Genomic DNA, 56,340 nt, shown 5'->3' on the forward strand with positions numbered 1-56,340 from the left:
CAAGATCCGGATTGTGCGCGCCTGGCAACGCAAAGGCAAAATCACGGCCATGACCGGCGACGGCGTGAACGATGCCCCCGCCCTCAAGCAAGCCGATATTGGTGTGGCCATGGGCAGCGGCACCGATGTGGCCAAAGATGCCTCGGCCATGATTCTCACCGATGACAACTTTGTCTCCATCATCAGTGCTGTGGCCGTGGGCCGAACTGTCTTTGACAACATCAAGAAAGCCATCGCCTACCTATTCGCCGGAAACTTGGGGGCCATCATCGCTATTCTGTTCGCGCTGGCGCTGGACTGGGTGAACCCGTTTACGCCCATCCAGCTGCTGTTCATCAACCTGCTCAATGACTCGCTGCCCGCCATTGCGCTGGGCGTGGAGAAAGCAGAACCCAACGTAATGCAGCGCAAACCGCGCGACATCAACGAAGGCATCTTCGCCGGCGGCACGCTCCGGTCAGTGATCATGCGCGGACTTTTGATTGGCGTGGCGGTGATTGTCTCCCAGTACATCGGGTTGCAGCAGTCAGAGCAGATGAGTATCGCCATGGCCTTTACCACCTTGATTCTGGCCCGTACGCTCCAGACGTTTGCCGCCCGTTCCAACACCCAGACGGCCTTTGGCGCAGGCTTCTTCCAGAACAAATATGTGATCGGGGCGGTGCTGCTGTGTTTCGGGCTGTACGGGCTAACGGTGTTGCCCGGCATCCGGGAAATCTTCACCATCCCCGCTGATTTCGGGTGGGACGAGTGGCAAAGAGCTGCGGGCTTGGCGCTGGGCGCGGTGGTCTTGATGGAGCTCTGGAAACTGATGCCCTGGGTCACCAAAAATCAAAACCGGTAAGCAGACGAGTGTGACCCTGAATTGCCAAGGATGTTTTGGGGCTGGTTTTCGGAAATCTGCCCCAAAACAAGACGGCTACTTTTTTCCAAAGCAAGGCGGGAGATAGTTTCTGAAGGGAACGGTCAACCAAACTCTTGAAGGCAGCGATTTTCCTGAATTTGGGCGGAGTAGCGTGGAGTAAACCCAATAAAAGCGCATAAAAGAGCAGGAGGTGGGCCTATGATTCAACTATTTCCGCCGGAAGTATGTTGAATAGGGATGCAGGTGACTTGCCTGTTCCAAAAACAGCGCCGCACCTGCCGGAAAGTAATTACTAAGTCAAACGTATGCAGAGTCTCAGCACGAAAGAATATAAAAACGAATTCGTCACCGCTTTTGACGGCGATGACAGCGGTAACCTGAAGCCGCGCCAGACCCCGGGCGTTTTGTACAGCAAAGCCGTTCCTACGCCGGTCAAGAAACCCGAACTGCTGGCCTGGTCTGAGGAACTGGCCCAGCAATTGGGCATTGAAAAGCCCACCGATCAGAAAGACGTAGATGTGCTGGGTGGAAACCACGTGGCCCCGTCTATGTATCCGTACGCCGCCTGTTACGCCGGACACCAGTTTGGGAACTGGGCCGGACAGCTGGGTGATGGCCGGGCGATTACCCTGGGCGAGTGGCAAGCACCGGACGGCAACTCCTGGGAACTGCAGCTGAAAGGCGCGGGCATGACCCCGTACTCCCGTCGGGCCGATGGCCGGGCCGTGTTGCGTTCCTCAGTGCGGGAATACCTCATGAGCGAGGCCATGCACTATCTGGGCGTACCTACTACCCGGGCTTTGAGTCTGGTTTCTACCGGTGACCAGGTCATGCGCGACATGTTCTACAACGGCAACCCGGCCTTTGAGCCCGGCGCCATTGTGATGCGGGTTGCGCCTAGTTTCCTGCGTTTCGGGAGCTTTGAGATGCCCGCCGCCCGCCAGGAGAAAGAAAACCTGCAGAAGCTGGTAGACTGGACCATTTCCCGCTACTATCTGCACATCCAGGGCGAAAACCGAATTCTGGAGTGGTTCAAGGAAATCCTGGAGCGTACCGCTGCCCTTATGGTGGAGTGGATGCGCGTGGGCTTTGTGCACGGCGTCATGAACACCGACAACATGTCCATTCTGGGGCTCACCATTGACTACGGCCCGTTCTCGTTCCTGGACGACTACGATCCTGATTTCACGCCCAACACCACAGATTTACCGGGCCGCCGGTATGCCTTCGGGAAACAAGCGTCAATTGGCTACTGGAACCTGGGTTGCCTGGCCAGCGCCATCGCGCCGCTGTTGCCGGGCACCGAGGAACTGGTGGCCGTGCTGGAAACCTACAGTGACAGCTTCCATGAGAAGTACTACGCCATGATGGCGAATAAACTGGGATTGGAGGCCGTGCAGGAAGGCGATCAGGAACTCATCACCCGTTTCACCGATGCGCTCTACACCTTGAATCTGGACCTGACCATTTTCTTCCAGCAACTGATGGAACTGCCCCAGGAGCCAGGAACCGAAGCCGAAGTGATTGCTCTTTTCCAGGACAGTTTCTACCGCGAGCTGGGCAAAGAGGAGCAGACCACGTTGTTCACCCTGCTACAGGACTACGCCACGCGGCTGAACGCCAACACCGGCTCCCGCGAAGAAACTTTGGCGCGCATGCAGAAAGCCAATCCTAGAATCATCCTCCGGAACTACCTGCTGCACCAGGCCATCGAAGAACTGGAACGCGGGGAGAACACGCTGTTCCAGAAGCTGCAAGCGGCCATGAAAGATCCGTACTCCCGCCACTTCGACGAGTTCTTCGCCAAACGCCCCGATTGGGCCAGCCAGAAAGCCGGTTGCTCTATGTTGTCGTGCAGTTCCTAAAAGTAGTTAAGACCAACACGCACTCTGACCCCTTTGAAGGAGTATGACAATAGAGTCGCTGGAAATTTGTAGGGGCAATCCCTTGTGGTTGCCCTTTTCCATTGATACTGCAAAGGGCAACCACAAGGGATTGCCCCTACGGCAAAAGGTCATCGGAACCAGAAGTGCTTTTTGAGACTGTATTTAGAAAAGAGGCCGTAAACGGAAATGGACGCGGAAGTCAGAAGAGGTTAGTACATCTCAATGACTTTCAGCGTCCATTTTTTGTTGATGGGGTACGTGCCGTTCCGAAGGATGTGCAATCCTTCCCCGAGGCCGTACAGCGTTAAGGCCCCGGCCATGGTCTGCAAGCCATCTTGCCGGTCGGGGGTGTTATTCAGGTTCAGAAGCGCGTTCAGGCCACCCACGAAGATAAAGACCGTACCTGCTGTCTTGAGAAGCCTTCCGCCGAAATTGGCGGCTTTGCGGCCACCGGTGTGGTTCCGGAGCCGTACTTTCTCCACCTCCGTCAGCGGAACCTCCATGCCCTGGAGGAAGAAAGAATTTCCCCGGATGTCTACAATGGTTTCGGTGCGAAGCCCCTTGAACTTGGCGTGTTTGAACGTGATGCGGTCACCGGCATACAGTCTGTACCGTTTCAGGGAGCCGGCTTTAGATAACAGCAAATAGCGGTGCGAGGCTAGTTTGGTCTTCGCCGAGTCAGAAACCTGGGCACGACACGTAATGGTGATTCCTAAAAAAAGGAGTATCCCGAGGAGAAGAGGTCGCGCCATAAAGAGGGGGGTGGTTTACCTGTAAACGAAGTGCCCGTAAACTTATTCATAATTTCAGATATTTAGTTTGGGCAAGGAAACAGACCAACCTGTTTTTAGGGCATTTTTCAGAAAACAGCCCCAAAACAGAACCTGGCACCCGCTGTAACAGAAAAGCCGCTTATATGAAGCGGCCTTTCTGTTACAGCGGGTGTTAGTCTTTTAGCTCGGTGGCCTCGTAGCCGGCCAGTTCCACGGCTAGGATAACCGCCTCCGAAGTGGCGTCGCCTTCCACCGTCAGGATTTTGTCTGGGGTGTTGGTGTCTACTTGCCAGGTGTAAATACCGGGAGTATTGTCTAGCGAAGGGGTAACAGTGCTCACGCAGTTACCACACTTAATATTCGTTTTGAATTTCATGGTGCTCATATGCAGGTTATTTGAAGTTGAAAAGTATAAACTAGGGTAATCAATGCTCTTATAGTTTTAACGTGCGCAGGCGCAAACTGTTAGAAACCACCGAGACCGAACTCAAAGCCATGGCCGCGCCCGCCAGCATGGGGTCCAGCAGGAATCCCCAGATGGGGTACAGCAATCCGGCCGCTACGGGTATGCCAATCACGTTGTAGATAAAGGCCCAGAACAGGTTCTGGTGGATGGTGCGCACCGTGGCTTTGCTCAGTTTGATGGCCTTGGCAATGGCTTTGAGGTCTGAGTACATGAGCGTGATCTTGGCCACGTCCATGGCGATGTCGGTGCCGCGGCCCATGGCAATGCCCACATCGGCCAGCGCCAGAGCCTGCGAGTCGTTGATGCCGTCACCCACCATGCCTACCACGTGGCCCTGGCGGTGCAGTTCCTGGATGAAATCGGCTTTGTCCTGGGGCATGACCTCGGCTTTGAAGTGCTGCAGACCTACCTGCTGCGCCACGGCGGCGGCGGTTTGGGCGTTGTCGCCGGTGAGCATGTAGACCTGGAGGCCCAGCTTTTGCAGGTCTTGGATGGCTTGCGCCGAGGACTCTTTGATGGCATCGGCGATGGAGACGAGCGCCACCACCTGGCCCTGCGTTCCGGCAAACACCACGGTGTTGGCCTGGGCTTTCAGTTTTTGGGCCGTTTCCGCCAAATCAGGGGAAAACTGGAGGTGATTCTCCTGCATCAGCTTTTCGTTGCCCAGCCAGAAAGTTTGTCCCTGAACCTGCGCCCGCACGCCGCGGCCGGTCACGCTTTCAAAGTGGTCCAGTGTTACCGCTTTCACGCCGTTTTCAGAAAAGTACTTAGAAACCGCCTCGGCCAGCGGGTGCTCTGACTGGTTTTCCATGGCCAGCAACACTTCGGCCAGTTGCGCCTGGTTTTGCTCTGGTGCGGCCCATTGCAGATGCGTTACCTCGGGTTTGCCTTTGGTGATGGTACCGGTTTTGTCCAGCACCACGGCGGTGAGCTTATGGGCCGTTTCCAGAGATTCGGCGTCTTTGATCAGAATCCCGTTCTCGGCTCCACGGCCCACGCCCACCATGATGGCGGTGGGCGTGGCCAGCCCCAAAGCGCACGGACAAGCGATGATCAGCACGGTAATCAGAGCCAGGAGCGCGTGCGTCACGTTGTTGTCTCCGCCCAGGAAATACCAGGCCGCGAAACTGAGCAGCGCAATCCCGATGACCACGGGCACGAAGATGCCGGCAATTTTATCGGTAAGTTTCTGCACGGGGGCTTTGGAACCTTGGGCTTCCTGCACCATTTTGATAATCTGGGCCAAAAGCGTCTCGGAGCCTACTTTCTCGGCGGAGATCTGCAGGCTGCCTCTCTGGTTGATGGTGCCCGTGAACACCGGCTCGCCGGCTTTCTTCTCCACCGGAATCGGCTCGCCGCTGATCATGCTCTCGTCCAGGAACGACGTGCCGCTGACCACGCGGCCATCCACCGGAATCTTCTCGCCCGGCCGGATAAGCAGCAGATCGCCTACCAACACCTGTTCAATGGGCAGTTCTATCTCCTGGCCGTTCCGCACCGCCTTCACCGATTTTGGTTGTAAGCCCATCAGCTTCTTGATAGCGCCGCTGGTGCGGGATTTGGCGCGTTCCTCCAGCAGTTTGCCCAGCAGAATAAAGGCGACGATGACCGTGGCGGCCTCATAATACACGTGCGGCTCCAGTCCGCGCGAGGCGAAGAACTGGGGGTAAATGGTGTTGAAAGCGCTGAAGAGAAAAGCGATGCCGGTGCTCAGGGCTACCAGCGTGTCCATGTTAGCTTTGCCGTGGCGGGCCTGTTTTGCGGCATTTATATAAAAACTGCGCCCAAACCAGAACACCACCGGCAGGGTGAGCGCCAGCATGATCCAGTTGCCGTAGGGCATGTGGTGAAAGAACATGCCAATCACGGCCACCGGCAAAGCCAGCGCAACGGCCCAGATGGTCTTGGACTTGATTTGGCTGTAGGCTTCCTGCTCGCGAATTTCCTGCGCCTCTTGGGTGGCTTCTTCTTCCTTCAAGAGTAAATCATACCCGATGTCCTGGATGGCTTTCTGCAGCTGGCGCAGATCGGTGCCCGGGGTGTATTCCACTAGCGCCGTTTTGTTCGCGTAGTTGACCGCGGCGCTTTGCACGCCGGGCTGCGCCTGCAGCATAGACTCCACGCTCACGGCACAGGCGGCGCAGCTCATCCCGTCCACGGGAAAACTGTTCTTTATGGCGGGCTTGGTTTTTTCTTTCGTTAGGGTTGCCATAGCGGTACGCGTTTGTAGATTATTTATTTTCGTTACAAAGATACCGCCGCCCGCCAGCCAGGTCGTTACAGCATTGTGTTTCCGGAGTTACATAATTTTAGGCCGTGCGGTTTTGCGGAGGAGTGGCAGCAAGGTTGAACGAAGGATAAGCCCTAAAACGAAGAAGCTCCCTCATCTCAACAGGAGGGAGCTTCTTCGTTTTAGGGCTTGTTTCCAGAAAACAGGTTCAAAACCGCTTTTGGGAGGTTAGGGCGTGGTGTCGTAGATCAAATCAGCCACGGTGTCTGGCTTGGGGATGAGCTCCTGGCAGGCGTCAATGCAGCGGCGGCAGGCGGCGGCGCAGGCCTGGCAATGGTCATGGGCGTGCCGCTCGCACTCTACGGCGCAGGCTTCGCAGATTTCCACGCATTGGCGCAGCACCAGACGGGCGTGCTCAGATCCTTTGGACAGGAAGGAGGCCGTCAGGCTACAGTAATCGGCGCAGTCCAGGTCCAGGTGAATGCAGCGCGCCATCTTTTTGACTTCTTCTTCCTGCAGGCAGGCGGTGGCGCAGTGGTCGCAGGCCGCAATGCAGGCAAGTAGCGCATCTATGGCCGGTTTATACTCAGAACGCATAGGCTTGAAGTTTGGTGAACTTTTTTATACGCGATTGAACATCTGGAGTGCCGTTTTTAGGCACCTTTTCTGAAAACAGGCTCAAAGCGGAGATCAGGTAAACATCTAATGGTACACGCCGGCCTCGGCGCAGGCGTGGCCCTCGGGGCCGCGTTCCACCTGCAAGGTCACATGCGGAAGATGGAAATGGTCGCGCAAGCCGGCGGTGATCTGAGACAGCTGGAAATCGGAGTAACCTTCCTCCAGCACCAAGTGGGCGGTAAGGGAATTCTCAGTGCTGCTCATGGCCCACACGTGCAAGTCATGGACCTCCGTCACACCCGGAACGGCCAGCAGATACTCCCGGATGGCGGCCAGATCAACTCCCTGCGGGACGGCGTCTAGCGTAAGCCGCAAGGATTCTACCAGCAAGCCCCAGGTGCTCCAGACAATCACGGCCACAATCACCAGACTCATGACGGCATCTACCCAGAACCAGCCGGTGTAGTGCATGACCAGGCCCGCCACTACCACACCCAGACTCACCAAGGCATCGGCGGCCATGTGCAGGTACGCGCCTTTCACGTTGATGTCATGGTCTTTGTTGCGGAAGAAGAGGAGGGCGGTGCCAGCGTTGATGACAATCCCGATGCCCGAGACCAGGGAAATGGCCGTTCCGTTGAGCGCGGGTGCGGTACCCAGCCGTTCAATGGCTTCCCACCCGATAGCGCCCACCGCCAGCAGCAACAGCACGGCGTTGAGCAGCGAGACCAGCGTGGTGCTTTTCCCATAGCCGTAGGTAAACCGATCTGTGGGTTTGCGCTGGGCCATCTTCAGGGCGAAGAAGGCGAGCAGCAGACTGATGACATCGGTAAAGTTATGCCCGGCATCGGTGAGCAGGGCGAGGGAGTTGTACCACCAACCGGCCCCGGCTTCCACCACCACGTAGAGAATGTTCAGGGTGATGCCCAGCAGAAATGCTTTATTTAAATGACCAGAAGCCGGCAAGCCGTGACTGTGGGAATGCCCGTGGTGATGCGAGTGCTCGTGGGTGTGTGAATGCGACATAGCGTGAGTACAAGTTCAAGGATATAGCATACGTAGCCAAAGCGAGGAATTTGGCAGTTGGGCAAAGAAAGCGGGAAGTAACGCCCTGGTGTTACAGGATTTGGCGAATCCGTTATAAAATCTGCGGTGCGCTAAAAGAAGAGAACATTTCGTGTATACTTGTACTGTCACCTCAAAGCCCCCTGCTGTATGCGTCGTTCTTATTCCTCTTTCCCGTGCTGCGCGATTCTGTTGCTCACCTTGCTCTGTAGCATAACTGCCGCCGCCCAAACCAGGAAAAAACTGGGCGTAGCGGGCCTGCACGCACCCGTAGAAATCCTGCGGGACCAATGGGGCGTGAACCACATCTATGCCGCCAACCAGCACGACCTCTTTTTCGCGCAAGGGTACGCCGCCGCCAAAGACCGGCTGTTCCAGTTCGAAATGTGGCGAAGAGAGGCCACCGGCACCGTGGCAGAACTGCTGGGGCCCGACGAGGTGCAACGAGACACAGGAGCCCGCCTTTTCAAGTTTCGGGGGAATCTGAAAAAGGAACTCAACCATTACCATCCGCAGGGCGAAGCCATCATCAACGCGTACGTAGACGGCGTGAATGCCTACATAGCTGAAGCAACCCGAACACCAGAACTGCTTCCCATAGAATTCAAGCTGCTCGGCATCCGTCCAGGCAAATGGACGCCAGAAGTGGTCATCTCCCGGCATCAGGGCCTCCTGGGAAATAGCACGGAAGAGTTGAGTTTGGGCATGGCCGTGGCCAAAGCCGGCGAAGCCAAGGTGAAAGAGCTGATGTGGTTCCATCCCAAAGATCCTATCCTGGCCCTGGACAGCACCATCCGGGGAGAACTCCTTTCTGAGAAGATTCTGGAGCTGTACGAGGCCTATCAGAAAGACATTGTGTTCAAGCCCGCCCATCTCAGCCCCGCCGGCAAAGACCTGGTAGGGCAGGTAAATAAACTGAACCAGCAGTTAGCCAAACCCAAAAAAGAACCTTTTGAGCACGGGGTCCAAGGCAGCAACAACTGGATTGTGAGTGGCCGAAGAACCGCCAGCGGCCACCCGATGCTCGCTAATGACCCGCACCGCAGCATCGCGGTGCCTTCCTTGCGGTACATGGTGCACTTGGTGGCGCCGGGCTGGAACGTGATAGGTGGGGGCGAGCCGGTTATCCCGGGCGTGTCCATCGGGCATAATGAGCACGGCGCCTGGGGGCTTACCATCTATGAAACAGACGGCGAAGACCTTTATGTCTATGACCTGAACCCAGCCAACCTGAAGCAGTACCGCCACAAAGGCCAGTGGGTGACCATGGACGAACTGACGGAAACATTCCGGTGAAAAATGCCAAGCCCGTCACTGCCACCTTGCGCTACACCGTGCACGGGCCGGTCACGTACATTGATTCCGTGAACCGCAAAGCCTACGCCCTGAAATGCGCCTGGCTGGAGCCCGGCGGTGCGCCGTATCTTGCCTCTCTGCGGATGAACCAGGCCCAAAACTGGGACGAGTTCCGGGAAGCCTGTAGCTACAGCCACATCCCCGGCGAGAACATGATCTGGGCCGATAAGAAAGGGAACATCGGCTGGCAGGTGGTGGGCATTGCTCCTGTCCGGAAAAATTTCAGCGGCATGGTGCCCGTACCCGGCGACGGGAGATATGAGTGGGCGGGTTACCTCCCCATCAAAGAGCGGCCACACCTGCTCAACCCGGAGAAAGGCTTCTTCGCGACGGCCAACCAGAACGTAACCCCAGCCTCTTACCAACACTGGGATGCCGTGAACTACACCTGGGCCGATGCCTACCGGGGAGACCGCATCAACGAGGTGCTGGAAAAGAACTCCAAGGTAACCATGAAAGACATGGAGGCCCTGCAAGCCGATTATTTCTCCATTCCGGGGAGAACGCTGGTGCCGCTGCTGAAGTCGTTAACGTTTGAAGATACATTGGTGCAACAAGCCAAAGACCGGCTTTCAGGCTGGGATTTTGTGCTGGGCCCTGAGTCAGTCCCCGCCGGTATCTATAACCTATGGGAACGGCAAATCATGCAGGAGGCCCGGCAACAGTTTATTCCGAAGGAACTCACAGGCTTGGTGAGCCTGCAACTGACCAAGGTGATCAGTTGGCTGCAAAAGCCCGACCAACGGTTCGGGCCTAATGCGGAGGTGGGAAGAGATGCTTTTCTGAAAAAGACCTTTGAAACGGCCGTGGCCGAGTTGCGGAAAAAGCTGGGAAACTCGCCTGAGAACTGGCAATACGGCCAGGAGAAGTACAAGCACGTAACCTTAGTCAACCGCTTGCCCGGGCTGGCGAATGAACAATGGAAGAAAAGAGCAGATGTGGGGCCAGCGCCCCGCGGCGGAAACAGCCACACGCCAAATTCTAGCGGCGGGTTTGATAACCAATCCAGCGGGGCCAGCTTCCGGTTGCTGGTGGATGTGAGCGATTGGGATGCAGCCCGCATGATCAACACGCCCGGCCAGTCCGGTGACCCTACGAGTTCCTATTACAAGAACCTTTTCGATTTATGGGCTAAAAACGGGTATTTCCCCGCTTATTACTCAGAAGATAAAATCAAGGGCGTCACTAAGGAAATCCTCCTCCTGTCGCCATCCGGGAAGAAGGGGAAAAGCAAGTGAAACAGTTGAGCCGTACGCGCAAGCAGTAACGGAGATAGTAAAACAGCACAGCCGGAGAAAACTCCGGCTGTTCTGTTTTACTACTTGATAAAATAAGCTTAGGCGGCCAGTGAACGGCAGGCCTCGGCGCACCGGCGGCAGGCTTCGGCGCATTGTTTGCAGTGGTCGTGGTCATGCTTTTCGCACTCGGCGGCGCAGGCTTCGCAGACTTCAATGCATTCGCGCAGCAGGTGTTTGCCATGGCGGGACCCTCGGGCCAGTAGGGTAAGGGTCAGGCGGCAGATATCGGCGCAGTCGCGGTCAGACTCAATGCAGGGCACCATCATGTGCACGTGTTCTTCGTGCAGGCAGGAAGCGGCGCAGTGCTCACAGGCCAGAATACAATCAGTAAGGGCGTCTAAGACGGGTCTTATTTGTGAATTGTGCATACGTTTTAAGTTAAGTTTTACAAAATCGATCCACAAACACACTCTATTTTCTATCCAGAAGATCGGCTTTGCCGCCAGTCTTCTGAACAAGTTCACCTTCTTTAATACGCCCAGGGCGGGCAGCAGTTCTTATAAAATTACCCGCTCAGATGTGTAAAACTTTCGGCTAAGCCAGTTTGTCCAGGGGCTGGCGATCTACCGTAGGGTTCTTTTTGTAGTCCGTGACGGAGATGCCGGTCACTTTCTTGAACTGGTTGGACAGGTGCTGCACGCTGCTGTACTGTAGTTTAAAGGCAATCTCGCTCAGGGTCAGCTCGCCGTAGGAGATCAGCTCCTTCACGCGCTCAATCTTCAGCCGGATAAGGTATTTCTCAATGGTGGTATCGGTGTGCTGCGAGAAAACCTTGCTCAGGTGCTGGTAAGACAGCCCCAGTTTTTCCGCCAAATACACCGAGGTAGTGATGGGTTGGTATTCTGCCTCCAGATGGCGCTGGTATTCCAGCAGCGTGGTTTTGATCAGGTCGGTGAGCTGTTCGTCTTTTTGCTGGAGCAACTCAAAGCCGTGCGCCTGCAGCGCCGTGGAGAGCGCCTGCGCGTCCGGTTCTCCGGGGCTGGTCACCACCGCCTCGCCCAGTTTCACCTCCTGCACCGTCAGTCCCTGTTGGGTCAAAACCTCGGTCACGGTGGCGATGCAGCGGGGGCAAACCATGTTTTTGATATAGATATGCTGTTCCATAAGGTACCTGTGTGAAGCCGGGAAGGTAATCGTTTTTGCTCTCCTTTTCAGAAAGAACACCTAAAACGCCAAAAGAGTGTACTTAAAGCCCGCTCAAAATCAGCCCCGTGTGCCTAACTGCAGAAGTCAGCCGACAAACTCTTTGGGCGTGCCCCTGCGGGTCGGGCTTTCCGTTGCAAGTCCTCGGCGGCTGCGTGCCTCGCCCCCTGCGGGCTTTCCACTGCAATCCCTCACGCGGGCGTTTACTCCTCGTTTCGGTTCGCTCTGGGCAGGTTGCGCTTGGGCAGGTTCTGACGCGGGGCCGTTGGCTTGGCCGAGGGGCGGGGCGTTTTGGGCTTCTTTCCGGAAAACCGCAGGAAAACCCAGTTCACCCCGGGCACAATCACAAATGCGGTGCCCGCCAGCAGAATGAAAATCACCAGAAACGCATTGAACAGCCGGAACACGAAATCGCTCGTGAGCCCAAACGCGTACAGCAGCAGCGCCATGGCAACGAGCATGCTGATGAGCCCGGCAATGAGCAGGTCGCGGCGCCAGTCGCGCTGAAAAGGATGCCGTTTGATTTCCTTTGCCATGTTACGCGCGGGCGGCCCGGGTCCATTGCGGGAGCAACTCCCGCAGCTCGGCCTGCAGGGCGTGGCCGTTATCGGCTTCTGAATACCCCAGCGCCTTCTTGATGAACTCCAGCATGGGCAGCTCCTGCTTTTTCAAGTCCAGCACATACTCCTGCAAGACCTGCGGCCGGGGGCCCCAGGACCCCAGCGGCGTCAGCGTCTCGGCATCCAGGGCAATCAGTTTGGGAATGCTCTTGCCCCCGTTGGTGAGGTAGGCGTCCATGACGGCGGGTTGCTCGGTCCGCAGAATCGTTCTCAGCTCCACCTTATCGGATTGGTCTGCCAGAGCGGCCAGCACCGGCACGTGCACGGCCGCATCGCCGCACCAGCCTTCGGTGAGTACGAGCCACAGCTGCGCCTGGGGCAGTTCCTGTACCAACGTCACCAGCTCCGGCTGAAGCGGCGTCTGGTAGGTGCGCTCCATGATGGCCAGGTTGTCTTTGGTCAATTGCGCCAGGAAAGCCGATTGCTCTGCCCCCGTGGTTTTCTCCTGGGCTACGGCTTCGCGTACCAGGTTCATGTATCCCTCAAAGGAGAGGCTTTGCGCCACCACGGCGGGCGTGATCACGTTCTCGTTGGGTTGTGCGTCCATAAGCGGATTTTAAGGTCTGTTTTGGCAAACCGTTCTGCTAAGATACGGCAAAGCCGGTGTCCTGCCCAAACGCCGCGCAGACTTCGGGCAAAACAAAAGACCCGGGCGTTTCCCGGGTCTTTTGCGGAAAACAGGCGTAAAACACCGGCTGTCCTTTGCTTGTCATGAATGAAAAAGATTACTCTTTCTCGTTGCCCAGGTTCTCGCTGCTCTTGTGGCCTTTGAGCGTGCTGGCGTTGGGCTGGTTGTTCCGGAACTCTTTGTCAGAAGAATCGGCGCCGCGCGTGTCTGACGGATTGGCGTGGGAGCCCTGCGGAGAGTGCTGCTCGGGGTCAAACTTCCCTTTCTTGGCCCCGCCGCCGTGTCCTTCGCGGGACGGCACGTTCTCGCCGCGGGTGTTATCGGCACCGCCGGCTACCGGACCATCCTGAAATTTGGGATCATTGGTTCCCTGGTCTCGGTTGTGGTTGTGCTCGTTGTTCGGCTGTCCGCTCACGCCCGCGCCGGTACTCATGCCTCCCTGGTCATTGTTGCTGGATTTCTGGTTTCCGCTGCCCGGGGTGTTGGGGTTGGAGCGGGTTTCCGGCGAGCCCTCAAACGGCGGGTTGTTGTTGTGCCGGTTGCTGTTGTTCAGTTGGTCATCCTGGCTGTTGATATCGCGATAGCTTCTATCCTGATCGGGTCTATGTTGCTTTGGGCTATCTTCGCCTTTTCCTTTGGTCATAGCGTATTCTCCTTTAATTGAGGTGAAACTTATACAAATGAATTCGCCAGTTTGCCCGGCGTCTCCTGTTGTACGCAGAGACGGTGGAATTAGGTTAGCCAGAAACCAGACCGATCGCAAATTGCCGTTGAAAGCACCCCTGAAGCTAACTCAAAGCCGAGGATGCGCGTACTATGCTCAAGGCGGTCCCTCACATGTTTCACGGGCCCAGCCCTGCTACCTTATTGAACCAGACTATGAAAAAGCCATTGAATCCCATAAAACGCGCGTCCCTTTCCTTTTTCCTGGGAGGCGCCTTACTATTTGGTGCCGCGGCCTGTAGCACCGGAACCAGCGAAGGACAGGTAAACGTGGAGGAAAGCGACTTCAAAGACAAAAGTCCTACCGAGCACAACGCTACTGGCACTTCAGACAACTCCCAGGACCCGGTAAGTAACGTCCAGACCGATTCTTCCAACCAGGCCATCTATGACCAGCAGGAAGACAAAGTGAGAGGGCGGAACACGGGCGTGAGTAACCAGGGTGTGGGCGGTGCCGCCGAGCAACAGCAGAACCGAGACAATAACTAACCAAAAGGTTTAGAAACAGAAAAGCCTGCCTTCTTCAAGGCAGGCTTTTCTGTTTTAGGCCTATTTTCAACAAAACCAGCCGAAAGCTACCGGAAGCTGAATCCGTTGGGCACTCCCTTTACTTGGAACGAATCTATCACCGCCCCCGTGCTGCGGTATCGGATGACCCAGCCACTGGTTCCGTCGGGGGCTACCCGGGCGGTGTACAGAAGCCCATCGGTGGGGTCTTGCCCCAGGGTGAGGAACGGACGCTTGATGAGGGGAGTAGTTGGCAGCGCCGTGGCCGCCGTTTCCATCACGTAAATTCCGTCATAGATAAAGTACAGGCGGTTGCGGCTAGTGCTCAAAGCCAGACCTTTGGGCTGGAACGCAGTTCCCGGAAAGTCAAACACCCTGGGCTTCGCTCTCAGGTTGTTGGTGGTGATCCGGATTAACTGGCCTTTGGTGCGGTTAGCCGGAGTAGTGGCATCGGGTTTGCCGCCGCAGAGCACCCACAGGATGCCGCTTGCATCCACCACCATACCGTTGGGGTTGTCTCCCACCGTAAGGGTCGTGTCTTTGTTCATGCTGGTGGTGTTGATCACGTGAATCTTGTTGGTGTTGGTTGCCACGTACAGCCGCCCGCCCGCCATGGTCATCGCGCCCGGCCCTTTGGTGGTGTTCACGGTATCGATGACCAGGTTGGTGCGCAGGTTCACTTTCAGGACCCGGCCTGAGTCGGCCTGCGCGTTGCCCCAGTCCGACACGAAACCGGTGCTGTTGTTCATGGCCAGAAACCGCTGCGGATTGTCAAACCCTTGAATGGTGCCCGCAGAGGTGAATGTGCGGGAGTTGAGTACTTCTATTCTGCCATTGCTGGTGAGCAGGTACGTTTTCTCAAAGGCCGAGGCCATGTGCAGGGTATTTCCTTGCAGGGTTCGGCCGTTCACTTTGTTGAAAAGGTCGGCCTCTACGGTACCGGTGGCGCGGTCATAATAATGCACGCTGCCATTGTCTGCCCCGGCGGTGCTTTCCGTGGAGATCAACACCCCGGCTTCGTACACCGGAAGCACCTCCTTTTCCTCCTCTTTGCAAGAAATGGTCACTAAAAGAAAAGTACTTAAAAGGCCACGCAGGGCTTTGTTGCGGAGGAACAGACGTTTCATGCTGCTAAGGTAAATAATTAGCCTTGATTGTACAGGCTGGCGCGGGAGCGAACAACTGGAGATTGCCTTTCGGCCAGCCATCCGGTAAGCCGTAAACGCACAGAAGCCAGCCTTGTTCAGACTGGCTTCTGCGTGTTTACAGGCCGTTTTCAGGAAAACACCCCTAAAACGGATTATCTGAAGGTGAAACCGTTGGGCAGAATTCTTACCTGGAAAGAATCAATGAGCGCGCCAGAAGCCTGGTACCTAACAGCCCAGCCATTTGAGCTGTACCCGCCCGTGCCCAGATACAGAACGTTGGTTTCCGGGTCAATGCCCAGCCCGTAAGGGCTCCGGTTGATGAGGGCCGTGGTGGGAACCGTCGTTGCCGTGGTGGACATGGCGTAGATTTTCCCGTTGTACGAGTAGTAGAGCATGTTTTTGGCTCCGTTGATGGTCAACTGGCCGGCACTGCTGGTACCCTGCGGAAAGCTATAGGTCGTAAGCGCGTTGTTGCTGGCCGGATCAATTTTCACCAATGCCCCCGGGCCATCGTACCCACCTCTCAAGACCCAGATTTTGTTATTGGCGTCCAGGACCAGGTGCTTGGGAGAATCGCCCACGTTGAGGGTAGCTTCCACGGCATCAGTAGTGGTGTTGATCACTGACACGGTGTTCCCCCCGCTGTTGGCCACGTACAGTTTGCCGTTGTAAAGCAGCACGCCTTCGGGTAGCAGCCCCACGTTGATGGTTTTGGTCACGGTGTTGGTAGTCAGGTCCAGCACTGATACCCGGCCCGGGCCGGTGTAGCCGAAGAAATCGTAGCCCACGTACTCGCTCACGTAAGCTTTGGAGGAATTCAGCGCGGCCAGGTAGCGGGGAATCTTCAGCCCGTTGATGACCCCTTTAGAAACAAAGGAATACGCGTCTACCACTTCAATCTTCTCGCTGTTGTTCACGGCAATGTAGGCTTTGTCTCCCACAAACGTGATGGACTGCGCCGCATCGCCCAACGGGCGGTTGTTCACCTGGTTGAACAGATCCGGTAAAAACGTTTTCTCGTCTGGTGACAGGTAGCTTACCTCGGCGGTAGGAGTGCCATAGTTGCCCTCGTTCAGGATGAACACGCCGTGCTCATACGCGCCTTTGGGAGTTGACTCATCATCGTTGTCACAGGAAACCGCCAGGAAAGACGAGCTGCCGAGGGCGACATACAGGAGGTACTTTTTGAAAGTAGTGATTTTCATAGAGATAATGGGTGAAAGTAAAATAGAAAGAATTAAGGTTGGGGTACCCATCTCAACGAGACGGCTATTCTGAAATGACGCGGCGGCATGGCCCGGTACGCCATGGTCTGGTAGACCGTGTTGGTGAGGTTCTGCACCTGCGCCATGATTTGCGTTTCAAACGTGTGCCACGCAAAGGTTTTCCCCAGGCTGGCATTCATCAAGTAGTAGGCGGGCAGCCAGTTGTTGTTGTCATTATCGGTGAACCGGCGGCCAGTGAACGTGGCATCAGTAGTAAGCCACCAACTCTGGAAGCGAACTTCCGCCCAGGCGGCCACTTTGTGTTTGGGCACATAGAACAGCTGGCGGTCCTGTAACCGGGCTCTAAAATCGGGGAGTTTCTGCTGGGAGATGGTATAGGCGTAAGCCAGTCCGCCGGAGAAAGACCAGCGGTCATCCAGGGTGTATTGCCAGCGGCTGTCCAGCTCGGCGCCGTGGCCCCGTACCCGCTGCAGGTTCACCGGTTCTGAGTAGTTCCCCTGGGAGGCGGGTTGCCACAGAATCCAGTCTTTCACTTGCAAGGCGTAGCCGGTGACTTCGGTGGTGCCGGTGAGTTGCCCTTTTTTCAGTTGGTGCACCAGGCCGCCCTCATAGCCCCAGCCGCTTTCGGGTTTTAGGGCCGGATTTCCGCCAGGCCGCCAAAAACGGTCGTTGAGGGTAGGCACGCGGTAGCTGCGCGAGACATTGGCTTTGACGGAGAGTGTCTGCCCGTTCTGTTCCAGAATTCTGAAATTGGCCCCCAGTGATGGCGTGAGCGGCGGATTGAAGCCCTGCACCCAGGCCTGTCGCACGTTTAGGCTTATCTGCAACCCGGGTAACGGATCATACCGCAGCCAGGCATAGGTGGAGAACCGCTGTTCGTCTACTTTTCCGCCGTAACCACCCACATTGGCTTTAAACAACTGCCCCTCGGCTCCAAGCTGTAGCAGCAGGTTGGGCAGCAGAGCGCGCTCGTGTTCTACCTGACTTTGGTAGGTGTTAACCGTGGAAAGGGAAGAGGTGTCAACGGTAGAGAGGGTGGCATCATTCTTATAATCCAGGCGGTCTTTGAAATAGGCGGCCCGCACGGTGGTGGTGCCCCCGGCAAACTGGCCTTGCCATTCGCCCATGAGGCGCAGGTTTTCGTCGTCTTGCTCCGCGTTAGTGTTAGCGCTGCCCATAGCCGGCTGAATCTGCCGGTGCGTCTTCACGTACCAGCCTCTCGCGGAGAGTCGCTGCCCGGGACTGATCTGGTAATGCACCTCCTGCGCCAGGCTAGTCTGGTCAAAGCCCGCGTTTTGCTGGGTTTCCTGAGGTGAGCCATAGGCGGTGGTGTTCTGGAACCGGAAATCATTGTCCGCCGATGTGCGGGTGAACGAAGAAGAAAGCGCCAGGCGACCGTCTGAGAAAGCGCCGGAGGCGGCCGTGCGCCGGTGCCCGAAACTGCCTATTCCCTGCTGTACCTGCAGTTGCCTGGACGGCGTGAACGACACCGGGTTCTCCAGCAGAATGGCTCCTCCCACGGCGCCACTGCCGTGCAGCGCCCCGCTGGGCCCGTGCTGTACGCTTACCTGGGTGGAGGCAGAAGGAGGCAGCAAGGCAAAATCGGTCATGCCCAGCGTGGGTAATGCGATGTTGAAGCCATTCCAGAGGACGGCGGTGTGGCTGGATGAGGTACCCCTGAACGCCACCGTGGCCGTCATGCCGTTGCCGTAGCTTTTGAGGTACAAGGGGCTGCGCTGCTGCAGCAGATCAGAAAGGGTGAGGCCAGGCCTCCGTTGCAAAAGCAGCGTGTCTACGGCCTGCACCTTTGAGCCGGCGGCGTAACGGGTGGAGCGCTGGCCCGCCACCGTCACGGGAGCCAGCTGCACCGTGTCTTTCAACTGGGCATAGCTATTGGGCAGAGCCAGAAACTCTGCGGCCACGGTGGCCAACGCAAACAAAAGAAGACGACGTACCATATCCTCGGCTATAGAGCAGAGGAGACAAAAAGGGAGAAATAAACGAAAACGCCGGCCCACGGCGGGACCACCATCCTTGCTGCTTTTTTCCCGAAAGCCTCCAGGTGAATGTTGGATCTTGGCAGGTCTCCTGGCTCTCTTCTTCGGCCCGGCCTTCCCATCTGGTGAACAGACAGTGGCGTGTGGTGGGCAGAAACATATAGAAGATAACAGTTGCGGGAACAGCTCAGGTTTTTCACCTGATTCCCTTTTAAGACATCCCCGGAAGAAGACCGAGGCTGTCACCAAAATCGGGGCAAAGGTACGCGAAGTTTGGAAAGGCTGCTATAACCCACGAAAAATATCTTGCCTCGCTGTTTTGAACCTGTTTTCTGGAAACAAGCCGGAAACAGCCGGAGGATAATTCCTGGCGGAGCAACCATCGTTTTAGGGCTGATTTTTGAAAAAGGGGCTGTAAACGGCATGGACGCAGATACTCGTAGGAGCTGCGCCCACTACGAGGTCTTGAAGGCACGTTATGATGGCCTGCTATGGCGCGGAAGTTACTTCCGTGCCTTATGATAAAGTAGGTAGAAAGTCACGGAAGTAACTTCCGCGCCATAGCAGTACAAGAACCAACTGGCGCGAGACTGAAGTCTCATGACAAAGGATGATGCGAGTCTCCAGACTCGCCGGGAACCACCGGCAGGATTGCAGAGCTTTGGATAACATTCCAGACAAGCTACTTTGCTCAGAACAGCAGCATCAGAAAAAAACAGGCGTAATGATGCTTCATTTTAAAGCAGGTTTGTAGCGCATAAATCCTCTGTTTCAGCGTTGTTTTAGCGAAAGCAGCCCCGAAACGGACGTGCTGTGCTGCCGGAACCGCGATGAAGATGTAACTTTTTACCAAGCCTGTAGTTTTTAGCACTGTATTTGCCATGGGCTAATCGTCTCAATTTCCCCTTTACCACCACATGAAACAATACTTCATTTTAAGCTTTTTGTGCCTTGGCCTCCTTTTGCAAGGCCAGGCTCAGACTTCTAAAAAAGGCGAAGCCCAAACCTCTAAAAAAGGACAAGCTCAATCCGTTTTGAAAGAAGGCCAGGCCCAGACCGTTTCCAAGATTGACTACAGCGCCATCAAGACGGCGGTGACTTCCGCTAAGTCGAAGATGTATTACCCCAACTTGCTGAAACGCTACCACGCCAATGACCCCAAACTGACCCAGGACGAGTACAAGCACCTCTACTACGGCTGGACCTTCCAGTCGGGCTATAACCCGTACAAACCCAACGATCAGTCAGACGCGCTCAATGAGATGCTGCTCTATGAGCGGTTCCCCGAGATCATCAGCACGGGCAAGAAGCTGCTGGCCACCGATCCGTTTAACCTGGATGTGATGTACCTCATGCACATGGCCTACGGCGAGTTGAATAAGAAGGCCGAAAGTCAGATGTGGCTCACCAAGTTTGAGGGCCTCATGGCGGCCATCAAAGCCAGCGGCAACGGCCGAAGCAAAGAAACCGCCGTGGTCCTGAACGCCCCACGCGACGAGTATATGTTCCTGACGGTGGTAGGGCTGCGGCAGAAAGGTCGGCCCCAGTTGGTGGAGAACAAATATGACCTGGTGAACCTGCAGACGCCCAATAAACTGAACCTCACCGAGCTTTACTTCAACATTCAGAAAGCGGTGGAGAAGAAACGCTAGTCTTCGTTCACCAGATTTCCTCTACCGGGGCAGCCATCAGATTCTTTGACTTGGCTGCCCCTGTTCTTTTTACGTTCTTGCCGTACGTCTCACCTGATGCAACTCCTTCCTATGAAAAAAGTACTTTCTGCGGCCGTTCTGTTTTCTGTCACGCTGGCGTCTTGTCAAACCGATGGAGAGAAACCAGCGGATGCTACTCCCGCCAGCGCGGGCAAAGAAGCCGCCGTGGCCTTGTGTGAGTTTACCTCCACAGATTCTACCACCGCCTTCGCCCAGCTGCAAGGCAAATGGGAACTGCGGGGCATCCAGACGAACTACATGGGCGTGCAGGACGATGAGTTTCTGATCGGCGAACGGGTAGGCGATTCCCGAACCCTGACCTTTTTTGAGAATGGCGAATTTGAGGAGCACGTGAACGGCAAACTCCAGGGCAAGCGGCAGGCTTTCAAAGTGATCGGGCAGAGCCTCACGCCCGTGGGCTACCAGTTCTGGTTCTGCGGCGAGAATACCCTGGTGCTCAGCAACGTCATCGCCGATGGCGTCACCGAAGTCTTCATCCGCCAATAAACGCCTCCAGCATGGCTTTTCAGCAGAAACTTACGCCAGATTTCTTCACGCGCCCAGACGTAGTCACCATCGCCCGTGACCTGATCGGGAAGTCGTTCTACAGCTGTTTTGACGGGGTGCTCACCGGCGGCATGGTGGTGGAGACCGAGGCGTATTCCGGGACATCGGATGCCGCTTGCCACGCGCACCTGGGCCGCCGCACCAAACGCACCCAGATCATGTACCAGCAGGGCGGCGTGGCCTACGTGTACCTCATCTACGGCATTTACTCGCTGTTCAACGTGGTCACCAACGTAGAAGGCACCGCCGATGCCGTGCTGATCAGGGCCCTTGAGCCGCTGGAAGGAATAGAGGAAATGCGCCTCCGCCGCGGCCTTCCCAAGATAGAACCCCGCCTCACCGCCGGCCCCGGTCTGCTCACCCAGGCGCTGGGCATCTCCACCCAGCACAACGGCACTGATCTATCAGGAACCGAAATCTGGTTTGAGGACAGGGGTGTGCACATCCCTGAAAACCAGATCATCGCCGGTCCGCGCGTGGGAGTCGCCTACGCTGGCGCCGATGCCCTTTTGCCCTGGCGCTTCAGCCTCCAAGGCAACCGCTGGGTAAGCAAAGCCAATCCCAAGTACTAGCTGCTGTTTTTTGTGATTAGATGATAGTGATTAGTTGTTAGTAATAAGATTTTAGGGCTGAAGGGTTTCCTTATCTTTTTCTCCCTGCACCGGCCTTTCACTGGCGCGAGTCTCCAGACTCGTGCCTTGGGATGAACGGTAGTCTCCAGACTACCGTCGCTGCCCCGCAGCGAAATCAGGTTATCACCCGCCATTACACAAATTTTCCTACGTGGCTTACATCCCAGGTGACCAAAGATCATAGAAGTAAATCCGCGCCATACTAATCTATTTACCTGCTCGTGGTTTCCGGCGAGTCTGGAGACTCGCATCATCCTTTGTCACGAGACTTCAGTCTCGCGCCAGGAAAATGTCACCAATCGGAAACGACCAACTAATCACTAACAACTAAACCTTTCGGCAGAGCAGCAAGATGGGCTTGTTGTGCAGGTCAGTGGTGGCAAAAAGGTACTGGTCGCCGCCTTCTTTCAGTTTGACTTTTTCCCGTAACTGCGCCACCGTGAGCGGGTAATTCCGGACGGTGATGTTGGCTTTCTTCTCGGGCAGAAGCTGTTGTAGCTCTTTGGCGTTAGGTTTCGGTTTGGCGGTGATTTCGAAAATCCGGCCCGGAAACGCGGGCTGAAGCTCTGTTGACGTGTACAGGTGGCTGTTGCGGTGCAGTTTGTTCACCTTGAATCTCTCGGATAGCCATTTGTACGCGCCGGCTTTCAGCAGGGCGGTGTTGGGTTCATAGAGGTACTGCTGCGGCTCGGCGTAAAAGACCTGGGCGTTTTCTTCGGCATCTTTGGTGAACGAGAGACTTTCCTCGGGTTGTCCGGGTTTCAGGTGGACGGCCGTGAGCAGGGGAGCTTCCTGGGCACCGGGCTCCAGCAGATACAGCACTTCCTTGCATTCGTTCTGCACCGCCACTACCCAGATGTTCGTCACGTGCGACAGCTGTTGGAGGGCCAGGTCAATGTCCAGCATGGGCGCTGTTTTGAGGAGCACTTTCCTGCTTTTCTGGAACAGCAGCGGCAGCAGGCGCAGCACGTCTGGCTCGCAGTCCTGCAACAAATGTACCCGTTCCTGGCTTTGTCCGCGCCGGGCGGGATCCAGGTAGATGACGTCTACCGGAGCGGTCATCTGCTGGAGAAAGGTTTCCGCCTCGGTGGCTGCCACGGTTATGTTGTGGGTGCCCAGCTGGGCGAAATTGAAGGCGACAATTTCTGCGAGTTCGGTCTGCTGCTCTACGTACGTCACGTGGTTGAACCGCTGGGCAAAATGATACGCATCTACCCCAAATCCGCCGGTTAAGTCTACCAAAGTCTCACCTGACACTAGGTTAGCTTTAAACTCCGCCGTCACTTCTGATGAACTCTGCTCCACCGACAGATTCGCCGGAAACGCCAACTCCAGATTGGCCGCCCACGTGGGAATCTTGCTTTTCGCCTTCTGACGCGCCCGTATCTGCTGGGCCAGTTTAGGAATGTCTAACTGCGGCCAACGCTTGGCTTGGAGCGCCAGTTGCGCCGGGTCTTGTTGTAAATGTTGACGAAGAAATTCCTGCTCCTCCCGGGAAAAGACACGCATCATGGGTTCTCTCAGCTAAAAGGTGTAAAGATACAGAATTGCGCTTGGGCTGTAGCGGGAAATTTGTTGAGGCTTTGTTGGTGTTTTGTTAAACAATTCAGGTGTGAGTTAGTTAATGCTATGTATGTACATTAATTCTCACCCTAAAGCCAAAACACTATGAAAAAATGGATGAAACTCAGCTTAATGGCTGCTTTGCCAGCGCTGCTTTTTACCAGTGCCTGCAGCGATGACGACGATGCCACCTTGGACATGGACCAGAAGGCCAATGTCATGGTGGTGCACGCCGCTCCTAACGCGCCTGCCGTGGATTTGTATGTAGACGGTACCAAAGCAAACAGCGCCGCCTTGATGTACCCCATGAACACAGGCTATGTACAACTGAACGCCGGTAGCAGAAACGTGAAAGTAGCGCCTGCCGGTAGTAGCGCCGCCTCGGCGGTAATTGATGCCAACCTCACTCTGGCGGCTGGTAAAAATTACTCGGTGTTTGCCGCTGGCCCACTCACCGGGCTTTCTGCCGTGGTGATAGAAGATAACTTGGCCGCGCCAGCCTCTGGCAAAGCCCATGTGCGGTTCGTGCACCTGTCACCAGATGCGCCTAACGTAGATGTGGTGGTGCAGGGCGGAGGCAACCTGTTCTCCAATGTTCAGTTCAAAGGTTCCACCGCTTTCACGCCGGTAGACGGCGGCAACTACACGCTGCTGGTACAACCCGTGGGCACTGACGTGAATGCCGTTACGGCCACGGTTAACTTGCAGGCGGGCAAGATCTATACTGTTTTCGCCAAAGGCTTTTTAACTCCGCCGTCCGGGAATACCAATACCCTGGGTGCCGAAGTGATCGTGAATAAATAGAAGCCTTCCTGATTCCTTTTCCCAAAGGTCCGCTACCATCAGCGGACCTTTTGTTTTTCAGCCGCTTCCCGTTTTAGGGCAGTTTTTACAAAAACGGCTCTAAAACGAGATGGTGCACGGGAGCGAGTCCTTTCCGTTGAGGATGATAAACTTATTGCGTACCTTTGTGTTTCTTCTGTAAAAACTTGAACTACAATGGTAGAAACGTATTTGCCTTACAAAGTAAAAGATATTTCCCTGGCAGAGTGGGGAAGAAAAGAAATCAAACTGGCCGAAGCCGAGATGCCAGGTTTGATGGCCATCCGGGAGGAGTACGGTCCTAGCCAGCCATTGGCAGGTGCCCGCATTGCCGGTTGCCTGCACATGACCATCCAGACGGCCGTGTTGATTGAGACATTGGTAGCTTTGGGCGCTGAGGTGACCTGGTCTTCCTGCAACATCTTCTCTACCCAGGACCACGCTGCGGCGGCTATCGCGGCTGCCGGTATTCCAGTTTATGCCTGGAAAGGCATGAACGCCGAGGAGTTTGACTGGTGCATTGAGCAGACTTTGTTCTTTGGCGAGGACCGCAAACCGTTGAACATGATTCTGGACGATGGTGGTGACCTGACCAACATGGTGTTTGACCAATATCCAGAGCTGGCCGCCGGCATCAAAGGTTTGTCTGAGGAGACGACTACTGGAGTGCACCGTCTGTACGAGCGCATGAAGAACGGCACGTTGTTGATGCCCGCCATCAACGTGAACGACTCCGTGACCAAATCTAAGTTCGATAACAAATACGGCTGTAAAGAATCATTGGTAGACTCTATCAGAAGAGCTACTGACGTGATGATGGCCGGTAAAGTAGCCGTGGTGGCTGGGTACGGTGACGTAGGAAAAGGTTCTGCCGCTTCGTTGCGTGGCGCCGGTGCCCGCGTGATTGTGACCGAGATTGACCCGATCTGCGCCCTGCAGGCTGCCATGGACGGTTTCGCCGTGCGCAAAATGGAGAACGCCATTCCGGAGGCTGACATTGTGGTAACCGCAACTGGTAACTTCAACATCATCCGCGCTGAGCACTTCCTGGCCATGAAAGACAAAACAATCGTCTGCAACATTGGTCACTTTGACAACGAGATTGACATGGCTTGGCTGAACGAAAAATACGGCCACACCAAAGACACCGTGAAACCACAGGTTGACCTGTACACCCTGGAAGGCAAAGACATCATCGTCCTGGCCGAGGGTCGTTTGGTGAACTTAGGTTGCGCCACGGGCCACCCGTCTTTCGTGATGTCTAACTCATTCTCTAACCAAACGCTGGCCCAGATTGAACTGTGGACCAACTCAGAGGCCTACGAGAACAAAGTGTACACCCTGCCTAAGCACCTGGACGAGAAAGTAGCCCGTCTGCACCTGGCCAAAATTGGCGTGGAACTGGAAGAACTGTCTCCTGAGCAAGCGGCCTACATTGGCGTAGAGGTGGAAGGACCGTTCAAACCAGAGTACTACCGTTACTAAGCATATCCGTTTCCGAGCTGTTTTCCGGAAACTGACCTAAAAACGCCCGGTCTCTCCTTGGAGAGGCCGGGCGTTTTGCTTTACTTTCTTTCGATGATGCACCATTTTGCCTTCTGTCATCCTGAAAAGATATTGGTAGCGAATGGTTTAACCCTTCTGCAACGCTTTTCTAGTTTGCCACAAGATTCTTCCAGGATGACAAAGTGGAAGGGTTTTGGTGCTTAAATGGCTGCTTTACCTGTTTCGCTGCCGTTGTTGGTGTTCTCACCAACAACTGAAAAAGCTGTTCAAAAGAGGAGGGCATGCTCCTACCTCCGCATAGAGTTACCTTTGTTTAGGGGCTCACTATCCTCCTAAGTGGATATCGACTTAAGGCAAAGCTGTAAAGTCATTAGAAGTTTAGACCTTTAGGTACTTACCAATCCCGTTCTCGCACCACTTGGATTTCATTTCAATGGCATCAGCTAAGATCTTGTCATTCTCCGGCAACGAAGTGCGGGCATTCTCGGGGTGGTACAGGTGGTAGCCCACGCCACCAAAGGGAAGATTACGCCGTTCTACGCCGGCGTTCAGCATCCGGATGGCAAACTCGCTGTCTTCGCGGCCCCAGCCTTGGATGTTCTCGTTGAAGCCGTTGATTTTGACCACATCGGCCCGCCAGAACGCCATGTTGCACCCCCTGATCGCTTTAATATCAGGCCGTTTCCTGGAGCCGAGTTTTGCGAGCGTTTTTGAAGAAATGGCGTTAAAACGGTTGATGATGCCGGACGTGAAGGGGGTGATGTGCCACTTCTTCGTGTGTAGAATCTGCCGGGTGAGTTCTGGCTGCAGTAGTACCCGCTTGCCTTGGATAAAGGTGTTACCCCGGGCCATGCGTTTGTGGCTCTTGACAAAGTCTGGGTGCAGCACCATGTCGCCGTCAATGGAGAGGAGGTATTCACTTGTAGCCATAGCCATGGCCTTGTTCCGGATGGCCGCCAGCCGGAAACCGGTGTCTTCGTGCCAGCAGTGGCGGAGCGGAACCGGGAAATTCTGCTGAAACCGCTCAATGACGGCCTTTGTCTCGGCTCGGGAACCATCATCGGCAATGATCACCTCATCGGGGAGTTCATGTTGCAGGGCTACGCTTTTCAAAACCACCTCCAAGGCCTCCGGCCAGTTGTAGGTGGAGATGATCAGGCTGGTGGTCATGGAGCGGTTGGCCTCGTGTAGTTTCATGTACTTGTAAAACGCTCCGTTGGCATTGCAGGCCGAGATGAGAAATCCTTCAAATCCGTACAGAAAACCCCTTTTTAGGAAATAGTTGCGCGTAAACGTCCAGATGGCCTTGTACGTGGCTTTGAAGGCAGACGACTTCTTCTTGAACCGGTTCTCCTGCGCAAACAGCGTGGTGTATTGGTTCAGTTTCTGGAGCAGTTCTGAGGTGTTTTTGAAGGAATAGTGGTTCAGGATGCCGGGCAGGGTTTCCAGGGTGAGGCCCTGGGTGATGAGGCCTTCGTGCACTTCCCGGTCAGTGAATCTGGTGGTGCGGCGGTTAAAAAGCCGCAGCACGTAATCATTTTCCCAACCACAAGCGTTAATTAAACGTTTTCCATAGAAGTTGTGACGCAAGAAGCGGTACGCCCTGGCGTTATCTAAGGGGTACGTGAGAATGGTCTGCACCAGCTCCGGGGTCATGACTTCATCGCTGTCAATGGACAGGATCCAGTCATGGGAGGCGTAAGAAGCCGCCAGGTTCTTCAAGGGACCAAAGCCGATGAAGGGCGAGTGGAACACCTTCACGTTGGGGAACTGGCCCGCAATGGAGACAGTAGCGTCTGTGGAGCCGTTGTCCAGCAGGATAACTTCCGGGAATTGGGCCAGCGCCTGAAGGCACTGCGGCAGCAGTTCCTGGCTGTTTTTAGCGAGTATGGTAACAGAAATAGGTTGAGGCATGCAGCGCAGAAACAAAAAGAAGAGGGAGATAAATTCCTCAAAAGTAGCTTTAGGGGAGAGGAATGTAAACATCTGCCCTAATATTCGTATGTACCTATGTATATTTAATTTCTATATTTGCGTATAGGTATTTTTATCCCCAAGTGTAAAAGTACAAAATCAAGACCAATGAGCGAACAGAGAGCGAATTCAATGACTAAAGAGGAGAAAGACGCCCGGTTTGAGGCGGAGCTGATGCCGGTTATCTCGCCTCTCTACAACTTCGCATACCGTCTAACCCTTGACGAAGACGATGCCAACGACCTGGTTCAGGAGACCTATCTCAAGGCCTACCGCTTCTTCGATTATTTCGAACCCGGAACTAATGCCAAAGCCTGGCTGTTCCGCATCCTGAAGAACTCGTTCATTAACGACTTCCGAAAGAAGAGTAAACAACCCGCCAAAGTAGACTACTCTGAGGTGGAAGGTTACTACAATTCTGAAGACGTGGACGCAGAGGGAGACAGTTCTGGCGGTACTACTGACCTGCGCATGGAAAGTGTGCAGGACCTGATAGGAGATGAGGTGGCAGGCGCCCTGAACTCCTTACCAGTAGACTTCCGGACGGTGATCATCCTCTGTGACCTGGAAGGGTTCACGTATGAGGAGATGGCCAAGATCCTGGACATCCCCATAGGAACAGTTCGGAGCCGCCTCCACAGAGCCCGGCACTTTTTGAAGGAGAAGTTGGAAAAATACGCGAAGTCAATGGGCTATAATGGCTAATAGAAATTAATTATGATGGGGACTACTACAATGTCAGAAGAAATGATGGGCGCAAATGCCTCAGAGGAGAGCCATGAACCGGACTGTGAGAAGGTGCAAGGCGTTTTTGAGAAGTGGCTGGAAGGCGTAGCTACAAAAGAAGATGAGGCTTTTCTGTCTGAGAAAGCCGATGAATGCTCTCCCTGCTTTGAGAGCGTAGACAAGCAGCGCTTGTTTGTGAAATTCCTGAATGCCTCATTGCGCAGACCAGGCACTCCTGCTTCTTTAGTAGACTCCATCAAATCAAAAATCCACCAAACGGCTTAGTTTAAGCTCTCCTACCCTGGATGCAAGGTAAAATCATTATTTTTTCGGCCCCTTCCGGCGCCGGCAAAACCACAATTGTCCGTCATTTAGTAAACGTTCTCCCAGAACTAAGTTTCTCTATTTCAGCCTGTACCCGCGACCGCAGGGGGCGCAGTGAAATCAACGGCAAAGACTATTATTTCATCACTCCTGAGCAGTTCCGCGAGAAAGTGGGCAACGACGAGTTCGTGGAGTGGGAAGAAGTGTACGAGGGCGCTTTCTACGGCACCCTTAAATCTGAAATCGAGCGCATCTGGTCTGAGGGCAAGCACGCCATTCTGGACGTGGATGTCAAAGGCGGCCTGAGCGTGAAGAACTTCTACAAAGACCGCGCCCTGGCCGTGTTTGTGAAACCGCCTTCCATTGAAGAGCTTTCCAAGCGCCTGGTGGCCCGCAACACAGACTCGGCCTCCAGCATCTCCAGCCGCGTGTTCAAAGCCAAGTTTGAGCTGAGCTTTGAAGACCAGTTCGATGAGGTGATCGTGAACGAGAACCTGGAAGAGGCCTTCGCCCGCGCCGAGAAGCTAGTGCGCGACTTTATCTATCCAGAAGAACCTATCGTGTAGCCATGCGGGTAGGATTGCTGTTCGGATCCTTCAACCCCATCCACATAGGGCACCTGATCCTGGCCAATTACATGGCCTCCAACACTACCCTGGATACGGTTTGGCTGGTGGTGAGCCCGCAGAACCCGTTCAAGCCCAGCAACAGCCTGTTGCATGAGTTTGACCGCCTGCACATGGTGCGCCTGGCCATCGCGGACAATGCGGACCTGGGTGTCACGGACATTGAGTTCCGGATGCCCAAGCCCAGCTACACCATTGATACGCTCACGTACCTGAAGGAAAAGTATCCCAAGTATCAGTTTGTGCTCATCATGGGCGAAGACAACCTGGCTACCCTGCCCAAGTGGAAAAACTACGAGCAGATTCTGGACCAGTACGAGGTGCTGGTGTATCCCAGATCAGGCAGTAGCAAGGTGCCCGATGCCTTGAAGGAGCACGCGAAGATCACGTTGGTGCCCGCGCCGCTCCTGGATATCTCCGCAACTTTTATCCGGCAGTGCCTGAAAGAAGGGAAATCTACCCGCTACCTCTTGCCGGAGCCAGTGGCGGAGTACATCCACGCTAAGAAACTTTATCTCTAGCGCAGCAAGAAAGCGGGGTTGAGTTTCAGCTCTCCATCGTAGCCAGCAGAATTCTTGAAAACAAAATCGGCGTTTAAGGCCTGCTTTTCAGAAAGTAGGCCCTAAACGCCGATTTCGTTTTCATCCCGTTGCCAAAGCTTTTCTAGCCTTTGTAGAGGCTCTCTTTGCCGGATAAATTTTTATTCTGATCGATTTTTTTTCTGTGCTTGCTGAGTCCCGCTCTTAACGCTGTAGGTGTAGTGGAGGAGGAGAATTTAGGCACTTTCTCTGTGATTTTCCTTAATGTGGAAAAATAGAAGAAACCTTCTGTTTTTATATCCGTTTACATGAGGTTACTTATTAGATTGCATTTGAATAATCCAGTTTTTAACCGTATAAATACTTGGTTCCCTCAAGTTCATCACGTAATTTGCTTTTCCTTCTCAGACAGACAGACACACCGAAGGAGCTTGACAGACAATGAGCAACGAAATCATTTACCAAGACACCTATATCTCTATCCTTTACCAGGCAGAGCAGCAGTACATCCATGCTGACTGGACCGGTTTTCAGACAAAACAATCGGTGCAGGAGGGCTGTGAGCGGATTTTAGACGCCATGGGGGAGTTTGACTGCTATAAGGTGCTGAACGACAACACGCACGTGGAGGGGATTTGGTCCAGTGCCGCTGAGTGGGTAGGTTCTGACTGGTTTCCCCGCATGCGGCAGGCCGGCATGGTGGCGTTTGCCTGGGTGTATTCGCCCAGCATGTTCAGTCGCCTGTCTACAGATAAATCGTTGCGCTTCACGTATGACACCACGGGCATAGAAGTTTTTGACGGGGTGGAGGAGGCCCAGCAGTGGCTGGCGGTTATGCCGGTGTAAAATCGGCGTTCTCTTACCCAGAAACAATACAAAAGGGAAGGCCCCGCATGATCTCATGCGGGGCCTTCCCTTTTAGTACTGATTTTCTAAAACCAGGCGAGAAGCGCCAGAGGTTTAGATGGTCATGATTTCGGCCTCTTTTTTAGAAAGAAGCTCATCCAGTTTCACGATGTAAGAATCGGTCAGCTTCTGCACTTTGGCTTCGGCGTCTTTCACGGCGTCTTCAGACGTGCCTTCTTTCTGGAGCTTGCGCAGTGATTCGTTCACGTCCTTCCGGATGTTACGCACTCTGATCTTGCCGCTCTCGGTTTCGTTTTTGGCTTGTTTCACCAACTCGCGGCGACGCTCCTCGGTCAGGGCCGGGATGTTCAGCCGGATGCCGTCGGCCTCAGTGTTGGGGGCCAGGCCCAGGTCGCTGTTCTTGATGGCTTTGCCAATCTCCGCGATCATGTTTTTCTCCCAAGGCTTGATCATGAGCGTGCGCGCGTCTGGGGTCATGACGTTGGCTACCTGTGAGATGGGGGTAGGTGTGCCGTAGTAGTCTACGCGCAGGTCTTCCACCATGGCCGGCGAGGCTTTGCCGGCTCTGATTTTGGTTAATTCTACACTTGTGTGCTGCACCGATTTCTGCATCGATTCCTCGGCTTCGCTCAAATAAAAGTTAATTTCTTCGGTCATTGGGTTTTCTGATTTAGAAAGATGACTAAACGGTACCACCGTAGCAAACGCCAAAGGGCGGTACAAATTTCTGATTTTATTCGGTAAAATCCACTGCCGGGGCAGCGGGTGCTGTATTTACATGGAAACCAGGGTTCCTACGCGCTCGCCCTGGATCAGTTTGGCCAGGTTGCCGGGCTTGTTGATGTCAAACACCACAATGGGCAGGTTGTTTTCCTTGCAAAGGGTAAACGCAGTCATGTCCATTACGTTCAGGCCTTTCTCGAAAACCTCCTCAAAGGTGATGTCATCGTAGCGCACCGCCGAGGCGTCTTTCTCGGGGTCTGCGGTGTAGATGCCGTCTACGCGGGTGCCTTTCAGCACCACATCGGCTTCAATCTCAATGGCGCGCAAGCTGGCGGCGGAGTCGGTGGTGAAGTACGGGTTTCCAGTTCCGGCCCCGAAAATCACCACGCGGCCTTTCTCCAGGTGACGCATGGCCCGACGGCGGATGTACGGCTCGCACACCTGCTGGATGTTGATGCCAGACAGCAGACGGGTGAAGATGCCCACTTTCTCCAGCGCGCTCTGCAGCGCCATGCTGTTGATCACTGTGGCCAGCATGCCCATGTAATCGCCTTGCACGCGGTCCAATCCTACAGCCTCGGCCTGTACGCCCCGGAAGATGTTTCCTCCGCCAATCACCACGGCCACCTCGGCGCCCAGGTCAACGGCAGATTTGATTTCTTTGGCGTACTGCACCAGCATGTTGGTATCAATCCCATACTGCTGTTCGCCCATGAGGGACTCTCCGCTGAGCTTCAATAGAATTCTTTTGAATCGCATGCTTACTTATTAGATAGTGATAGTTAATGACGTATGGACGGACACGTTTTGGGCCTGCTTTTCAGAAAACAGGCCCAAAACAGTCTTCGGTTTAAAACACAATCAGGATTTGGTTCTTCTCTACGTTCTGCCGTAAGTTTACCTTCACCGCGCTCACCACGCCGTCACCCGGCGACTTGATGATGTTCTCCATCTTCATGGCCTCCAGAATGAGAATGGGGTCGCCTTTCTTGACCTCCTGGCCCGGCTCCACTTTGATGTCAATGATGAGGCCCGGCATGGGCGCTTTGATGTCGTTGACTTTCTGCGCCAGGGCCTGGCCCATGCCCAGACTCTCCAGCAGCAGATCCATCCGGTCCTGCACCTGCAACGTATGCACCTTGCCGTTGAGCTTGATCTGGAAGGTTTTGGTTTCCGGGTCGCTTTCCAGCAGCTCGGCGGTATATGACCGGCCGTCTTTCAGGATATGGAAGGAAGTAGGGCTGAGGGGAAGCAAATCCCAGGTAAATGGAGCATCGTTGAGAAGAATCTGGTTTTTCTCCAGAACTACTTGCCAGGTGGCAGTGGCCGATTTTACCTGTAGCATGAGGGCAGAGTTATAGACAGTAAGTACCGTATGTGTGAAATAAATTCACAACTTGAGTTCCCAAAGTTAATAAATCATTACATGAATCACATCGTTTCCCGTGGCTTCTTGTTCATTCTGTTAAGCGGAGCCACCCTAGGCTGCGCCGTGAAGCAGCCGGTAGCCCCTGCCGCTACAACCGGCGAAGTTGTTTCTGCGCCAGATACCGTGGCCGCCGCCGTGGTGCCTACAACCAGCCAGGGGCCTTACCAGCCGTCGGCGGAGCGCTTCCTGGATTTGCTCCACACCCGCCTGAACGTGAAGTTTGACTGGGCCAAGCAGCACCTGTTAGGGGAGGCTACCCTCACCCTGAAGCCTTATTTCTACCCGCAGCAGCATGTGGTGCTGGATGCCAAAGGCTTCGATGTGCATAAAGTGACGCTACTGAAGGGAAAGCAGCAAGTGCCCCTGAAATACGAGTACGACCAACAGAAACTGACGCTGCAGTTAGACAAGACGTACACCAGGAAAGACACGCTGCAGGTGTTCATCTCCTACACCGCCAAACCCAACGAGCTGAAAGTGAACGGCAGCACCGCCATCCAGTCAGACAAAGGGCTGTACTTTATCAACCCGTTGGGAACCGAGGAAGGCGTTCCGCGTCAGATCTGGACGCAGGGCGAGACCGAGGCGAACTCGGCCTGGTTCCCTACCATTGACAAGCCCAATGAGCGCATGACGCAGGACCTGTTCATCACCGTGGAGAACCGGTTTAAGACCTTGTCCAACGGCGTGCTGGTTTCGAGCAAGGATCTGAAAAACGGCCTCAAAACGGATTATTGGCGGATGACCAAGCCCCACGCGCCGTACCTAGTCATGATGGCCATTGGCGAGTACGCGGTCATCAAAGACAAATGGCGCAACAAGGAGGTGAGTTACTGGGTGGAGCCCGAGTACGCGGCCACCGCCAGAGCCACTTTCGGGCGGACGCCGGCCATGCTGGAGTTCTTCTCGCAAAAATTGGGCGTGGCTTTCCCCTGGGATAAATATGCGCAGGTGGTGGTCCGGAACTTCGTGTCCGGGGCCATGGAGAACACCTCCGCCTCCACCTTTATGGAGGCTTTGCACCAGGACCGCCGCGAACTGCTGGACAAGAACTGGGATCACATCATCGCGCATGAGCTCTTCCACCAGTGGTTCGGAGATTACGTGACCACTGAGTCCTGGGCTAACCTCCCGCTGAACGAATCCTTCGCCGACTACTCTGAATACCTGTGGGCCGAGCATCAGTATGGGTCCGATGAGGCCGCGCTGACGCACCAGAGTGCCTTGCTGGAGTACCTGGGCGAGGCCAGAACCAAGCAGGAACCCCTGATCCGGTTCCATTACCTGGACAAAGAAGACATGTTTGACAGCCACTCCTACGCCAAAGGCGGGCGCGTGCTGCACATGCTTCGGCAGGAAGTGGGGGATGAGGCTTTTTTCGCTTCGCTCAACCTGTACCTCACCCAGAACAAATACACCCCCGTGGAGATTGACAAACTGCGGCTGGCCTTTGAGGAAATCACCGGGCGCGATTTGCGGCCGTTTTTCCAACAATGGTTCCTAACCCCCGGCCACCCGGAGCTGAACGTGCGCCACGCCTACCAGAACGGTGCCTTGACCGTGCAGGTGACCCAAACCCAGGATACCGCCCGCACCATGGTCTACCGACTGCCGCTGACCATTGCCCTCCTGAACAACGGAAAATGGCAGGAGGAGCACGTGGAGCTGCAAAAAGCGGAGCAGACGTTCAGCTTCCCACTGCCTAGCGCCCCGCAGACGGTGGTGGTGGATCCCACACAGAAGATACTGGCCAACATCAGCCATGAGAAATCCCTTGCGGAGTGGTCCAGCCAGTTTTTGCATAGTACCGCCTATGCCGCCAAGTACAGCGCCCTGGAACATCTGCGCGATACGTCTGATGTGCTGGTGGACCAGGTGCTGCAGAAAGCCATCCAAGACCCTTTCTGGAAAGTAAGAGCCACCGGACTGGAGATGCTGGTGGCCACCACGGCCATGCAGAACCCGCAGGTGCAGGAACAGGTGCAGAATCTGGCGGAGAAAGACAAGAACAGCACGGTGCGCGCAACTGCCACGTACGTGCTGAGTACCTTGAGTGGCCTGCCGCAGGGCATCATAGAGGCGAGGTTGCAGGATAGTTCCTACCAGGTGGTGGCCGCTGCCATCTTCGCCTGGAACAGAGGAGAACATGACCTGAACCGGTTGAAGCCATTCCTGACCTACAAGAATCCGGATGTGGTGAATGCCCTGGCCTCAGCGTATACCACCAGCGAGGAAGAGGAGCTTTACGCCTGGTATTTGAAAAACAGCCAAAAACTGCGGGGAGGCGATCTTTATTTCTTTATCCAGAGCTTTGGCGCCTTCCTTCTGAAAAAAAATATTGACCGGCAGGAGCGGGGCTGGCAGGCCTTGGTGGAGGTAGTGGATCGGGAGACCATGGTCGAGGTAAAACAAGCAGCGTTTCAGATGCTTACGCTCATGGCGGAGACCGATGAACGGCGCGAAAAGCTGCAGAAAATGGTGGGAAATGACCCTGAACTGGCCCCGCAGAAGAGCGTAGAAATAAAATGATTGAAAAAATATTTGCAGAAATATTTGACATGGAAGAAAAACCCACTAGTTTTGCAGCTCCTAAGAACGAAAAAGCGAAAGCAACTCGGTTTTAGGGTTCTTTGAAACAGGATTGGGGAGATTCCAGAGTGGCCAAATGGGACGGACTGTAACTCCGTTAGCGTAAGCTTTCGAAGGTTCGAATCCTTCTCTCCCCACACTTCAATTGCTTAGAAATTGAAACAAGGTTACAGGTTGTTTCGTGAAGGTTTCTGAGAGTACCAGTAAACAAGCGGGAGTAGCTCAGCTGGTAGAGCGACAGCCTTCCAAGCTGTAGGTCGCGGGTTCGAACCTCGTCTCCCGCTCATTGAAAGAATGATGCAGCGCAAGCTGCATCATTTCATTTTGCCGACGTAGCTCAGGGGTAGAGTACTTCCTTGGTAAGGAAGGGGTCGTGGGTTCAATTCCCATCGTTGGCTCAAGCGGTATTAATTTTTAAAAAGCAATACACCGTTTCACCTAAGAACTAAATACTTTCTAAAATGGCTAAAGAAAATTTTGATCGCTCCAAACCGCACGTAAACATCGGTACAATTGGGCACGTTGACCACGGCAAAACAACCTTGACTGCTGCTATTACTCAGGTTTTAGCGAACAAAGGTCTAGCCGCAAAGAGAGATTTCTCCTCAATTGACAACGCTCCTGAAGAAAAAGAGCGTGGTATCACTATTAATACTTCTCACGTTGAGTATGCAACTGAGAAACGTCACTACGCGCACGTTGACTGCCCAGGTCACGCTGACTACGTGAAAAACATGGTTACTGGTGCTGCTCAGATGGACGGTGCTATCCTGGTAGTTGCTGCTACGGATGGTCCAATGCCACAAACTCGTGAGCACATCCTTTTGGCTCGTCAGGTAGGTGTTCCTGCTCTTGTTGTGTTCATGAACAAAGTGGACATGGTAGACGATCCAGAATTGTTAGAGCTGGTTGAAATGGAAATCAGAGAGCTTCTTTCTTTCTACGATTTCGACGGTGACAACATCCCAGTTATCCAAGGTTCTGCTCTTGGTGGCTTGAACGGTGATGACAAGTGGGTTAAAACCATCGAAGAACTGATGGATGCCGTTGACTCTTACATTCCGATTCCTGCTCGTTTAACTGACCTTCCATTCTTGATGCCAGTTGAGGACGTGTTCTCTATCACTGGTCGTGGTACAGTAGCTACTGGCCGTATCGAGCGTGGTATCATCAACTCTGGTGAGCAAGTGGATATCTTAGGTATGGGTGCTGAAGGCCTGAAGTCTACAGTAACTGGTGTTGAGATGTTCCGTAAGATCCTTGACAGAGGTGAAGCTGGTGACAACGTAGGTCTGTTGCTGCGTGGTATTGAGAAAACCGATATCCGTCGTGGTATGGTTATCTGTAAGCCAGGTTCAGTAACTCCTCACATGAAGTTCAAAGCTGAGGTTTACGTTCTTTCTAAAGAAGAAGGTGGGCGTCACACTCCATTCTTCAACAACTACCGTCCACAGTTCTACCTGAGAACTACTGACGTAACTGGTATCATCACGCTGCCAGAAGGTGTTGAAATGGTTATGCCAGGTGATAACATCACTATCACTGTTGACCTGATCAACAAAGTAGCGATGGAAAAAGGTCTGCGTTTCGCTATCCGTGAAGGTGGTAGAACCGTAGGTGCCGGCCAGGTAACTGAAATCCTTGACTAATTAGTAAAAATTTCAAGTCCGCCTTGCTGAAAATGTAGGGCGGACTTGTTTTTTTAAGAAAAGAAGAATACATTTGCACTCCATTTAAACGAATGGCGTGCATTTTTTTACGGGAGTAGCTCAATTGGTAGAGTAGTGGTCTCCAAAACCATTGGTTGTAGGTTCGAGTCCTACCTCCCGTGCAAATAGAGTTAATAGCATCAGAATGGGAAAGCTGACAAAATTTTTCAATGACGCTGTAGAAGAGATGCAGCACAAGGTTACCTGGCCAACCTACTCAGAGCTTCAGAAAAGTTCTATCCTAGTATTGGTAGGGTCTGTTGTGTTTGCGGTCATTGTAGGTGCTATGGATTTTGTTTACGACTCCACCCTGGAATGGTTTTACAACCAATTCTAATTTAAGCTGGAGAAAATGGCAGAACTAAAATGGTATGTAGTGCGGGCTGTTTCAGGCCAGGAGAAGAAAGCAAAGTCTTATCTGGAGAATGAAGTAGCACGCCATAATCTTACGGAAATGGTACCTCAGGTGCTTATTCCGTCTGAAAAAGTATATGAGATGCGGAACGGGAAAAAACGCGTGAGAGAGCGCAGCTTTTTTCCCGGTTACGTGTTGATCTTTGCAGACATCTCTAACGGTGAAGTAGAACACTTGATCACCAGCACCCCGGGTGTTATTGGCTTCCTGGGTTCTGGTAACGGAAGAGCAGACGAAAAACCGGTTCCCCTACGCCTTTCAGAAGTTAACCGCATCTTAGGAAAAGTTGACGAAACAGATGAGCAGGTGGAAACTTTAGAGACTCCTTTCATTGTTGGCGAGACTGTGAAAGTAATGGACGGTCCATTCAACGGTTTCTCCGGTACCGTGGAAGAAGTGTTCGAGGAGCGTCGCAAATTGAATGTAATGGTGAAGATCTTCGGGCGGAACACGCCAGTGGAGCTGAACTACATGCAGGTAGAAAAAGAACAGTAGTAATAAATAATAATGGCAAAAGAAATAAAAGGTTATCTGAAACTTCAGGTAAAGGGAGGCGCCGCGAATCCAGCACCGCCGATAGGACCTGCACTTGGATCTAAAGGTCTTAACATCATGGAGTTCTGCAAGCAGTTCAACGCTAGAACTCAGGATAAGGCCGGCCAAGTATGCCCAGTTTTGATTACAATGTACACAGACAAGTCGTTTGACTTCGTAATTAAGACTCCTCCCGCTCCAGTATTGTTGATGGACGCTGCGAAAATCAAATCCGGATCTAAAGAGCCTAACCGTAACAAAGTAGGTTCTGTGACTTGGGAACAGATTCGCGAGATCGCCGAAATCAAAATGCCTGACCTGAATGCGTTCAAAGTTGAGGCAGCAATGCGATTGGTAGCTGGTACCGCGCGCAGCATGGGTATCACAGTAAAAGGAACTGCTCCTTGGAGTGAGTAATTAAAAAGCAAATGGCTAGAATTTCTAAAAACAGAAAAGCAGTCTTAGCAAAGTACGACCCTAAAAAAGAGTACTCTCTGTTAGATGCAGCAGGCGTAGTAAAAGAAATCACTTTCACTAAGTTTGATGCTTCCGTTGACATTGATGTGCGTTTAGGTGTTGACCCGCGTAAGGCTGATCAAATGGTGCGGGGCGTAGTTACGCTTCCTCACGGAACTGGTAAAGATGTACGTGTATTAGTGCTTTGCACCCCTGATAAAGAAGAGGAAGCAAAAGCTGCAGGTGCAGATTTCGTTGGTCTGGATGAGTACATCCAGAAAATTGAAAAAGGCTGGACTGACATTGATGTGATCATCACCATGCCAGCCGTAATGGCGAAAGTTGGTAGACTGGGTCGGATCTTAGGACCTCGTAACCTGATGCCAAACCCTAAAGCTGGTACTGTTACCACAGACGTAGCCAAAGCGGTGAAAGAAGTGAAAGCTGGTAAAATCGACTTCAAAGTTGACAAAACCGGTATCATCCACACCAGCATTGGTAAAGTTTCTTTCGGTCCAGACCAAATTGCGGCCAACGCGACAGAGGTAATTGCTACCCTGAACCGTTTAAAGCCTTCTTCTGCAAAAGGAACTTATATTAAGAGCATCACATTGTCAAGCACAATGAGTCCTGGTGTAGTAGTTGATAAAACCTCAATTTAACGAGAAGAGATGACACGGGAAGAGAAAGAAATCATTGTACGTGACCTGAGTGAGAAATTAGCTCAAAACTCCTTCGTCTACATCACAGACGCTTCAGAATTGACCGTTGCTACCATCAACAGATTCAGAAGACTGTGCTTTGATAGAGGCATCGAGTACAAAGTTTACAAAAACACTCTGATTCGTAAGGCGTTCGATACCTTAGACACAGACACATCTGCTTTAGATGTCGCTTTGAAAGGTTCTTCTGGAATCTTATTTGAAGCAACTACTGGTAATGCACCAGCTAAATTATTGCTTGATTTTCGCAAAACAGGCTCAAAGAAGCCAGTTTTAAAGGGCGCTTACATTGACAGCAGCATCTACATTGGTGATGATCAATTAGACACCCTGAGCAAAATCAAGTCCAAAGAAGAATTGGTTGGTGAAATCATCGGCTTACTTCAGTCTCCTGCCAAAAACGTTATTTCTGCCCTTCAGAGCGGCGGCAATATCCTAGCTGGCTTGGTGAAAACATTATCAGAGAAAGAACAATAACATTTCAATTTTAAAACAACTTTTAATTACTAATAAAAATGGCAGATTTGAAAGCATTCGCTGAGCAGTTGGTTAACTTAACTGTTAAAGAGGTTAATGAACTTGCTACTATTCTTAAGGATGAGTACGGTATTGAGCCAGCAGCTGCTGCTCCTGTAATGGTAGCTGGTGCTGCCGGTGGAGACGCTGGAGCCGCTGCTGAGGAGAAAACTTCGTTTGACGTAATCCTTAAATCAGCAGGTGCCTCTAAACTAGCAGTTGTGAAGCTAGTGAAAGAACTTACCGGTCTTGGCTTGAAAGAAGCGAAAGAATTGGTTGATGGTGCTCCAAAACCATTGAAAGAAGGTGTTGCTAAAGATGAAGCTGATTCATTGAAAAAGCAATTGGAAGAAGCTGGTGCTGAAGTGGAGGTTAAGTAATCCCACACTACCTTCCATTACCACAAAGGGTTAGACCTGGCATTTTCGTCAGGTCTTTTCCTGTTTGTACCTAGAAATGATTTTCTAGAAAATTCTGCCTGAAAATGCACTTTTTTGGGCACGACAAAGTTTAAACGTAAAATTCTGACAACTTTGGCTACAAATCAAAAGACAGAGCGGATCAATTTTGCGTCCATCAAGTCGGTTATTGACTACCCGGACTTTCTGGACGTACAGCTACAATCTTTTCAGGACTTTTTCCAGTTGGAAACCGCTGCCGAGAACCGCACGGAAGAAGGTCTCTTCAAAGTGTTTGCTGAAAACTTTCCGATCTCTGATTCAAGAGAGAATTTCGTTCTGGAATTCGTAGACTACCACGTAGACCCACCAAAATATTCAGTTGATGAGTGTATTGACCGTGGGTTGACTTACTCAGTGCCGTTGAAAGCAAAGCTTCGTCTGATCTGTAATGACACAGATAACGAAGATTTTGAGACCATTGAGCAGGAGGTTTTCTTAGGAAACATCCCGTATATGACCGAGAAAGGTTCATTTGTGATTAATGGCGCCGAGCGCGTTATTGTATCGCAGTTGCACCGTTCACCAGGGGTGTTCTTTGCCCAAAGCAAGCACACCAATGGTACCAAATTATATTCTGCCAGAATTATCCCTTTCAAAGGTTCTTGGATCGAGTTTGCGACAGACGTGAACAACGTGATGTATGCGTATATCGATCGTAAGAAGAAGTTTCCGGTAACAACGCTTCTGCGGGCTATTGGTTACGGAACAGACAAAGACATCCTGGACCTGTTCGGGCTGTCTGAGGAAGTGAAGGCTGATAAGAAAACATTGAAAGATGTGGTAGGCCGGAAATTAGCCGCTAGGGTTCTGCGCACCTGGACAGAAGACTTCGTGGACGAAGATACCGGTGAAGTGGTATCTATTGACCGGAACGAGGTTCTGTTGGAGCGTGACTCTGAGGTGACCGAAGATGACTTAGACGTGATCATTGATTCAGGCGTGAAATCCATCATCCTGCACCGTGAGAACGTCAACATCGCTGACTACAACATTATCTACAATACCCTACAGAAAGATAACTCAAACTCTGAGCAGGAAGCCGTAGAGCAAATCTACCGCCAGCTGAGAAACACCGAGGCACCAGACGTAGAGACCGCGCGTGATATTATCCAGAAGTTGTTCTTCAGTGATAAACGTTATGACCTGGGAGATGTAGGACGTTACAGAATCAACAAGAAACTTGGCCTTGACAAAAACTGGGAAGCCAAAGTATTGACCAATGAGGACATCGTCCTTATTGTGAAATACCTGATTGGTTTGATCAACTCAAGAGCCGTAGTTGATGATATTGACCACTTGAGCAACCGCCGCGTGAGAACGGTAGGTGAGCAGTTATATGCGCAGTTTGGAGTAGGTCTGGCCCGTATGGCCAGAACTATCAAAGAGCGGATGAACGTGCGGGACAACGAAGAATTCAAACCGGTTGACTTGATCAACGCGCGTACGCTTTCTTCGGTGATCAACTCGTTCTTCGGAACCAACCAGCTGTCTCAGTTCATGGACCAGACCAACCCGCTGGCAGAAATCACGCACAAACGTCGTGTGTCTGCACTAGGGCCAGGAGGTCTTTCCCGTGAGCGCGCCGGTTTTGAGGTACGTGACGTTCACTATACCCACTACGGTCGTCTTTGTACCATTGAAACACCAGAGGGACCAAACATTGGTCTGATCTCTTCTTTGTGCGTGCACGCTCGCGTGAACAGCATGGGCTTCATTGAAACGCCTTACCGCAACGTGGTAGAAGGAAAAGTAGATGTGACCCATCAGGTGAAATACCTCACCGCCGAAGAAGAAGATACCCACCACATCGCACAGGCTAACGCCATTATCGATGATGAAGGGAACTTCGTGAATGATAAAGTGAAAGGCCGTTTTGAGGGCGATTTCCCGGTAGTAGAGCCAGAACGCTATACCTACATGGACGTTGCTCCAAACCAGATTGTGTCGGTAGCAGCCTCGTTGATTCCGTTCCTGGAGCACGATGATGCGAACCGTGCCTTGATGGGATCAAACATGCAGCGCCAGGCTGTACCATTAGTGAAGCCTCAGGCTCCTATTGTGGGTACTGGTCTGGAACTGAGAGCCGCCCTTGACTCAAGAGCCTTGGTGAGAGCCGAAGGAGACGGGTACGTTCACTTCGTTGACGCTGATAAAATCATCATCCGCTACGATCTTTCAGAAGACGAGAAGCTGGTGAGCTTTGACGCCGAGTTCGTGACGTATGACCTGATCAAGTTCCGCCGCACTAACCAGGATACCTGTATCAACTTAACTCCTTTAGTTAAGAAGAACGAGCGGGTAACCAAAGGACAACCGCTGTGCGAAGGATACGCCACCAACCAGGGAGAACTTGCGCTGGGACGTAACCTACAGGTAGCGTTCATGCCTTGGCAAGGATACAACTTTGAGGATGCGATTGTCATCTCTGAGCGTGTAGTAAGAGATGATGTGTTCACCTCTATCCACATTGAAGAGTTTGAACTGGAAGTTCGCGAGACGAAGCGGGGCGAGGAGGAATTAACCTCTGAGATCCCGAACGTGAGCGAAGAAGCCGTTCGTAACCTGGATGAGAATGGTATCATCCGCATCGGTGCTGAAGTACGCGAAGGAGATATCCTGATTGGTAAAATCACTCCTAAGGGAGAGACGGACCCAACTCCGGAAGAAAAACTTCTTCGTGCCATCTTCGGGGACAAAGCCGGTGATGTGAAGGATGCTTCCTTGAAAGCGCCGCCCTCCTTGAATGGGGTAGTAATTGAGACGAAGTTGTTCTCCCGTCCTAAGAAAGACAAAAACCTTCGGGCCAAGTCTAAGAAAGAGGTGGAAGAACTGAAAGTGAAGTACAACAGTGAACTCAAAGCCGTGAAGAACGTGATGATTGAGAAGCTGGTGGCTTTGCTGGAAGGCAAGACAAGCCAAGGAGTACGTCACCGTTTCGGGGACGAAATCCTGACCAAAGGCGCGAAATTCGGTAAGAAGAACATCTCCGAGGCACTTTTCCCTGACAAAAACCCTTATAAGGACGAAAGCAACTATGCCGTTCCGGAAGAGGTGAACATGTTCAAGGACTTGATCCTGGAAGGATGGACCGCAGATGAGCAGACAAACAAAATGCTGTTGGAGCTGGTGAAAAACTACACCAAGCGCCGCAACATGATCTCTGCCCGCTTCAAACGCGATCGCTTCACCCTGGAGGTAGGAGACGAGTTACCAGCCGGTATCGTGCAGTTGGCCAAAGTGTACATCGCCAAGAAGCGTAAGCTGAAAGTAGGTGATAAGATGGCGGGTCGTCACGGTAACAAGGGGGTAGTAGCCCGTATCGTGCGTGAAGAAGACATGCCGTTCCTGGAAGACGGAACACCAATGGACATCGTGTTGAACCCACTTGGGGTACCATCCAGGATGAACATCGGTCAGATCTATGAGACAGTTCTTGGCTGGGCTGGTCTGAAATTGGGACGTACGTATGCGACGCCAATCTTTGACGGTGCTACCGAGGAGCAGGTTTCTGCGGAACTGACGGAGGCTGGCTTGCCACGCTTCGGACGTTCTTACCTGTTTGATGGTTTGAGTGGCGATCGTTTTGACCAACCAGTAACCGTAGGTGTGATTTACATGCTGAAACTGGGTCACTTGGTTGACGATAAAATGCACGCTCGTTCTATCGGACCATACTCATTGATCACGCAGCAGCCATTGGGTGGTAAAGCCCAGTTTGGTGGTCAGCGTTTCGGTGAGATGGAGGTGTGGGCGTTGGAGGCCTTCGGTGCCGCTAACGTACTGCAGGAGATCTTGACGGTGAAGTCTGATGACGTGATTGGTCGTGCGAAAGCCTACGAAGCCATTGTGAAAGGTGACGTGTTGCCGAAGCCAAATATCCCTGAGTCGTTCAACGTGTTGATCCACGAACTCAGAGGTTTGGCCTTGGAGATTACGCTGGACTAATAAGCTGTTTTAGAGGAGATTTCAGGAAAGAGGCCCCAAAACGCCTCTTCTTGAAATCTCCCTTTTCAGCGTTAGTAGGGCCGTTTAGTAAAAAGGAAATTTACATATCTAGCAACACATAACATGGCGTTAGCAAGAAATAAAAAATTAATCCAAGACTTCTCTAAAGTGACCATCTCGTTGGCTTCTCCAGAATCTATTCTGGAAAGATCAAACGGGGAGGTGACGAAACCTGAAACCATCAACTACAGAACCTACAAACCAGAAATGGGTGGTTTGTTCTGCGAGCGGATCTTCGGGCCGGTGAAGGACTGGGAGTGCCACTGCGGTAAATACAAGAGAATCCGTTACAAAGGGATTATCTGTGACCGTTGCGGGGTTGAAGTAACCGAGAAAAAAGTGCGTCGTGAGCGCATGGGCCATATTGAGCTAGTTGTACCGGTAGCACACATCTGGTACTTCAAGTCACTGCCAAACAAAATTGGTTATCTGCTAGGCTTGCCAACCAAGAAGCTTGACCAGATCATCTATTATGAGCGGTACGTAGTAATCCAGCCAGGTATCTTGGGTGAAGACGGCGTGAACATGCTGGACTTCCTGACCGAAGATGAGTACCTGGACATGATTGACAAGCTGCCCCGCGAGAACCAGATGTTGGACAACCATGATCCAAATAAGTTCATCGCGAAGATGGGAGCTGAAGCCCTTCAAATGCTATTGGAGCGCATCAACCTGGATGACCTTTCTTATGACCTGCGTTACTCTGCTGCCCATGAGACTTCTCAGCAGCGGAAAGCAGAAGCGTTAAAGCGTCTGCGCGTAGTAGAGGCTTTCCGTGATGCAGCTACTCGTATCGAGAACAAGCCTGAGTGGATGGTAATCCGCATGGTGCCTGTGATTCCACCAGAGTTGCGTCCGTTGGTTCCGTTGGATGGTGGCCGTTTCGCTACCTCTGACTTGAACGACTTATACCGTCGCGTTATCATCCGGAACAACCGTCTGAAGCGTCTGATCGAGATCAAAGCGCCAGAGGTAATCCTGCGGAACGAGAAACGTATGCTTCAGGAAGCCGTTGACTCCTTGTTCGACAACTCACGTAAAGTGAACGCGGTTCGGGCAGAAGGTAACCGTGCCCTGAAATCGCTTTCTGACATGCTGAAAGGTAAGCAAGGACGTTTCCGTCAGAACTTGCTTGGTAAGCGTGTGGATTATTCAGGTCGTTCCGTAATCGTGGTAGGACCAGAATTGAAACTGCACGAGTGCGGTCTGCCTAAAAACATGGCGGCTGAGCTTTTCAAACCGTTCATCATCCGTAAGCTGATCGAGCGCGGAATCGTGAAGACGGTAAAATCTGCGAAGAAAATCGTAGACAGAAAAGACCCAGTTGTATGGGATATTTTGGAAAACGTGCTGAAAGGACACCCGGTACTGTTGAACCGTGCTCCTACGCTCCACAGATTAGGTATTCAGGCGTTCCAGCCGAAACTGATTGAAGGAAAAGCAATCCAGCTGCACCCCTTAGTAACCACAGCATTCAACGCCGACTTTGACGGTGACCAGATGGCGGTACACGTTCCACTAGGACCGGCCGCAATCCTGGAAGCCTCTATGTTGATGTTGGCTTCGCACAACATTCTGAACCCTGCCAACGGTGCGCCAATTGCAGTACCTTCTCAGGACATGGTGTTGGGCTTATACTATGTAACCAAAGGCAAGCGCTCCACTGAGAATGAGAAAATTCAAGGTGAGGGAATGTCTTTCTACTCTGCCGAAGAAGTAATCATCGCCATCAATGAAGGCCAGCTTTCCAAGCATGCTTACATTAAGGTGCGGGTGAAAGTATTGGATGAGAACAACCAACTTGTAACGAAGCTTATTGAGACCGTTGCGGGTAGAGTTCTTTTCAACCAGTTCGTGCCTGAGGAAGTGGGTTATGTAGACGAACTTCTTTCTAAAAAGAAATTGCAGCAGATTATCTCCCGCGTGTTCAAAGTAACCGGCATGGCGAGAACTGCTCAGTTCCTGGATGATATCAAGACCCTAGGATTCCAATCTGCTTACAAAGGCGGTCTATCCATGGGCTTGGGTGACATCGTGATCCCGAAAGAGAAAGACATCTTAGTAGGTCAGGCCAAGCAAGACGTAGATGCGGTTTGGGCTAACTATTCTATGGGTCTGATCACGGACAACGAGCGGTACAACCAGGTAATCGATATCTGGACGCGTATCAACAACCAGATCACTGAAACCTTGATGACGCGTCTTGAGAAAGATGACCAAGGGTTCAACTCCATCTTCATGATGATGCACTCCGGAGCCCGTGGTTCCCGTGAGCAGATCCGTCAGTTAGGTGGTATGCGGGGTCTGATGGCGAAACCACAGAAGTCCTTGCAAGGCTCAGTAGGGGAGATTATTGAAAACCCAATTCTATCTAACTTCAAAGAAGGTCTGGATGTAATTGAGTACTTCATCTCTACCCACGGTGCCCGTAAAGGTCTTGCGGATACCGCCTTGAAAACGGCGGATGCGGGTTACCTGACCCGTCGTTTAGTGGACGTTTCTCAGGATGTGATCGTAAACGAATCTGACTGTGGTACGCTGCGTGGTCTGGAGGTAAGTGCCTTGAAAGACAACGAAGATATTGTGGAGTCTCTGTCTGAGCGTATCCTGGGTCGTGTGAACGTGCATGACATCATTGATCCGATCACCGGAGAACTGATTCATGAGTCAGGAAACGAGATCACCGAAGAAGTAGCCAGAATTATTGAGAATTCGGCTATTGAAAGCGTGGAGATCCGCTCCGTATTAACGTGCGAGACCAAGCGTGGTATCTGTGCCAAATGCTACGGACGTAACCTGTCAACTGGCCGTATGGTGCAGAAAGGGGAGGCCGTTGGGGTTATCGCGGCACAGTCCATTGGTGAGCCTGGTACACAGTTGACCCTCCGTACTTTCCACGTGGGTGGTACTGCGTCTAACATTGCCGTAGATGCCGCTATCCGCGCCAAATTTGCCGGTGCCATCGAGTTCGAAGATGTTCGGACCATTGAGACCATGAACGCAGAAGGCGAGCCGGTGAAAGTGGTGATGGGTCGTTCAGGTGAGGTGAAGATTGTGGAGCCAACCACTGGAAAACTCCTGATCAGCAACCACGTGCCTTACGGTTCATTCTTGTTAGTAAACGAAGGACAAACCGTTACCAAAGGCGATGAGCTGTGTAACTGGGATCCATATAACGCGGTTATCCTTTCAGAGTTTGACGGTACTATCGCTTACGAATCCATTGTGGAAGGTATCACCTTCCGTGAGGAGTCTGATGAGCAGACCGGTCACCGTGAGAAAGTGATCATCGAGACAAAAGATAAGACGAAGAACCCTGCCATTGTCATTATTCCAACCAATGGTGAGCCTAAAACCTACAACATTCCAGTAGGCGCTCACTTAGCGGTAGAAGACGGACAAGTGATCAAAGCAGGTCAGATTATCTCTAAAATCCCACGTGCTATTGGTAAGACCCGCGACATCACGGGTGGTCTGCCACGGGTTACCGAGCTCTTTGAGGCCCGTAACCCGTCTAACCCAGCGGTAGTGAGTGAGATTGACGGTGTGGTAACCTACGGTGGCGTGAAGCGCGGTAACCGGGAGATCTACATCGAGTCGAAGGATGGCGTGAAGAAGAAGTACATGGTGCCTCTCTCCAAGCACATCCTGGTGCAGGACAATGACTTTGTGCGGGCCGGTGTTCCGTTGTCAGACGGTGCCATCACGCCAAACGATATCCTGAACATCCAGGGACCAGGTGCCGTGCAGGAATACTTAGTGAACGAGATTCAGGAAGTATACCGTCTGCAAGGGGTGAAGATCAACGACAAGCACATTGAAGTGGTAGTTCGTCAGATGATGCAGAAAGTGAACGTGATCGATCCGGGTGATACCAGCTTCCTGGAGAACCAGACGGTAGATAAAGTAACGTTCATGGAAGAAAACGACATGATCATTGACATGAAAGTAGTGGAGGATGCAGGTGACTCAACCGCCATGAAACCAGGTATGATTGTGACAGCGCGTCGTCTGCGGGATGAGAACTCTAGCTTGAAGCGTCGTGACCTGCGGGTAGTAACCGTGCGTGATGCACAGCCAGCGGTGTCTAGACCAACCTTGCAAGGAATCACCCAGGCCTCTTTGGGTACGCAAAGCTTTATCTCGGCGGCTTCCTTCCAGGAGACCACCAAGGTGTTGAGCGAAGCAGCCATCAAAGGAAAAGCAGACGAATTACTGGGCTTGAAAGAGAACGTAATTGTGGGTCACTTAATTCCGGCAGGTACCGGCTTGCGCGAGTACACTAAGATCATTGTAGGCTCTAAGGACGAGTATGAAGCTCTGACTGCCAGCAGACAATCAGGAGTGAAAGCAGCTAAACAGGGCGAACTGCAAGAGAAATAAGATGGCAGCCGCAGAACAACAAGGACAGATCAACATTGAGTTGACCGAGGAGATTGCAGAGGGTGAGTACGCAAACCTGGCCATGATTGCACACTCCCACAGTGAATTCGTGCTTGATTTTATCCGTCTGATGCCCGGAATTCCGAAGGCAAAAGTGAAGTCAAGAGTGGTGATTACTCCAGAGCATGCCAAGCGTTTCTTGGCTGCTTTGGAGGAAAACATCCTAAAGTATGAGCAAAGTTTTGGGGTGATCAGGCAGACGCCGGAAGCCCCAAGCTTTCCGCTCAATTTTGGGGGCACAATTGGCGAAGCATAAGCCATTAATAATTAATGAATTAAAACTTTGAATTTGCAAAGCAAAATTTATACCTTTGCAAACCATTTTTTGAAGAGAGAAATCAGTTTAAAAAGTTAGTAAATGCCTACTATACAACAATTAGTAAGAAAGGGAAGAGAAGCGCTAACATCAAAGTCTAAGTCTCCAGCTCTTGACTCATGCCCGCAGAGACGTGGCGTGTGCACACGCGTTTACACAACCACACCTAAGAAGCCAAACTCAGCGATGAGAAAAGTGGCTCGTGTGCGTTTGACAAACGGCAAAGAAGTCAATGCCTATATCCCGGGTGAAGGCCACAACCTGCAAGAGCACTCCATCGTGCTTATCAGAGGCGGTCGTGTGAAAGACTTACCAGGTGTAAGATACCACATCATTCGTGGTGCGTTAGATACTGCCGGTGTAAACGGTCGTCTACAGTCCCGTTCTAAATACGGTGCAAAACGTCCTAAACCAGGTCAGCCAGCAGCTGCTGCAGGAAAAGGCGGTAAGAAAAAATAATTGAGTTAAGACAATGAGAAAAGCGAAACCAAAGAAGAGAATTCTTCTTCCTGATCCAAAATACAAAGAAACTCTGGTTACCCGTTTTGTGAACTACCTGATGGTAGACGGTAAGAAGAGTGTGGCATACAAGATTTTTTACGATGCTTGCGATTTAGTTGAGAAAAGAACTAAAGAGAGCGGGTTAGATACCTGGAAAAAAGCATTGAACAACATCATGCCAGGTGTAGAGGTAAAATCCCGCCGTGTAGGTGGTGCTACTTTCCAGGTGCCAACTGAGGTACGTCCGGACAGAAAGATTTCTCTTGGTATCAAATGGATGATCTCCTACGCTCGCAAGAGAGGTGAGAAGACCATGATGGATAAATTAGCTGGTGAGATCATCGCCGCTGCCAAAGGAGAAGGTGCTGCTGTGAAGAAAAAAGATGATACGCACAGAATGGCGGAAGCTAACAAAGCATTCTCGCATTTCAGATTCTAAGAATGGCTAGAGACTTAAAATTCACAAGAAACATAGGGATTGCCGCGCACATTGATGCCGGTAAGACCACAACTACAGAGCGTATCCTGTACTATGCTGGTGTGAGCCACAAAATAGGAGAGGTGCACGATGGAGCTGCCACCATGGACTGGATGGAGCAGGAGCAGGAAAGAGGTATCACCATTACTTCTGCCGCTACTACTGTAAACTGGGACTACAGAGGTGACAAATACCACATCAACATCATTGATACTCCAGGTCACGTTGACTTTACCGTAGAGGTAAACCGTTCCCTGCGTGTATTGGATGGTCTGGTGTTCCTGTTCAGCGCAGTGGATGGTGTTGAGCCACAATCTGAGACGAACTGGAGACTTGCTGACAACTACAAAGTAGCCCGTATCGGTTTCGTTAACAAAATGGACCGTTCCGGTGCTGACTTCCTTGCTGTTTGTAAGCAAGTGAAAGAAATGCTGGGCAGCAACGCCGTAGCGCTTCAGTTGCCAATTGGTGCTGAAGATGACTTCAAAGGCGTGGTTGACTTAGTAAACTTCAGAGGTATTGAGTGGAATGAGCACGACAAAGGGATGACCTTTAGAGAAGTTCCAATTCCAGACGATATGCTGGAGGAAGCCACTGAATACCGTGAGAAGTTACTGGAAGCAGTAGCGGATTACGATGAGTCTCTGATGGAGAAATACTTCGAAGATCCAGAGACTATCACCGAAGAAGAAATCATGAATGCCCTTCGGAAAGCTACCATTGACATGGCCATCGTGCCAATGCTTTGTGGTTCTTCCTTCAAAAACAAAGGTGTTCAGACAATGTTGGACTACGTGATGGCTTTGATCCCGTCTCCTCTGGACAAAGACAACATTGTAGGTACTAACCCAGATACAGGCGAAGAAGTAGTGCGTAAGCCAAGCGAGAGCGATCCTTTTGCTGGTCTAGCCTTCAAAATCGCTACTGACCCTTACGTAGGTCGCCTTTGCTTTGTGCGTGCCTATTCAGGTGTATTAGAGTCTGGTTCTTACGTGTACAATACCCGCTCAAACAACAAAGAGCGTATTTCACGTATCTTCCAGATGCACGCCAACAAACAAAACCAGATCGAGCGGTTAAGCGCTGGAGATATTGGAGCGGTAGTTGGTTTCAAAGACATCAAAACAGGTGATACCCTTTGTGACCAAAGCGCGAAGATCGTTCTGGAATCAATGGACTTCCCTGAGCCGGTAATTGGATACGCCATTGAGCCTAAAACTCAGGCTGACTCTGACAAAATGGGTATGGCTATCGCCAAACTTATTGAAGAGGATCCAACCCTGCAGGTGAACACTGACGAGGAAACTGGTCAGACCATCTTGAGAGGTATGGGTGAGCTTCACCTGGAGATCATCATTGACCGGATGAAGCGTGAGTTCAAGGTAGAATTGAACCAAGGTGCGCCTCAGGTAGCTTACAAAGAAACCATCACCAAGTCTATTGAGCACCGTGAGGTTTACAAGAAGCAATCTGGTGGACGTGGTAAATTCGCGGATATCGTGTTTACCATGGGACCACGTGAAGACGGCAAAACAGGTCTTGAGTTTGAGAACGCCATTGTTGGTGGTGTAATCCCAAGAGAATTCATCCCACCTGTGCAGAAAGGCTTTGAAGAAGCGATGAAGAATGGTATCCTTGCTGGTTTCCCGGTAGACTCCATGAAAGTTCGCTTGTTCCACGGTTCTTTCCACGACGTTGACTCTGATGCCTTGTCCTTTGAATTAGCTGCCCGTGCAGGTTTCAAAGAAGCTGGTAAGCAGTGTGCCCCTAAACTTCTTGAGCCAATCATGGCCGTTGACGTAGTAACTCCAGATGAGTACACTGGTCCGGTTACAGGTGACTTGAACAGAAGAAGAGGTATCATGAAAGGGATGGATACCAAAGGTACTTCTACCGTAGTGAAAGCCGATGTTCCTTTATCTGAACTGTTCGGTTACGTAACTGACTTACGTACCATCACCTCTGGTAGAGCAACTGCTTCGCTTACTTTCTCACACTATGAGCAAGTACCGCAGAACCTGGCAGATGGGATCATCGCAAAAATTAAAGGGACTTCGAAATAGTTGAAATAGAATGAATCAAAAGATCAGAATCAAACTGAAATCTTACGATCACAATCTGGTTGATAAATCATCAGAGAAAATCGTGAAAGCGGTAAAAGCAACTGGTGCGATCGTGAGTGGTCCTATTCCTTTGCCTACCGAAAAAGATATCTTCACTGTTCTTCGTTCACCACACGTGAACAAGAAAGCAAGAGAGCAATTCCAACTTTGCACCTATAAAAGATTAGTAGATATCTATTCTACTTCTTCTAAAACGGTAGATGCCTTGATGAAGCTTGAATTACCAAGCGGCGTTGATGTTGAAATCAAAGTTTGATAAGACAAGCTGAATAGTAAAAGGGAGAGGGCAACCTCTCCCTTTTTTTGTGCCAAAGAAGCTCATTCTGTTTTAAGGCCGTTTTCCGGAAAACATCTCTAAAACACAGGCGCTATATTTTTTAACAGGTGCTATATTCTTTAATAGAAGACCAGATAAATAGAGCAGGAGGGTGGCAGATCTGTTTTAAGGCTGTTTTCCAGAAATAAAGCAGTAAACAACCGGCGGAACGGAATCATTTTCAACGCCGGAAAGTTAACTGCCTACTTCTATGGGAGCTTGCAGAAAGAACTTAGTTGAAAATACATTACTATCTGAAAACAAATAATTTAGGATAGCTTGTAAAATAAAAATTAAATATAGAACTTTGCACTCCCGAAAATAGACCCTATTACGGGATTGTTAATTTTAATTGTTTAAATAAAAAAGTAGAATGCCTGGAATTATCGGTAAGAAAATCGGAATGACAAGCCTCTTCACTCCTGAAGGGAAGAGCGTGGCCTGTACTTTGATTCAAGCAGGACCATGCGTAGTAACTCAGGTTAAAACGCAAGAAACAGACGGTTACACCGCTGTGCAGCTTGGGTACGGAGAGAAGAAGGTAAAAAGAGTAAGCAAGGCGCTTGCCGGACACTTCGCGAAAGCTAACACCACTGCTAAGAAAAAATTAGTAGAGTTTAGACTTGACGACGTAGCTTCTTTCTCCCTGGGAGATACAGTAGATGTTAACCTTTTCGAAGAAAACGAATTTGTTGACGTAGTAGGCACATCAAAAGGTAAAGGGTTCCAAGGGGTTGTGAAACGTTACAACTTTAGTGGTGTTGGAGGCCAGACCCACGGTCAGCACAACAGAGCCCGTCACCCCGGTTCAATTGGAGCCTGCTCATGGCCATCCCGCGTATTCAAAGGAATGCGCATGGCTGGTAGAATGGGTGGTGACCGTGTGAAGGTGCAAAACCTGCGCGTGTTACGCATCTTGCCAGAGCAAAATTTACTTGTAGTTAGCGGTTCTATCCCGGGCGCTAAAAATTCATTTATTGTAGTTGAGAAATAAGATGGAGCTATCAGTTTTCAATAGTAAAGGCGAAGATACCGGAAGGAAAGTAACCCTTCCTGAGTCTGTGTTTGGGGTTGAGCCCAACGAACACGCGATGTATCTGGATGTAAAGCAATACCTGGCTAACCAACGTCAAGGTACCCACAAATCAAAAGAGCGTGCCGAAGTTGCTGGTTCAACCAAAAAGATCAAACGTCAAAAGGGTACTGGTGGAGCTAGAGCTGGCTCTATGAAATCACCAGTTTTCGTAGGCGGTGGTCGTGTATTCGGACCGAAACCAAGAAACTATAGCTTCAAATTGAACAAGAAGCTGAAGTCTTTAGCTAGACTTTCTGCCCTTTCTCAATTAGCAAAAGATGAGCGTCTGGTGTTGGTGGATAACATCACCATTGATACTCCAAAAACAAAGACGTTTGCAGCTATCCTGCAAGGTCTGAAAGTAGGAGAAAGAAAAACGTTGATCGTTACCAAAGAAGCTGATACCAATGTGGTTCTGTCAAGCAGAAACCTGTCAAAGGTAAAAGTAGCTACTCCTGGTGCTTTGACAACTTATGACTTGTTGAACGCAGACAAAGTAGTTTGTTTAGAGGAATCTCTTTCTGTTTTTGAAGAAATTTACACATCGAAATAATGAGTATCCTAAAAAGACCATTATTGACTGAGAAGCTTACTGCTTTGAATGAAGTAGGTAAATATGCCTTCGAGGTTGATAGAAAAGCCAATAAGATTGAGATCAAGAAAGCGATCCAATCACGTTACGGTGTTACGGTAGAGAAAATCTCTACCATGAGAACCCAAGGAAAATTGAAGTCTCGCAACACCAAGTCTGGTGTTGTAACCGGACGTACAGTATCCTCTAAGAAGGCGATTGTTACTTTGAAAGCAGGGGAAGTAATCGATTTCTATAGCGGTATATAAGCAAATAATAGAATGGCATTAAGAAAACTAAGACCGACAACACCAGGTCAAAGATTTAGAGTAGCGCCTGCCTTCACTGAGATCACGAAGAGCGAGCCGGAGAAATCTTTGTTGGCATCCAAGAAAAAATCTGGTGGACGCAACGATTCAGGTAAAATGACCATGCGCTATACTGGCGGTGGTCACAAACAAAAATTCCGTATCATCGACTTCAAAAGACAGAAGTACGGAGTTCCTGCAACGGTAAAAGCGATTGAGTACGATCCAAACAGAACAGCGCGCATTGCCTTGTTGTTCTACGCAGATGGTGAGAAAGCTTACATCATTGCTCCATCAGGCTTGGCGGTGGATTCTACGGTAGTATCAGGACCTGGTGTTGCACCAGAAGTAGGTAACGCGTTGCCGTTATCTGATATTCCTCTGGGTACAATCGTACACAACATTGAATTGCATCCTGGTCAAGGCGCGGTACTGGCAAGAAGTGCAGGTTCTTATGCACAGCTGGTTGCCCGCGAAGGCCGTTACGCTACTTTGAAGTTGCCTTCCGGCGAAATGAGAATGGTACTGGTAAACTGTATGGCTACCGTAGGTACTGTTTCTAACGCTGACCACATGAACGTGAAGCTTGGAAAAGCAGGACGTAGCAGATGGATGGGTATCAGACCAAGAGTAAGAGGTGTTGCCATGAACCCTGTAGATCACCCAATGGGCGGTGGTGAAGGTAAGTCTTCCGGCGGTCACCCAAGATCACGTAAAGGTCTGTACGCGAAAGGTAAGAAGACCAGAAACAAAAATAAATTCTCTGAGAACCTGATTGTTAATAGAAGGAAGAAATAAGTAATGGCAAGATCATTAAAAAAAGGGCCTTATATTGACTACAGGCTCGATAGAAAAGTGCAGACAATGGATGAGGCTGGAAAGAAAGCGGTGATCAAGACTTGGTCACGTCGTTCCATGATCTCCCCAGATTTCGTTGGTCATACGTTTGCAGTACACAACGGGAATAAATTCATTCCGGTGTATGTAACAGAGAACATGGTAGGTCACAAACTAGGCGAATTCGCTCCTACCAGAAACTTCAGAGGCCATATTGCTAAGAAAGATAAAGGTAAAAGATAATGGAAGCGGTAGCTAAATTAAATAATGTACCAAGCTCACCGCGTAAGATGAGATTGGTTGCGAACTTAATCCGTGGTAAAAGAGTTACCCAAGCATTAGGTTTACTTAAATTCACTGCTAATTCCGGCGCTCCTAAATTGGAGAAACTTCTTTTGTCTGCCTTATCTAACTGGCAAGCAGCTAACGAAGATGCCCGCATTGAAGATGCTAATCTATATATCAAGGAGATTAGAGTAGATGAAGGAAAGATGCTGAAGCGTTTGCGTCCTGCTCCGCAGGGACGTGGCCACAGAATCAGAAAAAGATCAAACCACGTAACACTTGTGATTGATTCTAAAGTGGAAGTGGAGACAGTTGAAACATCTACCTCTAACGAAGCCAAATAGTTAAAATGGGACAAAAAGTTAATCCAGTAGGCCTGAGACTAGGTATTGTTAAAGGCTGGGACTCTAATTGGTTCGGAGGAAAGGATTTCGCTGATAAACTGATCGAAGACGAGAAGATCCGTAAATACATCCTTGCCCGTATTCCAAAAGGAGGTATTTCCAAAATCATCATCGAAAGAACTCTTAAGAGAATCACCATCACCATTAACACTGCCCGTCCGGGTGTGGTAATCGGGAAAGGTGGCCAAGAGGTTGATAAAATCAAAGAAGAGCTTAAGAAAATTACCAGCAAAGATGTTCAAATCAACATCTTTGAGATCAAACGTCCAGAACTGGATGCCAAATTGGTAGGTGAATCAGTAGCTCAACAATTGCAAGCTCGTATCTCTTTCAGAAGAGCCATGAAACAAGCAATTGCCTCTGCCATCAGAGTAGGTGCTGAAGGTATCAAAATCCAGGTATCAGGTCGTTTAGGCGGTGCTGAAATGGCCCGTACTGAGCACTACAAAGAAGGACGTACTCCTTTGCATACCTTGAGAGCTGATATTGACTATGCCTTGTCAGAAGCTCAGACAGTTTACGGTAAACTGGGTATCAAAGTGTGGATCTTCAAAGGAGAAGTGTTCGGTAAGCGTGACTTATCTCCTAACGCTGGTCAACAAAGTGGTGGTGGTCAATCTGCCGGTCCTCGCAACGAAAGAAGCGAGAGAGGTGGAAATGATCGTGGCGACCGCAGGGACAACAACCGCAACAAGCGTCCCGGTGATGCCAACCAAA

General features: G+C 51.7%; 54 protein-coding genes, 4 tRNA genes, 1 pseudogene and 1 riboswitch (2 of these 60 cut by a window edge). Of the genes and pseudogenes, 40 read left to right on the plus strand and 19 right to left on the minus strand.

What is annotated here, in order from left to right; translation table 11 throughout:
* Together H7U12_RS19420 and H7U12_RS19425 are read left to right on the plus strand one after the other, a co-directional pair.
* Nucleotides 1–844, plus strand: the final stretch of a protein-coding gene (locus H7U12_RS19420; protein WP_186641240.1) for a cation-translocating P-type ATPase. 1,805 nt of this gene lie to the left of the window's left edge; only the last 844 of its 2,649 coding nucleotides appear in the window; its start codon lies off the left edge, out of view; its stop codon occupies nucleotides 842–844.
* Between the two features lie 326 nt (nucleotides 845–1,170).
* Nucleotides 1,171–2,730: a protein adenylyltransferase SelO gene (locus tag H7U12_RS19425; protein WP_186641242.1), complete on the plus strand. Its 1,560-nt coding sequence runs from the start codon at nucleotides 1,171–1,173 to the stop codon at nucleotides 2,728–2,730.
* A 230-nt stretch (nucleotides 2,731–2,960) separates the two neighbouring features.
* Here the strand turns inward: H7U12_RS19425 and H7U12_RS19430 are convergent, their stop codons facing one another.
* The 5 genes from H7U12_RS19430 to H7U12_RS19450 all read right to left on the minus strand — a co-directional run bounded on the left by H7U12_RS19430 (nucleotide 2,961) and on the right by H7U12_RS19450 (nucleotide 7,864).
* Nucleotides 2,961–3,503 (minus strand): hypothetical protein, encoded by a 543-nt coding sequence (locus tag H7U12_RS19430; protein WP_186641244.1) that lies wholly within the window; start codon nucleotides 3,501–3,503, stop codon nucleotides 2,961–2,963.
* Nucleotides 3,504–3,696: 193 nt separating this feature from the next.
* Nucleotides 3,697–3,909 carry a heavy-metal-associated domain-containing protein gene (locus H7U12_RS19435; RefSeq protein WP_186641246.1) on the minus strand — a complete coding sequence of 71 codons (213 nt, stop codon included), beginning with the start codon at nucleotides 3,907–3,909 and terminating at the stop codon, nucleotides 3,697–3,699.
* Nucleotides 3,910–3,958: 49 nt separating this feature from the next.
* Nucleotides 3,959–6,202, minus strand: coding sequence for a heavy metal translocating P-type ATPase (locus H7U12_RS19440; RefSeq protein ID WP_186641248.1), 2,244 nt, complete (start codon nucleotides 6,200–6,202; stop codon nucleotides 3,959–3,961).
* A 246-nt stretch (nucleotides 6,203–6,448) separates the two neighbouring features.
* The gene (locus H7U12_RS19445) at nucleotides 6,449–6,817 is read right to left on the minus strand and encodes a four-helix bundle copper-binding protein (protein ID WP_186641250.1); all 369 of its coding nucleotides are present in this window, start codon (nucleotides 6,815–6,817) and stop codon (nucleotides 6,449–6,451) included.
* Nucleotides 6,818–6,922: 105 nt separating this feature from the next.
* A complete protein-coding gene (locus H7U12_RS19450) occupies nucleotides 6,923–7,864 on the minus strand; it encodes a cation diffusion facilitator family transporter (protein WP_186641252.1) in 942 nt (313 codons plus the stop codon).
* A gap of 189 nt (nucleotides 7,865–8,053) precedes the next feature.
* On the opposite strand from H7U12_RS19450, the pseudogene H7U12_RS19455 reads away from it, so the two are divergent.
* Nucleotides 8,054–10,497, plus strand: a pseudogene (locus H7U12_RS19455) (penicillin acylase family protein).
* 98 nt (nucleotides 10,498–10,595) lie between these two features.
* Here H7U12_RS19455 and H7U12_RS19460 read toward each other — a convergent pair.
* From H7U12_RS19460 to H7U12_RS22730, 5 genes are all read right to left on the minus strand, one after another.
* On the minus strand, nucleotides 10,596–10,925 hold the full coding sequence (locus tag H7U12_RS19460; protein ID WP_186641254.1) for a four-helix bundle copper-binding protein: 330 nt from the start codon (nucleotides 10,923–10,925) through the stop codon (nucleotides 10,596–10,598).
* 166 nt (nucleotides 10,926–11,091) lie between these two features.
* Nucleotides 11,092–11,661: a helix-turn-helix domain-containing protein gene (locus tag H7U12_RS19465; RefSeq protein ID WP_186641256.1), complete on the minus strand. Its 570-nt coding sequence runs from the start codon at nucleotides 11,659–11,661 to the stop codon at nucleotides 11,092–11,094.
* 242 nt (nucleotides 11,662–11,903) lie between these two features.
* Nucleotides 11,904–12,236: a hypothetical protein gene (locus H7U12_RS19470; RefSeq protein ID WP_186641258.1), complete on the minus strand. Its 333-nt coding sequence runs from the start codon at nucleotides 12,234–12,236 to the stop codon at nucleotides 11,904–11,906.
* Between the two features lies 1 nt (nucleotide 12,237).
* A complete protein-coding gene (locus H7U12_RS19475) occupies nucleotides 12,238–12,867 on the minus strand; it encodes a thioredoxin family protein (protein WP_186641260.1) in 630 nt (209 codons plus the stop codon).
* A 178-nt stretch (nucleotides 12,868–13,045) separates the two neighbouring features.
* Entirely contained in the window at nucleotides 13,046–13,591 is a 546-nt protein-coding gene (locus H7U12_RS22730) for a hypothetical protein (protein ID WP_241749556.1), read from the minus strand.
* A 236-nt stretch (nucleotides 13,592–13,827) separates the two neighbouring features.
* On the opposite strand from H7U12_RS22730, the gene H7U12_RS19485 reads away from it, so the two are divergent.
* Nucleotides 13,828–14,160 (plus strand): hypothetical protein, encoded by a 333-nt coding sequence (locus H7U12_RS19485; RefSeq protein WP_186641262.1) that lies wholly within the window; start codon nucleotides 13,828–13,830, stop codon nucleotides 14,158–14,160.
* 86 nt (nucleotides 14,161–14,246) lie between these two features.
* Here H7U12_RS19485 and H7U12_RS19490 read toward each other — a convergent pair whose 3' ends face one another.
* From H7U12_RS19490 to H7U12_RS19505, 4 genes are all read right to left on the minus strand, one after another.
* The gene (locus H7U12_RS19490) at nucleotides 14,247–15,305 is read right to left on the minus strand and encodes a DUF5074 domain-containing protein (RefSeq protein WP_186641264.1); all 1,059 of its coding nucleotides are present in this window, start codon (nucleotides 15,303–15,305) and stop codon (nucleotides 14,247–14,249) included.
* A 173-nt stretch (nucleotides 15,306–15,478) separates the two neighbouring features.
* Nucleotides 15,479–16,531: a YncE family protein gene (locus H7U12_RS19495; RefSeq protein WP_186641266.1), complete on the minus strand. Its 1,053-nt coding sequence runs from the start codon at nucleotides 16,529–16,531 to the stop codon at nucleotides 15,479–15,481.
* A gap of 32 nt (nucleotides 16,532–16,563) precedes the next feature.
* A complete protein-coding gene (locus H7U12_RS19500) occupies nucleotides 16,564–18,510 on the minus strand; it encodes a TonB-dependent receptor plug domain-containing protein (RefSeq protein ID WP_186641268.1) in 1,947 nt (648 codons plus the stop codon).
* A gap of 103 nt (nucleotides 18,511–18,613) precedes the next feature.
* A riboswitch (cobalamin riboswitch) is annotated at nucleotides 18,614–18,813 on the minus strand.
* A gap of 427 nt (nucleotides 18,814–19,240) precedes the next feature.
* A complete protein-coding gene (locus H7U12_RS19505) occupies nucleotides 19,241–19,432 on the minus strand; it encodes a hypothetical protein (RefSeq protein ID WP_186641270.1) in 192 nt (63 codons plus the stop codon).
* A gap of 34 nt (nucleotides 19,433–19,466) precedes the next feature.
* Here H7U12_RS19505 and H7U12_RS19510 point away from each other — a divergent pair, with 34 nt between their 5' ends.
* The 3 genes from H7U12_RS19510 to H7U12_RS19520 all read left to right on the plus strand — a co-directional run bounded on the left by H7U12_RS19510 (nucleotide 19,467) and on the right by H7U12_RS19520 (nucleotide 21,400).
* Nucleotides 19,467–20,201 carry a DUF4919 domain-containing protein gene (locus H7U12_RS19510; protein ID WP_186641272.1) on the plus strand — a complete coding sequence of 245 codons (735 nt, stop codon included), beginning with the start codon at nucleotides 19,467–19,469 and terminating at the stop codon, nucleotides 20,199–20,201.
* Nucleotides 20,202–20,312: 111 nt separating this feature from the next.
* Nucleotides 20,313–20,768, plus strand: a complete 456-nt coding sequence (locus H7U12_RS19515; protein WP_186641274.1) for a hypothetical protein — start codon at nucleotides 20,313–20,315, stop codon at nucleotides 20,766–20,768.
* 11 nt (nucleotides 20,769–20,779) lie between these two features.
* On the plus strand, nucleotides 20,780–21,400 hold the full coding sequence (locus H7U12_RS19520; protein WP_186641276.1) for a DNA-3-methyladenine glycosylase: 621 nt from the start codon (nucleotides 20,780–20,782) through the stop codon (nucleotides 21,398–21,400).
* A 387-nt stretch (nucleotides 21,401–21,787) separates the two neighbouring features.
* Here H7U12_RS19520 and H7U12_RS19525 read toward each other — a convergent pair whose 3' ends face one another.
* Nucleotides 21,788–22,972: a THUMP-like domain-containing protein gene (locus H7U12_RS19525; RefSeq protein WP_241749557.1), complete on the minus strand. Its 1,185-nt coding sequence runs from the start codon at nucleotides 22,970–22,972 to the stop codon at nucleotides 21,788–21,790.
* A 156-nt stretch (nucleotides 22,973–23,128) separates the two neighbouring features.
* On the opposite strand from H7U12_RS19525, the gene H7U12_RS19530 reads away from it, so the two are divergent.
* Nucleotides 23,129–23,827, plus strand: a complete 699-nt coding sequence (locus H7U12_RS19530) for a DUF4397 domain-containing protein (protein ID WP_186641278.1) — start codon at nucleotides 23,129–23,131, stop codon at nucleotides 23,825–23,827.
* Between the two features lie 195 nt (nucleotides 23,828–24,022).
* Nucleotides 24,023–25,330, plus strand: a complete 1,308-nt coding sequence (ahcY, locus tag H7U12_RS19535) for an adenosylhomocysteinase (protein WP_186641280.1) — start codon at nucleotides 24,023–24,025, stop codon at nucleotides 25,328–25,330.
* Nucleotides 25,331–25,729: 399 nt separating this feature from the next.
* On the opposite strand, the gene H7U12_RS19540 is transcribed toward ahcY, so the two are convergent.
* Nucleotides 25,730–27,265 carry a glycosyltransferase family 2 protein gene (locus H7U12_RS19540; RefSeq protein ID WP_186641282.1) on the minus strand — a complete coding sequence of 512 codons (1,536 nt, stop codon included), beginning with the start codon at nucleotides 27,263–27,265 and terminating at the stop codon, nucleotides 25,730–25,732.
* A gap of 168 nt (nucleotides 27,266–27,433) precedes the next feature.
* Here H7U12_RS19540 and H7U12_RS19545 point away from each other — a divergent pair, with 168 nt between their 5' ends.
* From H7U12_RS19545 to H7U12_RS19565, 5 genes are all read left to right on the plus strand, one after another.
* Nucleotides 27,434–28,030, plus strand: coding sequence for a sigma-70 family RNA polymerase sigma factor (locus H7U12_RS19545; RefSeq protein WP_062543958.1), 597 nt, complete (start codon nucleotides 27,434–27,436; stop codon nucleotides 28,028–28,030).
* A 30-nt stretch (nucleotides 28,031–28,060) separates the two neighbouring features.
* Entirely contained in the window at nucleotides 28,061–28,336 is a 276-nt protein-coding gene (locus H7U12_RS19550) for a hypothetical protein (protein ID WP_186641284.1), read from the plus strand.
* Nucleotides 28,337–28,356: 20 nt separating this feature from the next.
* A complete protein-coding gene (gmk, locus tag H7U12_RS19555; protein ID WP_186641286.1) occupies nucleotides 28,357–28,941 on the plus strand; it encodes a guanylate kinase in 585 nt (194 codons plus the stop codon).
* Nucleotides 28,942–28,943: 2 nt separating this feature from the next.
* Nucleotides 28,944–29,522 (plus strand): nicotinate (nicotinamide) nucleotide adenylyltransferase, encoded by a 579-nt coding sequence (gene nadD / locus H7U12_RS19560; protein WP_186641289.1) that lies wholly within the window; start codon nucleotides 28,944–28,946, stop codon nucleotides 29,520–29,522.
* A gap of 459 nt (nucleotides 29,523–29,981) precedes the next feature.
* Complete coding sequence (locus H7U12_RS19565; protein ID WP_186641291.1) at nucleotides 29,982–30,386, plus strand: hypothetical protein; 405 nt, start codon at nucleotides 29,982–29,984, stop codon at nucleotides 30,384–30,386.
* Nucleotides 30,387–30,500: 114 nt separating this feature from the next.
* On the opposite strand, the gene frr is transcribed toward H7U12_RS19565, so the two are convergent.
* The 3 genes from frr to H7U12_RS19580 all read right to left on the minus strand — a co-directional run bounded on the left by frr (nucleotide 30,501) and on the right by H7U12_RS19580 (nucleotide 32,475).
* Nucleotides 30,501–31,064: a ribosome recycling factor gene (frr, locus tag H7U12_RS19570; protein ID WP_186641293.1), complete on the minus strand. Its 564-nt coding sequence runs from the start codon at nucleotides 31,062–31,064 to the stop codon at nucleotides 30,501–30,503.
* Between the two features lie 117 nt (nucleotides 31,065–31,181).
* Entirely contained in the window at nucleotides 31,182–31,889 is a 708-nt protein-coding gene (pyrH, locus tag H7U12_RS19575) for a UMP kinase (RefSeq protein ID WP_186641295.1), read from the minus strand.
* A 91-nt stretch (nucleotides 31,890–31,980) separates the two neighbouring features.
* Entirely contained in the window at nucleotides 31,981–32,475 is a 495-nt protein-coding gene (locus tag H7U12_RS19580) for an acetyl-CoA carboxylase biotin carboxyl carrier protein subunit (protein WP_186641298.1), read from the minus strand.
* A gap of 81 nt (nucleotides 32,476–32,556) precedes the next feature.
* Between H7U12_RS19580 and H7U12_RS19585 the strand changes: the two genes are divergently transcribed.
* From H7U12_RS19585 to rpsC, 26 genes are all read left to right on the plus strand, one after another.
* The gene (locus H7U12_RS19585) at nucleotides 32,557–35,088 is read left to right on the plus strand and encodes a M1 family aminopeptidase (RefSeq protein ID WP_186641300.1); all 2,532 of its coding nucleotides are present in this window, start codon (nucleotides 32,557–32,559) and stop codon (nucleotides 35,086–35,088) included.
* A gap of 114 nt (nucleotides 35,089–35,202) precedes the next feature.
* A tRNA-Tyr gene (locus H7U12_RS19590) sits at nucleotides 35,203–35,285 on the plus strand.
* A gap of 74 nt (nucleotides 35,286–35,359) precedes the next feature.
* Nucleotides 35,360–35,432: transfer RNA gene (locus H7U12_RS19595), tRNA-Gly, on the plus strand.
* A gap of 42 nt (nucleotides 35,433–35,474) precedes the next feature.
* A tRNA-Thr gene (locus tag H7U12_RS19600) sits at nucleotides 35,475–35,546 on the plus strand.
* A 63-nt stretch (nucleotides 35,547–35,609) separates the two neighbouring features.
* Nucleotides 35,610–36,797: an elongation factor Tu gene (gene tuf / locus H7U12_RS19605; protein WP_186641303.1), complete on the plus strand. Its 1,188-nt coding sequence runs from the start codon at nucleotides 35,610–35,612 to the stop codon at nucleotides 36,795–36,797.
* Between the two features lie 109 nt (nucleotides 36,798–36,906).
* Nucleotides 36,907–36,979 (plus strand) — tRNA-Trp (locus H7U12_RS19610).
* Nucleotides 36,980–37,002: 23 nt separating this feature from the next.
* Complete coding sequence (secE, locus tag H7U12_RS19615; RefSeq protein WP_062543968.1) at nucleotides 37,003–37,194, plus strand: preprotein translocase subunit SecE; 192 nt, start codon at nucleotides 37,003–37,005, stop codon at nucleotides 37,192–37,194.
* Nucleotides 37,195–37,209: 15 nt separating this feature from the next.
* Nucleotides 37,210–37,767, plus strand: coding sequence for a transcription termination/antitermination protein NusG (gene nusG, locus H7U12_RS19620; RefSeq protein WP_186641305.1), 558 nt, complete (start codon nucleotides 37,210–37,212; stop codon nucleotides 37,765–37,767).
* 12 nt (nucleotides 37,768–37,779) lie between these two features.
* Nucleotides 37,780–38,223 (plus strand): 50S ribosomal protein L11, encoded by a 444-nt coding sequence (rplK, locus tag H7U12_RS19625; RefSeq protein ID WP_048919288.1) that lies wholly within the window; start codon nucleotides 37,780–37,782, stop codon nucleotides 38,221–38,223.
* Nucleotides 38,224–38,234: 11 nt separating this feature from the next.
* Entirely contained in the window at nucleotides 38,235–38,924 is a 690-nt protein-coding gene (rplA, locus tag H7U12_RS19630; protein WP_186641307.1) for a 50S ribosomal protein L1, read from the plus strand.
* 9 nt (nucleotides 38,925–38,933) lie between these two features.
* Entirely contained in the window at nucleotides 38,934–39,461 is a 528-nt protein-coding gene (gene rplJ / locus H7U12_RS19635; protein WP_186641309.1) for a 50S ribosomal protein L10, read from the plus strand.
* Between the two features lie 38 nt (nucleotides 39,462–39,499).
* A complete protein-coding gene (rplL, locus tag H7U12_RS19640; protein WP_149092175.1) occupies nucleotides 39,500–39,880 on the plus strand; it encodes a 50S ribosomal protein L7/L12 in 381 nt (126 codons plus the stop codon).
* A 153-nt stretch (nucleotides 39,881–40,033) separates the two neighbouring features.
* A complete protein-coding gene (gene rpoB, locus H7U12_RS19645) occupies nucleotides 40,034–43,906 on the plus strand; it encodes a DNA-directed RNA polymerase subunit beta (protein ID WP_186641311.1) in 3,873 nt (1,290 codons plus the stop codon).
* Between the two features lie 123 nt (nucleotides 43,907–44,029).
* Nucleotides 44,030–48,349: a DNA-directed RNA polymerase subunit beta' gene (gene rpoC / locus H7U12_RS19650; protein ID WP_186641313.1), complete on the plus strand. Its 4,320-nt coding sequence runs from the start codon at nucleotides 44,030–44,032 to the stop codon at nucleotides 48,347–48,349.
* A 1-nt stretch (nucleotide 48,350) separates the two neighbouring features.
* Nucleotides 48,351–48,665 (plus strand): DUF3467 domain-containing protein, encoded by a 315-nt coding sequence (locus H7U12_RS19655; protein ID WP_186641315.1) that lies wholly within the window; start codon nucleotides 48,351–48,353, stop codon nucleotides 48,663–48,665.
* Between the two features lie 102 nt (nucleotides 48,666–48,767).
* A complete protein-coding gene (gene rpsL / locus H7U12_RS19660; RefSeq protein ID WP_048919295.1) occupies nucleotides 48,768–49,184 on the plus strand; it encodes a 30S ribosomal protein S12 in 417 nt (138 codons plus the stop codon).
* 13 nt (nucleotides 49,185–49,197) lie between these two features.
* On the plus strand, nucleotides 49,198–49,665 hold the full coding sequence (rpsG, locus tag H7U12_RS19665; protein ID WP_066832334.1) for a 30S ribosomal protein S7: 468 nt from the start codon (nucleotides 49,198–49,200) through the stop codon (nucleotides 49,663–49,665).
* Between the two features lie 2 nt (nucleotides 49,666–49,667).
* Nucleotides 49,668–51,767, plus strand: coding sequence for an elongation factor G (fusA, locus tag H7U12_RS19670; protein ID WP_186641317.1), 2,100 nt, complete (start codon nucleotides 49,668–49,670; stop codon nucleotides 51,765–51,767).
* Between the two features lie 10 nt (nucleotides 51,768–51,777).
* Nucleotides 51,778–52,083 carry a 30S ribosomal protein S10 gene (gene rpsJ, locus H7U12_RS19675; protein WP_048919298.1) on the plus strand — a complete coding sequence of 102 codons (306 nt, stop codon included), beginning with the start codon at nucleotides 51,778–51,780 and terminating at the stop codon, nucleotides 52,081–52,083.
* A gap of 433 nt (nucleotides 52,084–52,516) precedes the next feature.
* Nucleotides 52,517–53,137 (plus strand): 50S ribosomal protein L3, encoded by a 621-nt coding sequence (gene rplC, locus H7U12_RS19680; RefSeq protein ID WP_149092182.1) that lies wholly within the window; start codon nucleotides 52,517–52,519, stop codon nucleotides 53,135–53,137.
* A gap of 1 nt (nucleotide 53,138) precedes the next feature.
* On the plus strand, nucleotides 53,139–53,771 hold the full coding sequence (gene rplD, locus H7U12_RS19685) for a 50S ribosomal protein L4 (RefSeq protein ID WP_186641319.1): 633 nt from the start codon (nucleotides 53,139–53,141) through the stop codon (nucleotides 53,769–53,771).
* Complete coding sequence (gene rplW, locus H7U12_RS19690) at nucleotides 53,771–54,058, plus strand: 50S ribosomal protein L23 (RefSeq protein WP_123127728.1); 288 nt, start codon at nucleotides 53,771–53,773, stop codon at nucleotides 54,056–54,058. The genes rplD and rplW overlap by 1 nt, the downstream gene beginning before the upstream one ends.
* A gap of 12 nt (nucleotides 54,059–54,070) precedes the next feature.
* Complete coding sequence (gene rplB, locus H7U12_RS19695; protein ID WP_186641321.1) at nucleotides 54,071–54,895, plus strand: 50S ribosomal protein L2; 825 nt, start codon at nucleotides 54,071–54,073, stop codon at nucleotides 54,893–54,895.
* A 3-nt stretch (nucleotides 54,896–54,898) separates the two neighbouring features.
* A complete protein-coding gene (rpsS, locus tag H7U12_RS19700) occupies nucleotides 54,899–55,177 on the plus strand; it encodes a 30S ribosomal protein S19 (RefSeq protein ID WP_186641323.1) in 279 nt (92 codons plus the stop codon).
* Nucleotides 55,177–55,563 carry a 50S ribosomal protein L22 gene (gene rplV / locus H7U12_RS19705; protein ID WP_149092184.1) on the plus strand — a complete coding sequence of 129 codons (387 nt, stop codon included), beginning with the start codon at nucleotides 55,177–55,179 and terminating at the stop codon, nucleotides 55,561–55,563. The genes rpsS and rplV overlap by 1 nt, the downstream gene beginning before the upstream one ends.
* Nucleotides 55,564–55,568: 5 nt before the next feature.
* Nucleotides 55,569–56,340, plus strand: partial view of a 30S ribosomal protein S3 gene (gene rpsC, locus H7U12_RS19710; RefSeq protein ID WP_186641325.1) — the 5' portion only. Its footprint extends 32 nt past the window's final position; 772 of the gene's 804 nt are visible here — the first part of the coding sequence; it begins with the start codon at nucleotides 55,569–55,571; its stop codon lies off the right edge, out of view.

This window comes from Rufibacter sediminis, from assembly GCF_014269285.1.
Lineage (GTDB): Bacteria > Bacteroidota > Bacteroidia > Cytophagales > Hymenobacteraceae > Nibribacter > Nibribacter sediminis.

Bases quoted from the DNA above. Each gene is read 5' to 3' on its own strand.
- H7U12_RS19425 (WP_186641242.1), top strand. From the start codon at position 1,171: ATGCAGAGTCTCAGCACGAAAGAATATAAAAACGAATTCGTCACCGCT.
- H7U12_RS19430 (WP_186641244.1), bottom strand. From the start codon at position 3,503: ATGGCGCGACCTCTTCTCCTCGGGATACTCCTTTTTTTAGGAATCACC.
- H7U12_RS19435 (WP_186641246.1), bottom strand. From the start codon at position 3,909: ATGAGCACCATGAAATTCAAAACGAATATTAAGTGTGGTAACTGCGTG.
- H7U12_RS19440 (WP_186641248.1), bottom strand. From the start codon at position 6,202: ATGGCAACCCTAACGAAAGAAAAAACCAAGCCCGCCATAAAGAACAGT.
- H7U12_RS19445 (WP_186641250.1), bottom strand. From the start codon at position 6,817: ATGCGTTCTGAGTATAAACCGGCCATAGATGCGCTACTTGCCTGCATT.
- H7U12_RS19450 (WP_186641252.1), bottom strand. From the start codon at position 7,864: ATGTCGCATTCACACACCCACGAGCACTCGCATCACCACGGGCATTCC.
- H7U12_RS19460 (WP_186641254.1), bottom strand. From the start codon at position 10,925: ATGCACAATTCACAAATAAGACCCGTCTTAGACGCCCTTACTGATTGT.
- H7U12_RS19465 (WP_186641256.1), bottom strand. From the start codon at position 11,661: ATGGAACAGCATATCTATATCAAAAACATGGTTTGCCCCCGCTGCATC.
- H7U12_RS19470 (WP_186641258.1), bottom strand. From the start codon at position 12,236: ATGGCAAAGGAAATCAAACGGCATCCTTTTCAGCGCGACTGGCGCCGC.
- H7U12_RS19475 (WP_186641260.1), bottom strand. From the start codon at position 12,867: ATGGACGCACAACCCAACGAGAACGTGATCACGCCCGCCGTGGTGGCG.
- H7U12_RS22730 (WP_241749556.1), bottom strand. From the start codon at position 13,591: ATGACCAAAGGAAAAGGCGAAGATAGCCCAAAGCAACATAGACCCGAT.
- H7U12_RS19485 (WP_186641262.1), top strand. From the start codon at position 13,828: ATGAAAAAGCCATTGAATCCCATAAAACGCGCGTCCCTTTCCTTTTTC.
- H7U12_RS19490 (WP_186641264.1), bottom strand. From the start codon at position 15,305: ATGAAACGTCTGTTCCTCCGCAACAAAGCCCTGCGTGGCCTTTTAAGT.
- H7U12_RS19495 (WP_186641266.1), bottom strand. From the start codon at position 16,531: ATGAAAATCACTACTTTCAAAAAGTACCTCCTGTATGTCGCCCTCGGC.
- H7U12_RS19500 (WP_186641268.1), bottom strand. From the start codon at position 18,510: ATGGTACGTCGTCTTCTTTTGTTTGCGTTGGCCACCGTGGCCGCAGAG.
- H7U12_RS19505 (WP_186641270.1), bottom strand. From the start codon at position 19,432: ATGGCAAATACAGTGCTAAAAACTACAGGCTTGGTAAAAAGTTACATC.
- H7U12_RS19510 (WP_186641272.1), top strand. From the start codon at position 19,467: ATGAAACAATACTTCATTTTAAGCTTTTTGTGCCTTGGCCTCCTTTTG.
- H7U12_RS19515 (WP_186641274.1), top strand. From the start codon at position 20,313: ATGAAAAAAGTACTTTCTGCGGCCGTTCTGTTTTCTGTCACGCTGGCG.
- H7U12_RS19520 (WP_186641276.1), top strand. From the start codon at position 20,780: ATGGCTTTTCAGCAGAAACTTACGCCAGATTTCTTCACGCGCCCAGAC.
- H7U12_RS19525 (WP_241749557.1), bottom strand. From the start codon at position 22,972: ATGATGCGTGTCTTTTCCCGGGAGGAGCAGGAATTTCTTCGTCAACAT.
- H7U12_RS19530 (WP_186641278.1), top strand. From the start codon at position 23,129: ATGAAAAAATGGATGAAACTCAGCTTAATGGCTGCTTTGCCAGCGCTG.
- ahcY (WP_186641280.1), top strand. From the start codon at position 24,023: ATGGTAGAAACGTATTTGCCTTACAAAGTAAAAGATATTTCCCTGGCA.
- H7U12_RS19540 (WP_186641282.1), bottom strand. From the start codon at position 27,265: ATGCCTCAACCTATTTCTGTTACCATACTCGCTAAAAACAGCCAGGAA.
- H7U12_RS19545 (WP_062543958.1), top strand. From the start codon at position 27,434: ATGAGCGAACAGAGAGCGAATTCAATGACTAAAGAGGAGAAAGACGCC.
- H7U12_RS19550 (WP_186641284.1), top strand. From the start codon at position 28,061: ATGTCAGAAGAAATGATGGGCGCAAATGCCTCAGAGGAGAGCCATGAA.
- gmk (WP_186641286.1), top strand. From the start codon at position 28,357: ATGCAAGGTAAAATCATTATTTTTTCGGCCCCTTCCGGCGCCGGCAAA.
- nadD (WP_186641289.1), top strand. From the start codon at position 28,944: ATGCGGGTAGGATTGCTGTTCGGATCCTTCAACCCCATCCACATAGGG.
- H7U12_RS19565 (WP_186641291.1), top strand. From the start codon at position 29,982: ATGAGCAACGAAATCATTTACCAAGACACCTATATCTCTATCCTTTAC.
- frr (WP_186641293.1), bottom strand. From the start codon at position 31,064: ATGACCGAAGAAATTAACTTTTATTTGAGCGAAGCCGAGGAATCGATG.
- pyrH (WP_186641295.1), bottom strand. From the start codon at position 31,889: ATGCGATTCAAAAGAATTCTATTGAAGCTCAGCGGAGAGTCCCTCATG.
- H7U12_RS19580 (WP_186641298.1), bottom strand. From the start codon at position 32,475: ATGCTACAGGTAAAATCGGCCACTGCCACCTGGCAAGTAGTTCTGGAG.
- H7U12_RS19585 (WP_186641300.1), top strand. From the start codon at position 32,557: ATGAATCACATCGTTTCCCGTGGCTTCTTGTTCATTCTGTTAAGCGGA.
- tuf (WP_186641303.1), top strand. From the start codon at position 35,610: ATGGCTAAAGAAAATTTTGATCGCTCCAAACCGCACGTAAACATCGGT.
- secE (WP_062543968.1), top strand. From the start codon at position 37,003: ATGGGAAAGCTGACAAAATTTTTCAATGACGCTGTAGAAGAGATGCAG.
- nusG (WP_186641305.1), top strand. From the start codon at position 37,210: ATGGCAGAACTAAAATGGTATGTAGTGCGGGCTGTTTCAGGCCAGGAG.
- rplK (WP_048919288.1), top strand. From the start codon at position 37,780: ATGGCAAAAGAAATAAAAGGTTATCTGAAACTTCAGGTAAAGGGAGGC.
- rplA (WP_186641307.1), top strand. From the start codon at position 38,235: ATGGCTAGAATTTCTAAAAACAGAAAAGCAGTCTTAGCAAAGTACGAC.
- rplJ (WP_186641309.1), top strand. From the start codon at position 38,934: ATGACACGGGAAGAGAAAGAAATCATTGTACGTGACCTGAGTGAGAAA.
- rplL (WP_149092175.1), top strand. From the start codon at position 39,500: ATGGCAGATTTGAAAGCATTCGCTGAGCAGTTGGTTAACTTAACTGTT.
- rpoC (WP_186641313.1), top strand. From the start codon at position 44,030: ATGGCGTTAGCAAGAAATAAAAAATTAATCCAAGACTTCTCTAAAGTG.
- H7U12_RS19655 (WP_186641315.1), top strand. From the start codon at position 48,351: ATGGCAGCCGCAGAACAACAAGGACAGATCAACATTGAGTTGACCGAG.
- rpsL (WP_048919295.1), top strand. From the start codon at position 48,768: ATGCCTACTATACAACAATTAGTAAGAAAGGGAAGAGAAGCGCTAACA.
- rpsG (WP_066832334.1), top strand. From the start codon at position 49,198: ATGAGAAAAGCGAAACCAAAGAAGAGAATTCTTCTTCCTGATCCAAAA.
- fusA (WP_186641317.1), top strand. From the start codon at position 49,668: ATGGCTAGAGACTTAAAATTCACAAGAAACATAGGGATTGCCGCGCAC.
- rpsJ (WP_048919298.1), top strand. From the start codon at position 51,778: ATGAATCAAAAGATCAGAATCAAACTGAAATCTTACGATCACAATCTG.
- rplC (WP_149092182.1), top strand. From the start codon at position 52,517: ATGCCTGGAATTATCGGTAAGAAAATCGGAATGACAAGCCTCTTCACT.
- rplD (WP_186641319.1), top strand. From the start codon at position 53,139: ATGGAGCTATCAGTTTTCAATAGTAAAGGCGAAGATACCGGAAGGAAA.
- rplW (WP_123127728.1), top strand. From the start codon at position 53,771: ATGAGTATCCTAAAAAGACCATTATTGACTGAGAAGCTTACTGCTTTG.
- rplB (WP_186641321.1), top strand. From the start codon at position 54,071: ATGGCATTAAGAAAACTAAGACCGACAACACCAGGTCAAAGATTTAGA.
- rpsS (WP_186641323.1), top strand. From the start codon at position 54,899: ATGGCAAGATCATTAAAAAAAGGGCCTTATATTGACTACAGGCTCGAT.
- rplV (WP_149092184.1), top strand. From the start codon at position 55,177: ATGGAAGCGGTAGCTAAATTAAATAATGTACCAAGCTCACCGCGTAAG.